Consider the following 57,671-nt stretch of genomic DNA (forward strand, 5'->3'; position numbering starts at 1 on the left):
TGTGGCCGGTTGTGATGAGGCCAAGGAAGAAGTGGCGGAGCTCGTTGAGTTCCTGCGCGACCCTTCCAAATTCCAGAAGCTGGGCGGGCGGATTCCGAAGGGCGTGCTGATGGTGGGCTCGCCGGGTACTGGTAAGACCCTGCTGGCCAAGGCTATTGCAGGTGAGGCCAAGGTGCCTTTCTTCAGTATTTCGGGTTCGGACTTCGTCGAAATGTTCGTCGGTGTCGGTGCGGCCCGCGTGCGCGACATGTTTGAAAATGCCAAGAAAGCAGCTCCCTGCATCATCTTCATTGATGAAATCGACGCTGTGGGTCGTCAGCGCGGTGCAGGTCTTGGTGGCGGCAATGATGAGCGTGAGCAGACCCTGAACCAGATGCTGGTCGAGATGGATGGTTTTGAAGGCAATTCCGGTGTGATCGTGATTGCCGCCACCAACCGCCCGGATGTGCTGGATCCGGCGCTGTTGCGTCCGGGTCGCTTTGACCGTCAGGTCACCGTGCCGCTGCCGGACATTCGTGGTCGCGAGCAGATTCTCAAGGTGCACATGCGCAAGGTGCCGGTGGCACCTGACGTGGATCCGATGGTTCTTGCGCGTGGTACGCCCGGTATGGCCGGTGCCGATCTGGCCAATCTGGTGAACGAAGCAGCGCTTTTTGCCGCACGCAGCAATAAGCGTCTGGTGGATATGGATGATTTTGAGCGCGCCAAGGACAAGATCTTCATGGGCGCCGAGCGCAAATCCATGGTGATCTCGCCGGAAGAAAAGAAGGCCACGGCTTATCACGAGTCGGGGCATGCGATCATCGGATCCTTGCTGCCGGGATGCGATCCGGTACACAAAGTGACGGTGATTCCGCGCGGTCGCGCGCTTGGCGTTACCTGGTCTTTGCCGGAAAAAGACCGCAACAGCTTGTATCAGGACCAGATGCTGGCCCAGATCAGCATGCTGTTTGGTGGTCGTGTTGCAGAGGATCTGTTTGTCGGCAAGGTGTCGACCGGGGCTTCGAACGATTTCGAGCGTGCGACTTCGATTGCGCGTGACATGGTGACCCGCTACGGCATGTCCGACGAACTGGGACCGATGGTGTATGCCGAGAATGACGGCGAAGTGTTCCTCGGCCGTTCGGTGACCACGCACAAGAACGTCTCCGAGGCGACCCTGCAGAAGGTGGACAAGGAAATCCGTCGCATCATCGACGAGCAGTACGCGTTGGCTGAGCGTCTGCTGCGCGAGCACAGCGACAAGGTGGAAGCCATGACGGCTGCGCTGCTGGAATGGGAAACCATTGATGCCGAGCAGATCAAGGACATCATGGCGGGACGCCCTCCGCGTGCTCCTAAGCCGCCGGCGGGTTTGCAGCCTCCCCGGCAGGATGAAGGCCCGGGTGCGGAGCCTAATGCTGCGGCCCCTGCAGCTTGAGCCTGGCCCACGTTCTACCAAGCCCCGCTGCGGCGGGGCTTTTTCTTTCTGAAGGAAGCCAACAGATGGACGCTGTCTCTCGCACTTGGCAGTGCGGAAAGTTCCGCCTCAATCTTGATCTGCCGATGATCATGGCGATCATCAACATGACGCCTGACTCCTTTTCCGGTGACGGTCTGTCGGGTTCCGTCGGCGCAGCTTTGCGCCAGGCTGAGAAAGCCCTGCGGGATGGCGCTGGTATTCTGGATGTGGGGGGTGAATCCACCCGGCCCGGGGCCGAGGCAGTTGGTGAGCAGGAGGAACTGGACAGGGTGATTCCCGTCCTTGAGGCTCTGGTCGCCCTGGATGTGCCGGTTTCGGTTGATACGCTCAAGCCCGCGGTGATGCGCGCGGCGATTGCCGCCGGGGTGGCCATCGTAAATGACATCAATGCGCTACGCGCACCAGGTGCTGTGGAGACCGTGGCAGCCAGTTCGGCTGGCGTGTGCCTGATGCATATGCAGGGCGAGCCACGCAGCATGCAGGAGGCGCCTGCCTATACCGAGGTTGTGGATGAGGTAGAGGCTTTTCTTTTGCAACGCCTTGCAGTGCTTGAGGCAGCAGGAGTTGCTGCTGCGCGTATCTCGCTAGACCCTGGCTTCGGTTTTGGCAAGACGCTTGCCCATAATCTGGAGCTGTTCCGCAGCCTGCCGCGCCTGGCCGCTCATGGTTTGCCGTTGCTGGTCGGAGTGTCACGCAAGCGCATGCTGGGCGAGATTACAGGTCGGGCTGTTGATCAGCGGGTGCCTGCCGCAATTACGGCGGCTGCGCTGGCAGCGCAGCGCGGTGCGGCCATTCTGCGGGTGCATGATGTGGCGGCTACGCGCGATGCTCTCGCCATGTGGGCTGCAATTGACGCAGATCGCCTTTCGGCCTATTGAGCAGCAATGGCCGGGCAGGCACAATCCCGGCCCACGGACAAGGAGACAGGCATGGCACGCAAATATTTCGGCACCGACGGGGTGCGTGGTCAAGTAGGGTGCAGCCCCATCACCCCGGATTTCGTCATGCGTCTGGGTTACGCCGCCGGCAAAACCCTGGCCGCGCGTGGCAAATTGCCGCCAGGGGAGCAGCCTGCCGTGCTGATCGGTAAGGACACCCGGATTTCCGGTTACATGCTGGAGGCGGCGTTGGAGGCCGGTTTTGCGGCTGCGGGCGTGCACGTGATTCTGGCTGGACCGATTCCTACACCGGCCGTGGCCTATCTGACGCGTGCATTGCGTCTCCAGGCCGGGGTGGTGATTTCCGCTTCCCACAATCCTTACTACGATAACGGCATCAAGTTCTTCTCTGCCTCCGGCACCAAGTTGCCCGATGCGCTCGAGGAAGAAATCGAGGCTCATCTTGATGAGCCGATGGGATGCGCCGAGTCGGCCGAATTGGGGCGTGCTCGCCGCATCGATGATGCGGCTGGCCGCTACATCGAGTTCTGCAAGAGCACTTTTCCAAATGATCTGGACTTGCGTGGTCTGAAAATCGCGTTGGATTGTGCCAACGGCGCTGCCTATCATATCGCGCCGAAGGTTTTTCACGAGTTGGGCGCAGATGTGATCAGCGTCGGGGTCAGCCCGAACGGCCTGAATATCAACGAAGGTGTCGGGGCTACGGCGCCTGCCAGTTTGCGCGAGGCTGTACTGAAGAGTGGCGCAGATCTTGGTGTTGCACTGGATGGTGATGGTGATCGCGTACTGATGTGTGATCACTCCGGCGAACTCTACGATGGCGACAAGTTGCTGTATGTGATTGCTCGTGCACAGAAGCGTGAAGGTCGGCTGGAGGGCGTCGTCGGTACGCTTATGAGCAACCTTGGCTTCGAACATGCTGTTGCTCGCCTGGGCGCCGGTTTCGTGCGTGCCAAGGTGGGGGATCGCTATGTCCTGGAGCAGTTGCTCGAGCATGGTTACAAGCTGGGTGGCGAGAACTCTGGCCATGTCATCTGCCTTGATCGCCACACGACGGGCGACGGCATCATCTCGGCGCTGCAGGTGCTGGCGGCTTTGCGTCTCGCTGATGAAACCCTGCCACAGGCATGCTCGGATCTGGTTTTCTATCCTCAGCGACTGATCAATGTGCGCATGAAAGCTGGCTTTGACTGGAAGGTCGATCAAGGCATTGCAGCCGCGCAGAAGGCGGCCGAGGCAGAGTTGGGAAGTGAGGGCAGGGTGTTGCTGCGCCCCTCAGGTACAGAGCCACTGCTGCGTGTGCTGGTCGAGGGAGCTGATGGCGAAAAGGTCGAACGCCTGGCCAGGCTGATTGCTGAAGCGGTGCGCGAGGCCGTTGAATAAGCTTTTGTTGCCTGTAGCACAGTTGTAACAAACCATTCATATACTGCGCGGGTTGGTTCTGGTCCAACTCAATCAGGAGATTGCGATGAATGGTTTCAAACTGGCCGCGATGGCCGTGGTCTTGGCTGCAGGCTTCAATTCGCTGGGCGCTTACGCTCAGAACGTGATCAAGATCGACGGCTCCTCGACCGTTTTCCCGATTTCCGAGGCCGCTGCTGAGGACTTCCAGAAGCTCAAGAAGGGCGCTGTGAAGGTGACCGTGGGGATGTCCGGTACTGGTGGTGGTTTCAAGAAATTCTGTGCAGGCGAAGCCTCCCTGCGTACCGATGTTTCCAATGCTTCGCGTCCGATCACGGCCGCCGAGATGGCGGCCTGCAAGGCTTCTGGTGTCAAGTACATCGAACTGCCGATCGCTTTCGATGCGCTGACCGTGGTGGTTGCCAAGAACAGCCCGATTTCCAGTATTACTGTTGAAGAGCTGAAGAAAATCTGGGAGCCGGCCGCTCAAGGGAAAGTGACCAACTGGAAGCAGGTGAATGCGTCCTTCCCTGACCGAGCCCTCAAGCTCTACGGTCCGGGCACCGACTCCGGTACCTTCGAATATTTCACCGAAGCCACCGTTGGCAAGGCCAAGTCCTCGCGTGGTGACTACACCGCTTCGGAAGACGATAACGTGCTGGTGCAGGGCGTGTCCCGTGACCAAGGTGGGTTGGGGTACTTTGGTTACGCCTATTACGCTGAGAACACTGACAAGCTCAAGGCTGTTGCTGTGTCTGCCGGCGGCAAGCCGGGCGTGCTGCCTTCCGAGAAGTCTGTGATTGACGGTAGCTACGTGCCCCTGTCCCGTCCGATCTTCGTCTATGTGAATGCCGAAGCCGCCAAGCGTCCGGATGTGAAGGAGTTTGTTGAGTTCTATCTGAAGAATGCTGGCAAGTTCTCTCGCGAGGTTAAGTACGTGCCGCTGTCTGATGCCGACTATAAGCACGCGCTGGATAACTTTGGCAAGGGCCGTACAGGTACTGCTTTCGGCGGGCATAACGAGATCGGTGTGAAGATTTCCGATCTGCTCAAGCGCGATCCGAAGGAATAAACGCTCTGTGATCAAGCCCCGGTGGATCTGCTTGTGCAGGTCTTCCGGGGCTTTTTGATGAATTGATGGTTCTGGCTTGGTACACTCGAATGATTCAGACGGCCGTAGCAGAGAGTGAGAACAGCATGGGTGGGGTGAGTGATCGACTCAAGCGCAGCAGGGTGCGCAATCTCAAGGAAACCGGGGTCGAAGCCCTCCTGTTTCTGGCTGCCTTCATCTCCGTATTCGTCACCCTCGGGATTGTTTATATCCTCGTCAGCGAATCGCTGGCGTTCTTCCGGCATGTTTCCCTGCTGGATTTCCTGACTGACCGCCAGTGGACGCCGCTCTTCGATGATGCTCACTACGGCATCATGGTGCTGATTTCAGGCACACTGACCAGTTCGGTCGTGGCGTTGGCAGTAGCCCTGCCGATCGGAACGGTGATTGCTATCTATCTTTCCGAATTTGCTACCTTCCGCGTGCGCGAGATGGCCAAGCCGGTGCTGGAGTTGCTGGGGGGGGTGCCAACGATTGTGTTTGGTTACTTCGCCCTGATTACGGTGACGCCACTGTTGCAGAAGATTTATCCCGATTTACCCGGTTTCAACATCCTTTCTGCTGGTTTGGTCATGGGTGTGATGATCATTCCTTACGTCAGTTCGCTGTCCGAAGATGCCATGCGCGCAGTGCCAATGAGTTTGCGCGAGGGCGCCTATGCCATGGGTTCGACGCGATTGCAGACAGCGTTGCGTGTGGTTTTTCCGGCGGCTTTCTCTGGTGTGGCCTCTGCTTACGTGCTTGCCATTTCGCGCGCTGTCGGCGAGACCATGATCGTGACCGTGGCCTCCGGCAGCCAGCCGAATCTGACCTTCAACCCTGCAGAGTCGGCAATGACGTTGGCTTCCTATATTGCAGGCGTGTCGCAAGGGGATCTGCCGCACGATTCCATTGGCTACCAGACGATTTTTGCTGCCGGCCTGACCCTGTTCGTCCTCACCCTGCTGTTGAATATTGTGGGTCACTGGATGCGCAAGAAGTATCGCGAGGTGTATTGAGATGCAAGAGAACGATCTGCAGGCTATTCGTAGCCTGATTGCGCGCCACAAGAGACTGGACTGGTTGTTTGCAGTCTTTGGTATCGCCTGTCTGATGCTGGGCGTGCTGACCTTGACATCCCTGTTTGTTGATATGTGGATGACCGGGGCTGAGCGACTCCATCCGGATTTTCTGACCAATTTCCCCTCTCGTCGGGCAGGGCAGGCCGGCATCCTCGCGGCTTGGGTGGGATCCCTGCTGGTGATGCTGGTGACGGCAGCGGTGGCCATCCCCCTGGGCGTTGCTGCCGGGGTTTACCTCGAAGAATATGCCCCCAAGAACTGGCTAACCGACATCATCGAGATCAATGTTTCCAACTTGGCAGGGGTTCCGTCCATCGTCTATGGCCTGCTGGGGCTTGGGATGTTTGTCTACACCTTCGGTCTCGGACGCAGCATCCTGACAGCTGGCTTGACGCTGGCTCTACTGATCCTGCCTGTGGTGATCGTGGCAACCCGTGAAGCGATCCGTGCGATTCCTCAGATGATTCGCGAAGGGGCGTATGCCTGTGGCGCTACGACCTGGCAGACCGTGCGTGATCACATCGTCCCGTATTCCAGTCCCGGCATTCTGACTGGTGTGATCATCGGCATGGCGCGCGCCATTGGTGAGACTGCGCCACTGATCGTCGTAGGCGCTGTGACTTTCATTGCCTATCTTCCGCCCGCACCGTTGTCCGGAGATCCAGCCGCCGGTTTGTTCGACTGGGCTCAGGCCGCTTTTACCGTGTTGCCGATCCAGATGTTCAACTGGACCTCCCGCCCCGATGTGGCGTTTCATGCCAATGCAGCTGCAGCAGGCTTGGTGTTGGTCGGCATGACCCTCGCGATGAATGCTGTCGCAATCTGGTTGCGCTATCGCCTGCGCAAGAACATCAAGTGGTAAGTCCTTCTGGATACCCAGCCCGAACTCCCTCGAGAGAATGATCATGACGCTGAACACCTCCCCTGAACGTATCAAGGCTGAAGTCAAAGGCTTTAATTTCCACTACGGAGCCTTTCACGCACTCAAGAACATCAACATGCCGATTCACGAGCGCAAGGTCACCGCGCTGATCGGCCCCTCCGGTTGCGGCAAGTCCACCCTGTTGCGGTCATTTAATCGCATGCACGATCTGTATCCGGGTAATCGCTACCAAGGCGAGATTCGTTTGCATCCGGACAACACCAATCTGCTTGATCAGGCGGTTGATCCGATCGAGGTGCGCATGCGCATCTCTATGGTGTTCCAGAAGCCTAACCCCTTCCCGAAATCGATTTATGAAAACGTCGCCTACGGCCTGCGCGTACGTGGCGAACGCAGTCGCGCGGTGATTGACGAGAAGGTCGAGCAGGCGTTGCGTGGGGCCGCGCTGTGGGATGAGGTCAAGGACAGGCTCAACAGCTTGGGGGCAAACCTCTCCGGTGGTCAGCAGCAACGCTTATGCATTGCGCGTGCATTGGCAACCGATCCCGAAATCATTCTGTTTGATGAGCCTACTTCCGCTCTTGATCCTATTGCTACAGCCAGCATCGAAGAGCTTGTAACGGAACTCAAGAACAAGGTCACGATCCTGATCGTGACGCATAACATGCAGCAGGCTGCACGAGTATCCGATTACACCGCCTACATGTATCTGGGTGAGATGGTTGAGTTCGGGGTGACGGACCAGATGTTCATCAAGCCGCAGAAAAAACAGACTGAAGATTACATCACTGGGCGCTTTGGCTAAGGTTTACGCCATTCTCCGTTGACCGGTCATCTTGAGCTAGCTATAATCCTGTCTTTCCTCAAACGGCGTATCGCTTCCTCTTATGGGCAGCTTCTGGTTCAGTCTCCTGCTGGTGCTTCACATTCTTGTTGGGTGTGCGGTGATTGGCTTTGTGCTTCTGCAGCACGGCAAGGGTGCTGATATGGGTGCTGCTTTCGGTAGTGGTGCTTCTGGTAGTCTCTTTGGATCATCCGGGTCTGCGAACTTCCTCAGTCGCACGACTGCAATCCTGGCGACGGTGTTTTTTATTACCAGTCTTGCTTTGAGTTATTTCGCTTCGGCTGCTCGTCAGCCTGCGTCGCAGAGCCTGATGCAGGGTGTGGTGGTTCCGGCTGCGTCAGCGCCGGCTGCCTCAGGGCAGGATGTACCAAAGTAAGTCTGTAAAAAAATAGAATAAGGTGGTTAGGGTGGTGTATATCCACCTATAATCCACAGCAGTTTAGTAGTGCCGACGTGGTGAAATTGGTAGACACGCCATCTTGAGGGGGTGGTGGCGCAAGCCGTATGAGTTCGAGTCTCATCGTCGGCACCAGAGAGAATGAAACGCCCGCTTTGATGCGGGCGTTTTGCAATGAGCAGTCTTCCCACCCCAGAGGAAGCATGATGCTGAATAATTATTTTCCGGTTCTGCTCTTTATCGCAGTTGGTCTTGCTGTTGGTGTTGCACCAATGATGTTGGGCCGTCTGCTTGGTCCCCATAGACCTGATCCGCAAAAGCTCACGCCCTATGAGTGCGGATTCGAGCCCTTCGAAGAAGCGCGTATGCGCTTCGACGTACGCTACTATCTGATCGCAATTCTCTTCATTTTGTTTGACCTTGAGGTGGCTTTTCTGCTGCCTTGGGCTTCCATCGTGAAAGAGCTGGCTGGCAACGAGGCTGTTCGCTTGTTCGGTTTTTACGAAATGTTCGTGTTTTTGGGCATTCTCGTGATCGGTTACGTGTACGTCTGGAAGAAAGGCGCGCTCGACTGGGAATAATCCCGCTCGACACGCATTCCGGACGCCTTACTCTTTGAGGGGCGCTCTGTGAGCATCGAAGGTGTATTTCGCGAAGGCTTCGTCACGACGTCGCTGGATGCCGTCATCAACTGGACGCGCACCGGTTCCTTGTGGCCGATGACTTTTGGTCTTGCTTGCTGTGCTGTGGAAATGATCCATGCCGGCTGTTCCCGTTACGACCTGGATAGATTCGGCGTTGTATTTCGCCCGAGTCCGCGTCAGTCTGATCTGATGATCGTTGCTGGCACGCTGTGTAACAAGATGGCGCCTGCCTTGCGCCGCGTTTACGATCAGATGGCTGAACCGCGCTGGGTGATCTCCATGGGCTCCTGTGCCAACGGCGGCGGTTATTACCACTATTCCTATTCCGTGGTGCGTGGTTGCGACCGAATCGTGCCGGTAGACGTCTATGTGCCGGGCTGTCCGCCTACTGCAGAAGCACTGATTTACGGCATTCTGCAATTGCAGAATAAGATTCGTCGCACCAATACCATTGCGCGTGAAGGAGTGGCTGCCTGATGAGCAAGCTTGAACGCCTGTCACAGGCGCTGCATCAGATTCTTGCTGGCCGGATACTCGCGCTCGAATCCGATCTCGGTGAGCTGACCCTGGACGTCAAGGCTGCGGACTATTTCGAGGTGGCTCGCATGTTGCGCGATCACTCCGAACTCGGTTTTGAGCAGTTGATCGATCTGGCCGGAGTTGATTATTCGGGCTATTGCGGCAGGCTGCAGCAGCCTCAGCGTTTTGCCGCGGTTTCCCATCTTTTGTCGGTGGCCAATAACTGGCGCTTGCGTCTGCGTGTGTATGCCGAGGGTGACGAATTTCCCCTAGTGCACTCACTGTGTGAAATCTGGCCGGCCGTGAGCTGGTTTGAGCGCGAAGCCTTCGATATGTTCGGCATCATGTTCGAAGGTCATCCGGATCTGCGCCGTATCCTCACGGATTACGGTTTTGTCGGCCATCCCTTCCGCAAGGATTTCCCTGTCTCGGGTTTCATGGAAATGACCTATGACAAGGAGCAGGGGCGGGTGGTCTATCAGCCGGTGAGTATCGAGCCGAGAGAAAATACGCCGCGCATTGTGCGCGAAGAGGCCTATGGAGGCGGTCGTGGCTGAAATCAAGAATTACACGATCAACTTCGGCCCGCAGCATCCGGCCGCACACGGTGTTTTGCGTCTGATTCTCGAGCTTTCCGGCGAAGTGGTCGAGCGCGCCGACCCGCATATCGGGCTGCTCCATCGCGGTACCGAGAAGCTTGCTGAAACGCGCACCTGGATTCAGTCTGTGCCCTACATGGATCGTCTCGATTACGTCTCCATGATGTGCAACGAGCATGCTTACTGCATGGCGATCGAGAAGTTGCTGGGTGTTGATGTGCCGCTGCGCGCTCAGTACATCCGTGTGATGTTCGATGAAATCACGCGTGTGCTGAACCATCTGCTCAATATTGGCACGCATGCGCTGGATGTCGGCGCCATGACCATGGTGCTGTACACCTTCCGCGAGCGCGAAGATCTCATGGATGCGTATGAGGCCGTTTCCGGCGCGCGCATGCATGCGGCTTACTACCGACCGGGCGGCGTTTATCGTGACCTGCCGGACCAGATGCCGAAGTATCAGGTCAACAAGTTCAAGGATGCCGCGACGGTCAAGAAGCTCAATGCCGCGCGCGAAGGCTCCTTGCTGGACTTCCTTGAGGACTTTACCAATCGTTTCCCTACCTATATCGATGAGTACGAAACCCTGCTGACGGACAACCGTATCTGGAAGCAGCGGACGGTTGGTGTTGGTGTGGTGTCGCCTGAGCGCGCTCTGGCACTGGGCTTTACTGGTCCGATGCTGCGTGGCTCCGGCATCGTGTGGGATCTGCGCAAGAAGCAGCCTTACGAAGTCTATGACCGTATGGACTTTGATATTCCGGTTGGCACCAACGGCGATTGTTACGACCGTTATCTGGTACGCATGGAAGAGATGCGTCAGAGCAACCGGATCATCAAGCAGTGTATTGACTGGTTGCGCAAGAATCCGGGGCCTGTCATTACGAGTAACCACAAGGTTGCGCCGCCGTCCCGCGAAAAGATGAAGAGCAACATGGAGGAGTTGATCCACCATTTCAAGCTCTTCACCGAAGGCATGCATGTGCCGGAAGGCCAGGTCTATGCGGGCGTCGAGCATCCCAAGGGCGAGTTCGGCGTGTATGCCGTTTCCGATGGCGCAAACAAACCCTGGCGACTGAAGCTGCGCGCCCCTGGATTTGCGCACCTCGCTGCGATGGATGAAATGGCCAAGGGTCACATGATTGCCGACGTTGTCGCCATCATCGGCACGATGGATATCGTGTTCGGTGAGATTGATCGATAAGAGATGAGCATGCTGAGCGCAGAATCACTGCAGTTGATTGACCGAGAAGTGGCCAAGTATCCGGCTGACCAGAAGCAGTCGGCGGTCATGGGAGCCTTGCGGATTGCCCAGACCGAAAAGCGTTGGCTTGCTCCGGAAACAATCGAGTTTGTCGCCAGTTACCTTGGCATGCCCGCGATGGCTGCTTATGAGGTGGCGAGTTTCTACAATATGTACGACCTTAAGCCGGTCGGCGCGCACAAGATCACGGTGTGTACCAATCTGCCCTGTGCGCTTTCCGGCGGCGTTGAGGCTGCGGAATATCTGCAGGAAAAGCTGGGAGTGGGTTTCAACGAAACCACGGCCGATGGCAAGTTCACCCTGAAGGAGGGTGAATGCATGGGGGCGTGCGGCGATGCGCCGGTCCTGTTGCACAACAATCACAAGATGTGTTGCCGCATGACGCGTGAGCAGATCGACAGCATGATCGAGGAGCTCTCCAAATGAGCGAGACCCGCTTGATCCTTGCCGATCTGAATGGTGACCGTACCTGGCGCCTGGCCGATTACATCCAGCGCGGTGGCTACGAGGCGCTGAAGAAGATCGTTGCCGAGAAAACCGCGCCGGATGACATCATCGGCGTACTGAAGGCCTCCAATCTTCGTGGTCGTGGCGGCGCCGGCTTTCCGACCGGTTTGAAGTGGAGCTTCATGCCCAAGGCCTACGTTGGCCCGAAGTATGTAGTCTGCAACTCGGATGAGGGCGAGCCTGGCACCTTCAAGGATCGCGACATCCTGCGTTACAACCCGCATGCGGTGATTGAAGGCATGATCATTGCCGGCTACACCATGGGCTGTGTGGCGGGCTACAACTATATTCACGGTGAGATCTTCGACGTCTATGAGCGATTCGAAGAGGCGCTGGCTGAAGCGCGCGCTGCCGGTTTGCTGGGTAGCAATATTCTTGGCTCGGATTTCAGCTTTGATCTGTTTGCCCACCATGGTTACGGTGCCTATGTTTGTGGTGAGGAGACCGGCTTGCTGGAGTCGCTGGAAGGCAAGAAAGGTCAGCCGCGCTTCAAGCCGCCTTTCCCCGCAAGTTTCGGCCTGTACGGCAAGCCCACCACGATCAACAACACCGAAACCTTTGCTTCGGTGCCTTTCATCCTGCGCATGGGCGGTGAGGCTTTCCTGAATCTGGGCAAGCCCAACAATGGCGGTACCAAAATCTTTTCGGTATCCGGGCATGTGAATCGACCGGGCAACTACGAGGTGCGTCTTGGTACGCCGTTCGCAGAACTACTGGAAATGGCCGGTGGCATGCGCGGTGGACGCAAGATCAAGGCGGTGATTCCTGGCGGCTCGTCGGCGCCGGTGATTCCGGGCGAGATCATGATGGATCTCACCATGGATTACGACGCCATCTCCAAGGCGGGGTCCATGCTCGGTTCCGGTGCGGTGATCGTCATGGATGAAACGACCTGTATGGTCAAGGCGCTGGAGCGTCTGTCCTACTTCTATTTCGAGGAATCCTGCGGTCAATGCACGCCTTGCCGTGAAGGCACGGGCTGGATGTACAAGATGATGCATCGCATTGAGAACGGCGAGGGCAGGGCAGAAGATCTAGCCTTGCTGGATAACGTGGCGGAGAACATCATGGGCCGGACGATCTGTGCGCTGGGCGATGCGGCAGCCATGCCGGTGCGTGGCTTCCTCAAGCACTATCGCGACGAATTCGCCTATCACATCGAACACAAGCGTTGCCTGGTTCCCGTTGAATTGCAACGGGAAGGCAGCCGGATTTACGTGCGCCAGGATTGAGCATGCTAGAGATCGAAATCGACGGCCAGAAGGTGGAAGCGGCTCCGGGCAGCACCGTGATGGAAGCTGCGCGCAAGATTGGCAAGCACATTCCGCATTTCTGCTATCACAAGAAGCTTTCAATTGCCGCCAACTGCCGGATGTGTCTGGTGGAGGTGGAGAAAATGCCCAAGGCGGTGCCGGCCTGTGCCACGCCGGTGACGGCCGACATGAAGGTCAGCACCACTTCCGAGAAGGCGGTGAAGGCGCAGAAGTCCGTCATGGAATTCCTGCTGATCAATCACCCGCTGGATTGCCCGATCTGTGATCAGGGCGGCGAGTGTCAGTTGCAGGATCTGGCGGTCGGCTATGGTGCTTCGGGTTCGCGTTATCAGGAAGAGAAGCGGGTCGTTTTCAACAAGAATCTCGGGCCGCTGGTGAATACCGACATGACGCGCTGCATTCATTGCTCGCGTTGTGTGCGCTTCGGCCAGGAGATCTCGGGTGTCATGGAACTCGGGATTGCCAATCGTGGCGAACACTCGGAGGTGATGACCTTTGTCGACCGTTCGCTGGATTCCGAGCTTTCCGGCAATGCCATTGACCTCTGCCCGGTCGGTGCGCTGACCTCCAAACCCTTCCGCTTCGGTGCACGTACCTGGGAGATGGAACGGCGCAAGTCGGTGAGCCCGCATGATTCGCTGGGCGCCAATCTGCAGGTGCAGGTTAAGCACGACAAGGTGATGCGCGTGCTGCCGCTCGAAAACGAAGAGGTGAATGAGTGCTGGATCTCTGATCGCGATCGTTTCTCGTATGAGGGCCTGGATGCAGAGGATCGTCTCACCGTTCCGCAGATCAAGCATGGTGGCGAATGGTACAAGGTCGATTGGCAGACCGCGCTTGATTATGTTCTGCGCACCCTGAGCGACATCAAGGCCACCCACGGTGCCGAGCAGATTGCAGCCTTGGTTTCACCGCAGAGCACGGTGGAGGAGATGTATCTCGCGCAGAAGCTGTTGCGCGGGCTGGGTTCGGACAATATCGACAGTCGTCTGCGTCAGTGCGATTTCTCGCTTGATGGCAAGCGAGCCGGTGCGCCTTGGCTGGGCATGCCGGTGGCGGGCCTTTCGGCGCTCGATTCCGCATTGGTGATCGGCAGCTTCCTGCGCAAGGATCATCCGCTGATGGCTCAGCGTCTGCGCCAGGCGCAGCGTCGCGGCGGCAAGATTGCGCGCGTCAATGCCTGTGGCGACGACTGGCTGATTCCTCTGGCGGCTGAAGTCATTGCTGCGCCGGATAAGTTGGCAGCTTCGCTGGCTGCGGTGCTGGCCGCCGTATCCAGCAAGGCAGGCATTGCGCTTGCCGCCGGGTATGCTGACCTGGCAGGCAAGGCCAAGGTTGATGCAGCTGCACAAGCCGTTGCGGATGCTTTGCTGACGGGTGAGAAGCGCGCCGTGCTGCTGGGCAATCTGGCAGTACAGCATCCGAATGCGGCTTCGCTGGAATTGCTGGCCGCCGAGATTGCACGCATTTCAGGCGCGAGCTTCGGCTTCCTGGGCGAATCTGCGGGCACTGTGGGTGCCTATCTGACCAAGGCCGTGCCGCAATCCGGCCTGAATGCGGCGGCGATGCTGGCTTCACCTCGCAAGGCCTATGTGCTGCTGGGTGTGGAGCCCGAGCTGGATTGCGCCGATGGTGTGGCTGCTCGCGCAGCGCTCGATCAGGCTGCCAGCGTGATCTACATGGGCAGCTTCGCCGGTAAGGCCGCCGAATACGCCGACGTGATGCTGCCGGTGGCGCCTTTCACGGAGACCTCCGGCAGCTTTGTGAATGCCGAAGGGCGTGTTCAGTCCTTTAATGCCGTGGTCAAGCCCTTGGGCGAAACGCGCCCAGCGTGGAAGCTGCTGCGCGTGCTGGGCAATCTGTTTGGTTTGTCCGGTTTTGAGCAGGATTCTTCTGAAGTCGTGCGTGACGAAGTGCTGGCTGGAGACATCAGCGGGCTCTTGAACAACGCTGTGGCAGGTGTCGTTCCGAAGCTGGATGCCCCTGCTGCCGGTTTGCAGCGCATTGCGGACGTGCCGATTTATGCCTCCGACGCTCTGGTGCGCCGTGCGGCTCCTCTGCAGAAAACGCGGGATGCAGCCAAACCTCAGGCACGCATTCATCCAGAGACTTTGCAGTCTCTTGGTCTTGAGTCCGGTGCTGAGGTGGCAGTGGCCTCTTCTACAGGGAGGGTTACTTTGCGCGTGCTCAGCGATGAAGCCGTCCCGCACGGGGGCGTCAGGGTTTCTGCAGCTTGCGCCGCGACCATCGCGTTGGGCGCCATGTCCGGCGAACTGAAGGTGGAGCGCGCATGATGGACCAACTCCTGCAACCCTTTGCTTCCTTCTTCGGTCCGCTGTGGGTCGTGGTGTGGACGATGCTGAAGATCGTTCTCATCGTTGCGCCGCTGATGGGTGCTGTGGCTTACATGACGCTGGCCGAGCGCAAGGTGATCGGCTGGATCCAGGTGCGTATCGGCCCCAATCGGGTCGGGCCGCTCGGTTTGCTGCAGCCGGTGGCGGATGGTCTCAAGCTGCTGTTCAAGGAAATCATTTCGCCAGCCAAGGCCAGCACGGGTCTGTTCTTCCTCGGCCCGATCATGGCGATCGCGCCTGCCTTTGCTGCCTGGGCGGTGGTGCCTTTTGCCGATGGTCTGGTGCTGGCGGATGTGAATGCCGGCCTGCTGTTCCTGATGGCTATCACCTCGCTTGGGGTGTATGGCGTGATCATCGCGGGCTGGGCTTCCAACTCCAAGTACGCTCTGCTGGGAGCCATGCGTTCCGCCGCGCAGATGGTGTCCTACGAACTGGCGATGGGGTTTTCGCTGGTATGCGTACTGATGATTTCGGGTTCGCTGAACATTTCCGAAATTGTGGCAGGGCAGGGCGTCGGGCGATTTGCTGAGATGGGGCTCGGTTTCCTGAGCTGGAACTGGCTGCCCTTGTTGCCGATGTTCTTCGTCTACTTCGTCTCGGGTGTGGCGGAAACCAACCGTGCGCCTTTCGATGTAGTGGAAGGTGAGTCGGAGATCGTGGCCGGCCACATGATCGAGTATTCCGGCATGGCGTTTTCGCTGTTCTTCCTTGCAGAGTACGCCAACATGATCCTGGTGGCGGTGCTGACGGCGGTGTTCTTCCTCGGCGGCTGGCTCTCGCCGGTGAGCTTCTTGCCCGATGGCATCTGGTGGCTGCTGGCCAAGGCGTCGCTGTTGTTGTTTGTTTTCCTTTGGATCCGTGCCACGTTCCCGCGCTTCCGTTACGACCAGATCATGCGTCTGGGCTGGAAGGTGTTCATTCCCCTGTGTCTGCTCTGGGTGCTGGTTCTGGGCATCTGGATCATGTCGCCGCTGTCGATCTGGAAGTAAGCCATGGGTGCAGTCAAAGATTTTTTCGGCAGCGTTGTTCTGCTTGAGCTCTTCAAGGGTATGGCCCTGACCGGGCGCCATCTTTTTGCGCGCAAGATCACGGTGCAGTATCCCGAAGAGAAAACGCCGCAGAGTCCGCGTTTCCGTGGTTTGCATGCTTTGCGCCGCTACCCCAACGGGGAAGAGCGCTGCATCGCCTGCAAGCTGTGTGAGGCTGTCTGTCCGGCGATGGCAATCACCATCGAGTCGGCGCAGCGTGAGGATGGATCGCGCCGTACGACCCGTTACGACATCGATCTGACCAAGTGCATTTTCTGCGGTTTCTGTGAAGAGGCTTGTCCGGTTGATGCGATTGTTGAAACCCGGGTGCTGGAATACCACGGTGAAAAACGGGGTGACCTGTATTACACCAAGCAGATGCTGCTGGCTGTGGGGGATCGCTTCGAGAAGCAGATCGCCGAAGATCGTGCTGCCGATGCCCAATATCGCTAAGGCGAAAGTGCCACAGGCTTAATCGAGGAATTCATGGATCTTTCCTTCCCGACAATCTGTTTTTACCTCTTCTCGGCGATTCTGGTCTTCGCCGGGTTGCGGGTCATCACTGCGCGCAACCCGGTGCATGCCGTGCTGCACCTGGTGCTTGCCTTTTTCACTTCGGGCATGATCTGGATGCTGATGCAGGCCGAGTTCCTGGCGATTGCCATCGTGCTGATCTACGTTGGCGCGGTGATGGTGCTCTTCCTGTTTGTCGTGATGATGCTGGACATCAACATCGACAAGATGCGCGAGGGTTTCTGGCGCTACCTTCCGGTAGGGCTGGTGGTGGCAGGCATCATGGTTGCCGAAATGGCGATGGTGCTTAATGGCCGCTACTTCAGCACCGAGGTCATTCCCGCGCCGGCGGAGCTTGACGCTGGAGTCAGCAATACGCAGGAACTCGCCCGTCTGATCTTCACTGATTACGCTTACCCCTTCGAGCTTGCTTCGCTGGTGCTGCTGGTCGCTATGATTGCAGCGGTGATGCTGACCTATCGTCGCCGCGAGAGCACACGTCATCTGGATCCCGCCAGGCAGATTGCCGTGAAGGCCCGCGACCGACTGGTGATCCACTCGATCGCCGCCGAGAAGGAAGAAGTAAACCTTGGTTCTGGAGATTCCGACAAATGATGGCGCCGCTTTCTCACGTCCTCATCCTCGGGGCAATCCTGTTTGCGATCAGCGTGGTGGGGATCTTCCTCAATCGAAAGAATCTCATCGTGCTGCTGATGGCCATCGAGTTGATGCTGTTGGCTGTGAATATGAATTTCGTGGCTTTTTCCAGCTATTACGGCGACGCCGCCGGGCAGATCTTCGTTTTCTTCATCCTGACCGTGGCTGCTGCTGAATCGGCTATCGGGCTGGCGATCCTGGTTGTGTTGTTCCGCAACCTGCGCTCGATCCATGTGGATGACCTCGACAGCCTGAAGGGTTGAGCACCAGATGAGCTCCATGCAGAAACTCTATCTTCTTGTTCCTCTGGCTCCGCTGGCAGGGGCGATTCTTGCGGGATTGTTCGGCCGGATGATCGGCCGCACTGCTTCGCATGTGGTGACCATTCTGGGTGTGGCGACTGCTTTGATTGCGTCGTTCTTCATTTTTCAGGATGTCCAGGCTGGCAATACTTTCGAAGGCGCGCTGTATACTTGGGCTACTAGTGGTGGCATCAAGTTCGAGGTTGGTTTCTTGATTGACAGCCTGACCGTGATGATGATGCTGGTGGTGACCTTCGTGTCGTTGATGGTGCACATCTACACGATCGGCTACATGAGCGAGGATCCCGGTTATCAGCGTTTCTTCAGCTACATCTCGCTGTTTACCTTCGCTATGTTGATGCTGGTGATGAGCAACAACTTCCTGCAGCTGTTTTTCGGCTGGGAAGCCGTGGGGCTCGTTTCCTATCTGCTGATTGGTTTTTGGTACACCCGCCCGACTGCAATTTACGCCAACCTCAAGGCCTTTCTGGTGAACCGTGTGGGGGACTTCGGTTTCCTGCTGGGAATCGGCCTGATCGCAGCCTTTGCCGGCACCCTGAATTACGCCGAAGTGTTCGCCAAGGCTCAGGATCTGCTGCAACTAACCGTGCCGAATACCGGCTGGCCGATGCTGACCGCTATCTGCATCTGTCTCTTCATCGGTGCCATGGGCAAGTCGGCTCAGGTTCCGCTGCATGTCTGGTTGCCGGATTCAATGGAAGGCCCGACGCCGATTTCTGCCCTGATTCACGCGGCAACGATGGTGACCGCTGGCATCTTCATGGTGGCCCGCATGTCGCCGTTGTTCGAGCTGTCCGAAACCGCACTCTCATTCGTGATGGTGATCGGCGCGACCACGGCCTTGTTCATGGGCTTTCTGGGCATTGTCCAGAACGACATCAAGCGCGTGGTGGCCTATTCCACGCTCTCACAACTGGGTTACATGACTGTTGCGCTCGGCGCCTCGGCTTATTCGGCGGCGGTGTTCCATCTGATGACCCATGCGTTCTTCAAGGCCCTGCTGTTCCTGGGGGCCGGCTCCGTGATTATTGGCATGCACCATGATCAGGACATGCGAAACATGGGCGGGCTGCGCAAGTACATGCCGATTACATGGCTGACTTCGCTGCTGGGATCTTTGGCGCTGATTGGCATGCCGCTGTTCTCCGGGTTTTATTCGAAGGATGCAATCATCGACGCGGTCCATCATTCCAGCATTCCAGGCGCTGGTTACGCGACTTTTTGCGTACTGGCAGGCGTCTTCGTGACTGCCTTCTATTCCTTCCGGATGTATTTCCTGGTCTTTCATGGCGAAGAGCGTTTTGGTCATGTCCATAATCATCACGGCGATCACGCAGACGAAGAACTGGCAGACGATCATCACCATGGGCTGGCCCCGGGTCAAAAGCCGCATGAGTCACCCTGGGTGGTTACGCTGCCGCTGATTATGCTGGCCATTCCTTCTGTCCTGATTGGTTTTGGGACCATTGAACCAATGCTTTTCGGCGACTGGTTCAAGGGCGTTATCCACATTGCTCCGGCGCATGACACGCTTGCTGAGTTGCGCGAGTCCTTCCATGGCGGCTTTGGCATGGCCCTGCATGGGCTGAAGACTGCCCCGTTCTGGTTGGCTACGGGAGGGGTGTTTACTGCTTGGCTTTTGTATCTGAAATTTCCGCACATGCCAGCGCTGATTCAGAGGCGACTATCCTTTGTGCATCGTGTGCTGGAGAACAAGTACTACTTTGATCGCTTCAACGAGATCGTCTTTGCAGGTGGTGCGCGCTTGTTAGGGCGCAGTCTCTGGAAAGGGGGCGACCAGATGTTGATTGATGGTGTACTGGTCAATGGTTCTGCGGCTTGTGTCGGCTGGGTTTCGCGCCTCTCGCGCGTGATTCAGAGCGGTCTGGTTTATCAGTATGCTTTCTGGGTAATCATTGGCGTAGTGACCCTGCTTGTCCTGTGGTGGCCCATCTTGCGCCCCGAGTCGTGAAAGCCTGACGCTTAAAAGAATCCACGGATATATCTGATGACCATTCCTTATCTCAGCCTCTCGATCTGGATTCCGATCTTTGGCGGACTGTTGACCCTGTTTGCCGGAGCGGATCGCAATGCTCCGGTAGCACGTGCCATGGGCTTGATCTTTGCATTGGCCGGTTTCTTCGTAACCTTGCCGTTATATGCGGGGTTTGATGCGTCCAGTAGCGCGATGCAGTTCGTTGAATTTCGCAACTGGATTGTTTATTTCAATGCGCACTATTCGTTGGGTGTGGACGGCATCTCAATGCCCTTCATCGTGCTCAACAGCTTCATCACTGTGATCGTGGTGATAGCCTGTTGGGAGGTGGTCCAGGTCAAGGTGGCGCAGTACATCGCTGCTTTCCTGATCATGTCCGGCCTTATGAATGGCATCTTTGCTGCTCAGGATGGCTTGTTGTTTTACGTCTTCTTCGAAGCGTCGCTGATTCCTTTGTATCTGGCGATCGGCATCTGGGGTGGTCCCAATCGCGTATATGCAGCCATCAAGTTCTTTCTCTACACGCTGCTTGGCTCCTTGTTGATGCTGCTGGCCTTCATTTATCTATTTATGGAGTCTCGTGGTAGTTTTGAACTGGCTGACTGGCACGCCCTTAAGCTTGGAATGCAGGCTCAATCTTGGATTTTCTGGGCTTTCCTCGCTTCTTTTGCAGTGAAAGTGCCGATGTGGCCTGTACATACCTGGCTACCTGATGCACACGTAGAGGCGCCTACCGGTGGTTCCGTAGTGCTGGCTGCCATTGCGCTGAAGCTTGGTGCTTATGGTTTCCTGCGTTTTTCCTTGCCGATCGTGCCAGATGCATCGCAGGTGATGGCCCCGCTAATCATTACTCTGTCGCTGATCGCTGTGATTTATATCGGCTTTGTAGCAATCGTGCAGGCGGATATGAAGAAACTGGTTGCCTACTCCTCGATCTCTCATATGGGTTTCGTGACACTAGGTTTCTTCATGTTCAATCCGCTTGGCATGGAAGGCGCATTAGTGCAGATGATTTCGCACGGGTTTGTTTCGGCAGCCATGTTCCTTTGCATCGGTGTGCTGTATGACCGCATGCACAGTCGTGAGATCGCTGATTATGGCGGCGTCGTGAACTCCATGCCCAAATTTTCTGCGCTCTTCATGCTGTTCTCCATGGCGAATGCGGGCTTGCCTGCAACCAGCGGTTTTGTGGGCGAGTTCATGGTGATTCTTGGTGCTGTGAAATTCAATTTCTGGGTGGGTTTCGCGGCAGCTAGCACGCTGATTCTTGGTGCGGCCTATACCCTCTGGATGTATAAGCGTGTCGTATTCGGTGCGGTGGGCAACCCCCATGTGGCCGAACTTACAGACATTAACAAGCGCGAGGGCCTAATGCTCGCCGTGCTGGCGATCTGCGTACTGGTGATGGGCCTTTATCCCTTCCCGGTCACGGAGATCATGCATGTTTCCGTGGCAGACCTGCTAAAGCACGTTGCCGCTGGAAAACTGTGAGCAAACTGGATTAGGCGAATTCGCACAGGCGCATGATGGACTTTCAAATTCCGAATTTCGTACCACTCATTCCTGAACTCATCTTGGCCGGGATGGGTTTGGTCATCCTGCTGGCAGTTGCTTTTTCTCGCTGCTATGCGAACACGATTGCCTACTATCTGACCCAGGCTTCCTTGATCTCAGCCATGGCTGGTGTCGTGATGGTGAGTTCTGAACTGGATGTCACTTTTGGCCAGATGTATCTCTACTCGCCTCTGGGGGATTTGCTTAAGCTGGCTACCTGTGTTGCCGTGGGACTTGGTCTGCTTTACGGCCGTCGCTACATGCAAGATCGCAAGATCGAATCTGGCGAATATTATCTGCTGGTTCTATTTGCCACACTTGGCGTGATGGTTTTGATCTCTGCGGGCAGCCTGCTGACTGTGTATGTTGGTCTTGAAATGCTCTCTTTGAGTTCGTATGCGTTGGTGGCCGTGAATCGGGACTCGGTGCGTTCCACCGAGGCCGCGATGAAGTACTTTGTTCTTGGTGCTTTGGCTTCCGGTTTGCTCCTGTATGGGATGTCCATGGTGTACGGCGCCACTCAGTCGCTGGGTTTGATCGAAATTGGTCGAGCACTGTTCGAGCAGCAAGCTGCAAATCGCACTATTTTGCTGTTTGGCTTAGTGTTTCTGGTTGCAGGCGTCTCCTTCAAACTCGGTGTGGTCCCTTTCCATATGTGGATGCCTGACGTTTATGAGGGGGCGCCCACGCCGGTCACCCAGTTCATCGCAACCGCCTCAAAAATCGCGGCCTTTGCAATGGCATGCCGTTTGTTCGCTTTTGGTTTATGGGACCTGATGGACCATTGGAAACAGATGCTTTTGATTGTGGGCATTGCTTCGATCGTGTTGGGTAACATCGCCGCGATTGCACAGACCAACATCAAGCGCATGCTGGCTTATTCAGGCATTTCTCATATGGGCTTCATGTTGTTGGGGTTCGTCTCGTCGACTACAGCCAACCCTCATCATGCTTACGCTTCTTCACTGTTCTATGTTTTGACCTATGCACTGACTACGCTTGCGGCTTTCGGCATCATCAATCTGATGTCTCGGGCAGGTTTTGAATCTGAAAATCTCGAAGATCTGCGAGGTCTCAATAAGCGAAGTAGTTGGTGGGCGGCCATGATGGCGGTCGTGATGTTCTCGATGGCAGGCATTCCTTTTTTTGTGGGTTTCTTTGCCAAATTCTTCGTGCTTCAGGCTTTCTGGCAGGCCGGCTACGCCGTGCTGGCAGTCGTGGCTGTGCTAATGTCTTTGATCGGTGCTTACTACTATTTGCGCGTTGTTAAGATCATGTTCTTTGACGAGCCTACGATTACGGACGCTTTGCCGGCGACTCGTTTTACCCGCATCGTACTGTCAGGTAATGTTTTGATGCTTGCTGCCTTGGGGCTCTTTCCCAGCTTGCTGATGCAAATTTGCGTGGTGGTGATGCAGGCCTCGCTCTGATCACTGAGGCTCAAGTCAAAAAGCCAGCTTTTCGCTGGCTTTTTCTTTTTTGGTCGTTTGGAGCACTGAGAATGGATTTGACGGAACGATTGATTGAGGGTGGGCGGGTCTTTGAGGGGAAGCTACTTGAGGTGCGTAGGGACCGGGTTGCATTACCTGATGGGGGAGAGGCTCTGCGTGAATATGTGCAGCATCCTGGTGCTTGCGTGGTCATAGCGGAAGTCCGGCCGGGGGTTCTGATTTTTGAGCGGCAGTTTCGTTATCCCGTGGGGCAGGTTTTTATTGAAATGCCCGCAGGCAAGATTGATCAGACAGACTCTTTGCTAGGGTGCGCGCAACGCGAATTACTGGAGGAAACGGGTTATAGCGCTAGTAGTTGGCAGCATGTAGGGCGAATGCATAACTGCATTGGCTACTCGAATGAAAAAATAGAGATTTTTCTGGCTCGTGAGTTGTTACCGGGTAAGCCGGAGCTTGATGAAGGTGAGTTTGTTGAGGTATTTGAAATGTCTCTGGATGAAGCTGAACAGGCCGTGCTAGACGGCCGTATCACGGACGCAAAAACAATTACCTGCCTCTTCTGGGCCCGACGCCTTCTTTAGCCCTGATGGACAAACAGGCAGTGTGCGGATTCAACTGATTGAATCACTCTTTCACAGGGTGTAGGGTGGCTTGTCATCACTCCGGTACGAGGGACACGGACATGCCAGATACACAGGACATTCGCACTTTGGCTCTCCTCGGGCATTCAGGATCCGGTAAAACTACCCTTATCGAGCAACTCTTGACGCTGGCTGGGGCCATCCCCCAAGCGGGAAGCGTTGAAAAGGGGACGACTGTCTGCGATTACGACCCGCTAGAAAAAGAGCATCAACACACAGCCAAGCTTGCTCTTGCGCAGCTCGATCAAGGCGAGGTGAGGGTTCAGTTGCTCGATACGCCGGGTTTTCCTGATTTTGCTGGTCAGGCGATGGCTGCACTGGACGCCACAGAAACAGTCGTGACCGTCATTAATCCTCAGAACGGCATCGAGATCAGCGCCTCGCGCGCCATGCTATGGGCCCAGACGCGCAAATTGTGTCGAGTTGTCGTAGTCAATCGTATTGATACTGAACGTCTTGATTTGCCTGGCTTGATAGAAGACCTGCAGTCAGCATTTGGTCGTGAGTGTTTGCCGATCAATTTACCGGCTGATGGTGGTCGCAGGGTTGTTGATTGTTTTTTCAGTTTCGCTGGAGACGTAACCGATTTCTCAAGTGTCAGCGAAGCACATCAAGCGATCATCGAGCAGATAGTGGAGGTTGACGAAGGCTTGACTGAGCGTTACCTGAATGGCGAAGAAATAGCCCCTGAAATTCTACATGATGCATTCGAACAAGCATTGAGAGATGCACATTTGATTCCTGTCCTGTTCACCTCTGCGCGTAGCGGAGCAGGGTTAAAAGCATTTCTGGATTTTGTTGTGCGTTTGGCTCCCAGTCCGTTTGAAGGGAATCCTCCCCTTTTTGAGAGATGGCCTAATGGAAATTCGGAGCTTGCCCAGCCTTTGCGTGCGTCCCACTCGCCAGTTGAACATGTAATTGCACATGTTTTCAAAGTCGAAGTCGATCCTTACATGGGCAAAATAGCCTGTCTGCGCATTCTCCAGGGGACGATTACACCGGAGAGCCTGCTGTATGTCGGAGATGGACGAAAGCCTTTCAAGGTGACTCATCTACATCGGGTGCAGGGCAAGCAACTGCTTTCTATAGCAGAGGCAGGGCCGGGAGAAATCTGTGCCATTACCAAGCTGGATGAGTTGTTCTTTGGTGCGGTTTTGCATGATGCGCCTGAAGACGCATTGATTCATTTCAAGCCCTTGCCTTTACCTCATGCTGTGTATGGACTTGCTGTGCGTGTGAAACGGCGAGGGGAGGAACAAAAACTGGCGGAGGTTCTGCATCGCCTTGCTGTTGAGGACCCTGGCTTGCAAGTCGAGAGTGATCCTACAACACATGAAGTTGTTATTCGCGGGCTAGGCGAATTGCATCTTGGGAGGGTGCTTGAGCGTATGAATTCGCAATACAAACTTGAGGTGGAGTCTCATCCCCCGACTATTCCGTATCGAGAAACGATAACCCATGGTGCCGAGGGGCATCATCGACACAAAAAACAAAGTGGCGGTGCTGGTCAGTTTGGCGAGGTGTTTCTGAGAGTCCTGCCGCTAGGTCGTGGTGAAGGATTTCGTTTTAAAGATGAGGTTAAGGGGGGGGCGATTCCTGGGGCTTTCATTCCAGCTGTAGAGAAGGGGGTGCGTGCCGTGTTGGAGTCAGGGGCCATTGCTGGATTTCCGGTTCAAGATATTGAAGTCACCGTTTATGACGGAAAAACCCACCCAGTGGATGGGAAGGAAATAGCCTTCGTGACTGCCGGGCGGAAGGCTTTTCTGGATGCAATGAAAAATGCACGCCCGGTTGTGCTTGAGCCCTTGGTTAATCTGGAGATTCTCGCGCCGGATTATACCTATGGGGATATTTCTGGAGAGATTTCCGCAAGGCGCGGACAGGTGACCAATACAGGAAACGCTCGTGCTGGAATGGTCGCCATCAACGCGCGAGCACCACTTTCTGAGTTGTCAGATTTTCAGGGGCGGCTAAAGGCTCTCACAGGCGGCCAGGGGAGTTACACGCTGGCCATGTCCGATTATGAAACGGCACCACCAGCCGTGCAGCAACAACTGATGGCTGCGTTTAAGCCAGGAGAGGAAGACTGATTTTGGGGTTTAGATTGAAAAAACGATTAAGAGTTGGGGCGTTTCAATCTTAGATTGGGCGTTGCGCACGCATCAGATAATTTACATCCGTATCTCTGCCTAGCGAATATATCTTGCTGAAAGGGTTGTAGGTCATCCCTATCAGTTCCTGTGCGTCAAGCCCGGCAGTGCGAAGATGCTCGGACAGCTCTGACGGTTTGATGAACTTTGCGTAATCGTGTGTGCCGCGTGGCAGCATGTTTAGAACGTATTCTGCGCCGATTACAGCGAACAGGTAGGCCTTGAAATTTCTGTTCAGTGTTGACAGAAAGACGTGCCCTCCTGGTTTGACCAGTTTAGCGCAAGCTCGCACGATACTGGCAGGATCTGGGACATGCTCCAGCATTTCCATGCAGGTGACTATATCGAAACTGTCTGGCTGCTCGGTTGCCAGTGCTTCGGCTGACACTTTATGGTAATCGACCTGCTGTCCGCTCTCGAACAGATGTAAGCGAGCTACTGACAGAGCCTTGTCTGAAAGATCAATGCCGACAACTTTGGCGCCGCGTCCAGCCATGCTTTCGGCCAAAATCCCGCCGCCACAACCAATGTCCAGTACGCTCTTCCCCTTGAGCGAAGAGTGTTGGTCTATCCATTCCAGGCGCAGGGGGTTTATTTCGTGCAGCGGGCGAAATTCGGAGTTCGGATCCCACCAGCGATGGGCGAGCTCGCTGAATTTGGCGAGTTCTTTTTCGTCGGCGTTAGGGCTCATGGTCTGTACTTTGGGCATTAAAGGATAGTAACGAGAACGTCAGTGAGATGTGCTTATTTTCTATTTTAAGAAAGAAGGGGGTGAGATGTTTGGCTTTTATGACATGGATGCTGAAAATAAAAAAGCCCAGCTTTAGCTGGGCTTTTTCAGGCGTTCGGCAAATTACTTGCTGCCGACAGCTTCCAGTTCAACGCGACGATCAGCGGCCAGGCAATCAACCAGCTTCTTGTTCTTGCCGTTTTCTGCGCCCAGTTTTTCGCAGGTCTTGCCGGTCACCGGTTGGGTTTCGCCCTTGCCTTCGGTGTAGACCTTGTTAGCGGGGATGCCCTGGCTAACCAAGAAGTCCTTCACTGCGGCGGCGCGCTTTTCAGACAGTTTCTGGTTGTAAGCCGGGGAACCGATGCGGTCAGCGTGACCTACAGCGATCACCACTTCCAGCTGGGTCAGAGTCTTGGCGTCTGCCGCAAACTTGGCCAGGCCGCTCTTGCCTTGATCGGTCAGGTCTGCCTTGTCATAGGCGAACACTGCATCGGCCGGCAAGCTGACTTTCTGAGCAGCAGGAGCGGCGGCGGCGGGAGCAACTGGAGCAACCGGAGCTGCCGCAACCGGAGCAGCAGCCTTCGGCTCTTCCTTGATTTCACCGCATTCGACGCCGACCGGGACACCCTTCTCGGTCAGAACGCTCTTGATGAGGTCAGTGGAGTAGTTGCTGGAACGCAGGCAGTTACCGAGACCATCCTTCTCAACGATATTGCCGGAGCCGATGATGTACGGTTGAACCGGAGCGGACTTCACCACGATCTGGGCTTGGGCACCGGCGGTAAAACCTGCGATGGCGGCCAGAATGAACAGTTGCGATTTTTTCATATTCTCCTCGTTGCAAGGCTGGTTGCGAACTCAATTACTGGACAGAGCGGCTTGCCGATGCCCCCGAATTACACTTCTCAAAACTTTGCTTCCTTAATGCGCAGACTTTTTACTCTGCGCATTGAGCTTGACGGCGAGTGCCTATCAGCGCTTCGCGGCATTCTGCCACAGGCTGGAAACACGCAGCAATTCATTGTTGCTGACGTGCAACAGATTTCCGGCTTCGATGCGCGAATTGCCATCTGCCCAAACGTCTGTGTCTGCCGGCCGTCTCACGACATGTACGAAGTGTGTAGCAATGTCATGCCAGTGGGAACCTGATTGAGTCCAATTGGAATTGCACAAAGGTCTGGGGTGCGCAGCCTCTTTGAAAGGCTTTGCTCTGAAGGTCGCAGTGTGTAGAACTTGATGTTCTGGCATGTTTTCTGGATTTTTTTGCCCGTCAAGCTGACTAATGCAGTTTTTTGAGTCGGGTCGAATCGGCCCTTGCTGGTGGCGCATTTGCCCTCTCATTCACATCGCGTCACCGCATAGCAGCGGTTAATGTGGTGAGCGTCCTGCTGTTTGTGCCTAGACTTCATGCGCCGCCATGCTAGCTCTTCTTGCGTGGTGTTAGCTGCTTAGGCGGGAGGGTGTCGGCGCGCTTTGGAGTTCAGCTCTGCAAGCAGGGCGGTTGATTTGCTGAAAGTGGAAGCAGCCGAGGCGGGAAGGGCCGCATGTTACAATCGCCAGCTTTTAGCGCCTTCAACCGGACCTCCTTTTAGCGCCTATGAACTCATTTGCCAAGGAAACGCTGCCGATCAGTCTAGAGGAAGAAATGCGCCACTCCTACCTAGATTACGCAATGAGCGTGATTGTGGGGCGTGCGCTACCGGATGTGCGCGATGGCTTGAAGCCGGTACACCGTCGGGTTCTGTATGCGATGCACGAGGCGAATAACGCCTGGAATCGCCCCTACGTGAAGTGTGCTCGCGTGGTTGGGGATGTGATGGGTAAGTTCCACCCCCACGGCGACTCGGCTATTTACGACACGCTGGTGCGCATGGCGCAGGACTTCTCTCTGCGCTACACGCTGGTGGACGGGCAGGGCAACTTTGGCTCCATCGATGGCGATGCTGCAGCGGCCATGCGTTATACCGAGTGCCGTCTCGAGAAGGTTGCTGCCGATCTGCTGGCTGATATCGATAAGGAAACGGTCGATTTTCAGCCTAACTACGATGGCAAGGAACTTGAGCCTACGGTTCTGCCAACCCGTATCCCCAACCTGCTGATCAATGGTTCGGCCGGGATTGCGGTGGGTATGGCGACGAACATCCCGCCGCACAATCTTTCGGAAGTCATCGAGGCTTGTCTGACGCTGCTGGCGAATCCGGAAACGGATATCGAAGAGTTGATCCGTATCGTGCAGGCGCCTGACTTCCCCACGGCAGGTCTCATCTACGGTCTGCATGGCGTGCATGAGGGCTATCGCACCGGCCGCGGACGAGTGGTGATGCGTGCGCGCACCCATTTCGAAGATATGGAAAAGGGCAATCGTCAGGCAATCATCGTTGACGAGATTCCTTACCAGGTGAACAAGAAGACCCTGCTCGAAAAAATCGCCGAGCTGGTCAATGAGAAGCGTATTGAAGGTATCTCCGATCTGCGTGACGAGTCCGACAAGTCCGGCATGCGTATCGTGATCGAACTCAAGCGTGGCGAAGTGGCTGAGGTTGTGCTGAACAATCTGTTCAAGCAGACCCAGTTGCAGGATACCTTTGGCATGAACATGGTGGCGCTGGTCGATGGCAAGCCACGTTTGCTGAACCTGCAGCAAATGTTGGAGTGTTTCCTTGCGCACCGCCGTGAGGTGGTGACACGGCGTACCGTGTTCGAGTTGCGCAAGGCGCGTGAGCGAGGGCACATCCTTGAAGGTCTGGCCGTTGCTTTGTCCAATGTTGATGAAATCATCGCCCTGATCAAGGCCGCGCCGACTCCAGCGGATGCCAAGCGGGAGTTGATGGAGCGCATGTGGCGTTCTCCGCTGGTGGAGGAAATGCTGTCTCGAGCCATGTCTGACAGCTATCGCCCCGAGGGGCTGGCGCCTGATTTCGGTTTGTCGGCGCAGGGCTATCGTCTCTCCGAAACTCAGTCGCAACGCATTCTGGAAATGCAGCTGCAGCGCCTGACCAATATGGAGCAGGACAAGATCGTCGGCGAGTATCGTGATGTGATGGCTGAGATTGCCGATCTGTTGGACATCCTGGCCAAGCCGGCGCGTATTACCGCGATCATCGATACCGAGTTGCGCGCCATCCGCGAGCAGTTTGGTGATCCCCGCAAGTCCGAACTGGTGCTGAATACGGCAGATATCAATATCGAAGATCTGATCGCCCAGGAAGACATGGTGGTAACGCTATCGCATACGGGCTACTTCAAGCGCCAGCCGCTGGCCGACTATCGTTCGCAGAAGCGCGGCGGGCGTGGCAAGCAGGCAGCGGCAACCAAGGAAGATGACTGGATCGATCAGCTCTTCGTGGCGAATACCCATGATTACATCCTGTGCTTCTCGAATCGAGGGCGCTTGTATTGGCTGAAGGTGTATGAGGTGCCGGAGGGGCAGCGCAATGCGCGCGGCAAACCCATCGTCAATCTGTTCCCGCTGGTTGAAGGCGAAAAGATCACTGCCGTGTTGCCGGTCAAAGAGTTCGATGAGGGTCATTTCGTCTTCATGGCAACCGCGCAGGGTACGGTGAAGAAAACGCCGCTGACTGATTTTTCCAATCCGCGCAAGGCCGGCATCATCGCTGTGGGCCTCGATGATGGTGACTATCTGATTGGCGTAGCGATCACTGATGGCGATTGCAATGTGATGCTCTTCTCGGATGCTGGCAAGGCTGTGCGTTTTGATGAGAAGGACGTGCGCCCGATGGGTCGTACTGCTCGTGGCGTGCGCGGCATGATGATTGAAGATGGTCAGAGCGTGCTGTCCATGCTGGTGGCGCATGGCGAAACGCAGAGTGTGCTGACTGCGACCGAAAACGGTTACGGCAAGCGCACCAATATCGGTGAATACACCCTGCATGGCCGTGGTACCAAGGGCATGATCGCAATTCAGTCTTCGGAGCGTAACGGCAAGCTGGTGGCTGCTGTGCTGGTCGATCCGACCGATCACGTGATGCTGATTGCCGATAACGGCGTGTTGATCCGTACGCCGGTGAAGGATATCCGTGAGCTGGGCCGCTCGACTCAGGGTGTAACCCTGATCAACCTGGATGATGGCGCGCGTCTCTCTTCGATCGAAAAAATCGTTGAGACAGATGATGAAAACCTCGAAGGTGATGTGGACGGTGCTGATGGCGCAGAGGGCGCAACGGAATGAGTGATGCGATGGCCGATGAACTGCTGAAGCTGCGCGGCGAAATCGATCGCCTCGATGCTGAAATTCTTGAGCGTCTAGCTGCGCGTGCTCGTTGTGCGCAGCGTGTTGGCGAAGTGAAGCGTGGCCCGCTGTATCGCCCTGAGCGCGAGGCGCAGGTGCTGCGCAATATTGCCGCGCGTAATCCGGGGCCGCTGTCCGATGAAGCGGTGCAGCGGATCTTCCGCGAGATCATGTCCTGGTGTCTGGGGCTAGAGCAGCCTTTGCGCGTGGCGCACCTTGGGCCGCGCGGCACCTTTACCGAGGAGGCCGCCGGCAAGCATTTTGGGGGCTCTCCGGCCTTACAGCCGATGGCGACTATTGATGAAGTCTTCCACGCCGTCGAGGCCGGTGCGGTGCAATACGGCGTGGTGCCGGTGGAGAACTCCACTGAAGGTGCTGTGAGTCGTTCGCTGGATCTGCTGTTGTCGGGTAATGTCTCCGTGTGTGGAGAGGTGAGTCTGCGCATCCGCCAGAATCTCATGACGCGCGCCGGCAGCATGGCCGGGGTCAAGCGGATCTATTCACATTCCCAGTCGCTGGGGCAGTGTGCAGACTGGTTGGCCAATCATGCTCAGGGCATCGAGCGCTTGCCGGTGTCGAGCAATGCCGAGGCGGCGCGTCTGGCTTCCGAGGATCCGGAGGCCGCGGCGATCGCCGGTGAGCGTGCTGCGCAGCTCTATGCGTTGCCGGTTCTCTTTGCAAACATTGAAGATGATCCGAATAACACCACGCGTTTTTTGATCATCGGTCAGCATGACGCAGGAGTTTCCGGTAAGGACAAAACCTCGCTGATCTGCTCGGCACCGAACCGCCCTGGCGCAGTTTTCGGGCTGCTTCAGCCCTTCGCTGACAAAGGTGTGAGCATGACCAAGCTGGAGTCGCGCCCGTCGCGCACCGGTTTGTGGGAATACGTGTTCTATGTCGATATCGAAGGCCATCGCGAGAGCCCTGCTGTGGCTGAGGCGCTCAATGCACTGGTTGATCGTGCCGCTTTCGTGAAAGTGCTTGGCTCCTACCCGGTTGCCGCTATCTGAACTGCTGGAGTCCGGAATGACTGTTGCACAACGCGCTCCCGAACATATTCGCGCCATCTCCCCTTACGTCCCGGGCAAACCCATCGGCGAGCTGGCGCGAGAGATGGGGCTGGACGAAGCGAAAATTGTCAAACTGGCGTCCAATGAAAACCCTCTCGGCATGAGCCCGAAGGCCCGCGCTGCGATGGAGGCGGCATTGGATGGCCTAGCGTTGTATCCGGATGGCAATGGGTTTGCATTGAAGCATGCTCTGGCGGCAAAGCTTGGTGTGAGTACGGATAGCCTGGTGTTGGGAAATGGCTCCAATGATGTGCTTGAGCTTGCTGCCCGAGCCTTTATTCCGGCCGGAGCCAGTGCAGTGTTTGCTCAGCATGCGTTTGCGGTCTACCCATTGGCTGTTCAGGGGGTGGGCGGCCGTTGCGTTGAAGTACCGGCGCGTTTTTTTGGGCACGATCTGGCCGCCATGGCGGACGCCATCGACGTTGATACGCGGATCGTATTCATAGCGAATCCGAATAATCCGACTGGCACTTTCCTGCCGGGGCCGGTCATCGAGGACTTTCTCGCCCGTGTGCCTACTGATGTACTGGTCTTGCTGGATGAGGCCTATAACGAATACCTGCCGCCCGAGCTGCGTTACGACAGCGTCAGCTGGATCAAGCGTTTTCCGAACCTGCTGATTTCGCGCACATTCTCCAAGATTTACGGTTTGGCCGGTCTGCGTATGGGATATGCGGTGGCTCATCCGACCGTGGCGGATCTGATAAATCGCGTGCGCCAGCCTTTTAACGCCAACAGCCTGGCGCTTGCAGCGGCTGAGGGCGCGCTGAGTGATGATGAGTTCCTAGAGCGCAGCTTTGAGACCAATCGTGCGGGTATGGCTCAACTGATCAGGGGGTTCGATGCCTTGAATCTGCAGCACATCCCCTCGGTGGCCAACTTCCTGACCTTCCGGGTGGGGGATGGCGCGGGGGTGAATCGGCGCCTTCTGCAGCGTGGGGTGATCGTGCGTCCGGTTGGCAACTATGGCATGCCTGAGTGGCTGCGCGTGACCATCGGCTTGCCGGTCGAGAACGAGCGCTTCCTTGAGGCCTTGGCTGAAGCATTGAAGGGCTGAGATGTTCAAGCGTGTGGTGATCTGTGGCGTGGGTCTGATCGGCGGATCTTTTGCGCTGGCCTTGCGTCAGGCTGGGCTTGTGGAAACGCTGGTTGGAGTGGGGCGCCGTCGTGAAACGCTGGAAGAGGCGCAGCAACTGGGGCTGATTGATGAAATCGCCACGGACTGGGCGGTGGCCCTGAAGGGCGCAGATCTGCTCCTGCTGGCCATGCCGGTGGGGCAGATGTCTGCCGTTATGGCAGCTGCCGCGCCACATCTTGAGCCGCAGACCCTGGTGACCGATGGTGGTAGCACCAAGGCTGATGTGTTTGAAGCTGTCTATAGCCATCTGAATCATTGTCTGGCCAACGTGGTGCCGGCCCATCCGATTGCTGGAGCTGAGAAAAGCGGCCCTTCAGCAGCCTTTGCAGAGCTTTATCGTGGCAAGCGTGTGGTGCTCACACCTTTGCCCGAAAATGCTCCAGAGTCGATCGAGCGTGTGCGGGCAGCTTGGGCTGCCTGCGGTGCGGTGGTCAGCCAGATGAGCCCGCAGGATCATGACCGTGTGTTTGCAGCGGTGAGCCATCTGCCGCATTTGCTGGCTTTCGGACTGGTGCACCAGATTCAGGGGCGTGGTAATGCCGAGCAGTTGTTCGGCTTTGCCGCATCAGGCTTCCGCGACTTCACGCGGATCGCTGGCAGTCACCCGGAAATGTGGCGCGATATCTGTGTGGCCAACCGGCACGCCCTGCTGGCTGAACTGGATGCCTACCTGACTGAGCTGGCCTATCTGCGTGCCTTGCTGATGCAGGGTGACGGGGCCGGACTTGAATCCCTGTTTGCCGAGGCCTCTGCTGCGCGCAATGCTTGGGCAGAGAAGTATTTGAAATAAGCCGTAGGCTTGATATTGAGGAACTGCCCGCGCTTCGAACTGGCTTTCAAGGCTGAAACGAAGTTGCTGCATTCCCGGAGAAGTGGATACAGATGGAATTCCTTGACCTCAAACCCCTGACGCATGCTCAGGGTGTCGTGCGCTTGCCTGGCTCGAAGAGCATTTCCAATCGCACGCTGCTGTTGGCCGCTCTTTCGGAAGGGGTGACCGATATCCGCGATTTGCTGGGTTCGGACGATACCGACCGCATGCTTGAAGCCTTGCAGACCCTCGGCGTGGCAGTCACAAAAACGGGTGACAAGGATTATCGCGTCGCGGGGGCGCCCGTAGGCTTTGCCAATAAGGATGCTGACCTGTTTCTTGGCAATGCGGGCACTGCATTCCGTCCGCTCACGGCAGCGCTGGCGCTCGCGGGGGGCTCTTACAAGCTTCACGGCGTGCCGCGCATGCATGAGCGGCCTATCGGGGATCTGGTTGAGGGCTTGCGTCAGATTGGTGCGGATGTCGAGTACCTCGGCAGCGAAGGTTTTCCGCCGCTGCAGATCCGCCCCGCCGACATCAAGGCTGGCGGCGTGGTGCGGATTCGTGGAAACGTCTCCAGCCAGTTCCTGACTGCCTTATTGATGGCTCTGCCGACCACTGGTGTCGAGACGACCGTTGAGGTGATCGGTGAGCTGATCTCCAAGCCCTATATCGAGATCACCCTGCGTCTGATGGCGCAATTCGGCGTGAAGGTCGAGCGTGAGGGCTGGCAGCGTTTCGTGATCCCCGGCGGCCAGCGCTATGTTTCTCCGGGCACGGTGTACGTTGAAGGTGATGCCTCGTCGGCCTCCTACTTCCTTGCCGCAGGTGCCATTGGTGGTGGTCCGGTGCGGGTTGAAGGTGTGGGGCGCAACAGCATCCAGGGTGATGTTGCCTTCGCCCAGGCGCTGGAAGCGATTGGTGCGCAGATCGAAATGGGCGAGAACTGGATCGAAGCCCGCGCGCCGGCAAGCGGCAAGCTGCGCGCTTTTGACATGGATTTCAACCACATTCCGGATGCGGCGATGACTCTTGCCGTGGCGGCGCTCTTTTGTGATGGCCCGTGCCGCCTGACCAATATCGGCAGCTGGCGCGTCAAGGAAACCGACCGCATTGCGGCGATGGCGACCGAGCTGCGCAAGGTTGGCGCCACGGTGGAGGAAGGTGAGGACTGGCTGCGCGTGACGGCGCCTGCTGCGCTTACGGCACAAGCCGCCGTCGACACCTATGATGATCATCGCATGGCCATGTGTTTCTCGCTGGTGGCACTGGGTGGTGTGCCGGTACGGATCAACGACCCCAGATGCACGGCCAAGACTTTTCCTGAATATTTCGAGGTGTTCGCCTCGGTAACGAAGTAAGACTATGCAACAGACTCTGATTGAACTTCTTGATGCGCGAGTTTCCGCCGCGCTGGCTGCCGTCGGTTGCGAAGGCGCTCCGGCAGTGATTGCGCCGGCCGGCCGCCCTGAATTCGGCGATTACCAGGCCAATGGTGTGATGGGGGCCGCCAAGGCGCGCAAGATGAATCCGCGCCAGCTCGCCAGCGAAGTGCTTGAAAAGCTCGATCTGGCAGGCATTGCTAGCAAGGTTGAAATTGCCGGCCCGGGTTTCATCAACATCACGCTGGCGCCGGAATTTCTGGCTGCTCTGGCGCACGAAGCGATGGCCGATGCGAAGCTGGGCGTGCCGCAGCCGGTATCGCAGCGGGTGGTGGTGGATTACTCCTCGCCGAATCTGGCCAAGGAAATGCACGTTGGCCATCTGCGTTCGACCATCATTGGTGACGCCTTGGCGCGGGTGCTGCGTTTCCTCGGCCACGAGGTGATTGCGCAGAACCATGTGGGCGACTGGGGTACCCAGTTCGGCATGCTGACGGCCTATCTGATCGAGGCCGAGCAAGGCGGCGAAGCCACACTTGCGTTGAACGACCTGGAAGACTTTTATCGCCGTGCCAAGCAGCGTTTTGACGCGGATGAGGCTTTTGCGACCCACTCGCGCGAATACGTGGTAAAGCTGCAGGGCGGGGATGCGCAGGTCAACGCCTTGTGGCAAAAGTTCCTCGACGTGTCCCTGCATCACTGCGAAGCGGTCTATGAGAAGCTGGGCGTGGGGCTGACGCGTGCCGACGTGCGCGGCGAGAGCGCCTACAACGATGATCTGCCGGTGGTGGTGGCTGACCTTAAGGCCAAGGGACTGGCAGTCGAGAGCGAAGGCGCTCAGGTGGTCTTTCTCGAAGAGTTCAGCAACAAGGAGGGCGAAGCACAGGCCTATATCGTGCAGAAGCAGGACGGCGGTTATCTGTATGCCACGACCGACCTGGCTGCCGTGCGCTATCGCGCGGCCACGCTCAAGGCAGACCGCGCCCTCTATGTGGTGGATGCTCGGCAGGGCCTCCACTTTCAGCAGATGTTTACCGTCAGCCGCAAGGCGGGCTACGCGCCGCAGGGCATGCAGCTGGAGCACGTCGGTTTCGGCGTGATGCTGGGGGAGGACGGCAAACCCTTCAAGACTCGTACGGGCGGCACGGTCAAGCTGGCTGAGTTGCTTGAAGAGGCTGAGCACCGCGCTTTTGCTCTGGTCAGTGAGAAGAACGCGAACATGCCCGAATCCGAACGCCGGGCAATAGCGGCTGCGGTGGGCATCGGTGCCGTGAAGTATGCCGATCTCTCGAAGAACCGTAACAGTGATTATGTGTTCAGCTGGGACAGCATGCTGGCTTTCGAGGGCAATACTGCGCCCTATCTGCAGTATGCCTATACCCGAATTGCTGGAGTGTTCCGTCGGGTTGAGCACTTCGACGCAGCAGCGCCCATCGTGCTGGAGGAGGAAGCCGAGCGTCAGCTGGCCTTGGCTCTGGTCCGCTTCTCGGAGGCGTTGCATTCTGTGGCGCGCGAAACCATGCCCCACTTCCTGTGCGCCTATCTGTATGAGCTGTCTGGTCAGTTCATGCGTTTCTACGAAGCGTGTCCTGTGCTCAAGAGTGAGGGCGCGCTGCGTGATAGTCGCCTGCGTCTGTGTCGCCTGACCGCAGATACGCTCAAGACGGGTCTTGGCCTGCTGGGAATTGGTGTATTGGAGGCGATGTGATGGTTCCGGTGCTTGCGATCGACGGGCCGACTGCTTCAGGCAAAGGTACGGTGGCTGGGCTGGTGGCTGAGAGGCTGGGCTGGCATTTTCTGGACTCTGGCGCCATTTACCGCGTGCTGGCTCTTGCCGCAATCAAACGTGGAGTGGGTCTGACGGATGAAGCCGCGTTGGCTGCACAGGCCAGCGCGCTGGACGTTGCCTTTGAACGTGGCGCGATTTTGCTTGAGGGTGAGGATGTGTCGTTGCAGGCCCGGCGTGAGGAAACCGGTAATTCGGCTTCCAAGATCGCAGCCCTGCCGGCGGTGCGTACTGCGCTACTGGAGCGCCAGCAGGCTTTCCGGGTGGCGCCGGGCTTGGTGGCTGACGGGCGTGACATGGGGTCGGTGGTTTTTCCCGGGGCCTTTCTCAAAATTTTCCTGACGGCGAGCGTTGAGTCGCGCGCCGAGAGACGTTATAAGCAGTTGATCGCAAAGGGTTCGACTGCTAGTATCGACGATCTTCTGCGCGACCTTAGGGAGCGTGACGCCCGTGATACCTCACGGTTGGTCGCTCCTCTGAGGCCGTGTGAGGACGCGGTTTTGCTCGACACCACAACGCTTTCCATTGATGAGGCAGTGCACTTTGTGCTGAATCTCGCCATGCAGCGCGGAGCAGGGCAAGCCGCTTGAGTTCCGGCGGTTTGCAGACAGGCCCGGTTTTCTCCGGCCTGATTCTGTAGGTCCCCCGGGTTTTTTACTTCTTTTTTCCGCCGTGCTTGCACGGTACCGAGTCCCTTTATGTCCAACATTGAAAGTTTTGCCGACCTCTTCGAGGAAAGCCTGAACCGCCAGGAAATGCGCGCTGGCGAAGTTATCACGGCTGAGGTTGTACGTATCGACCAGAACTTCGTGGTTGTTAACGCCGGCCTGAAATCCGAGAGCTACATTCCCCTGGATGAATTCCGCAACGATCGCGGTGAGCTGGAAGCCACCCCGGGCGATTACGTCCAGGTTGCCATCGAGACCCTGGAAGACGGCTACGGCGAAACCCGCCTGTCGCGTGACAAGGCCAAGCGCATTGCCGCTTGGAACTTCCTCGACAAGGCTCTGAACGATGGCGCTCTGGTCAAGGGCGTTGTGACTGGCAAGGTCAAGGGCGGCCTGACCGTCATGACCAACGGCATCCGCGCTTTCCTGCCGGGTTCCCTGGTCGATATGCGCCCCGTCAAGGACACCACTCCTTACGAAGGCAAGGAATTCGAATTCAAGGTCATCAAGCTCGATCGCAAGCGCAACAACGTGGTTGTGTCGCGTCGCGCCGTGCTTGAAGTGACCATGGGTGAAGAGCGCCAGAAGCTGCTCGAAACCCTGGCCGAAGGCACCGTGGTTAAGGGTGTGGTCAAGAACATCACCGACTACGGCGCATTCGTCGACCTGGGCGGCATCGATGGTCTGCTGCACATTACCGATCTGGCCTGGCGCCGTGTCCGTCACCCGTCCGAAGTGCTGGCTGTGGGCGACGAAGTGACCGCCAAGGTCCTGAAGTTCGACCAAGAAAAGAACCGCGTTTCGCTGGGCATGAAGCAACTGGGCGAAGATCCGTGGGTCGGCATCTCGCGTCGTTACCCGCAGAGCACCCGTCTGTTCGGTAAAGTTACCAACATTACTGACTACGGCGCATTCGTTGAAGTCGAGCAGGGCATCGAAGGCCTGGTTCACGTATCCGAGATGGACTGGACCAACAAGAACATCCACCCGACGAAGGTTGTCCAGCTGGGCGACGAAGTCGAAGTGATGATCCTGGAAATCGACGAAGAGCGTCGCCGCATCTCGCTGGGCATGAAGCAGTGCCAGGCGAACCCGTGGGACGAGTTCGGCGAAAACCACAAGAAGGGTGACCGTGTGCGCGGCGCCATCAAGTCGATCACCGACTTCGGCGTGTTCATCGGCTTGCCGGGCGGCATCGACGGCCTGGTGCACCTGTCCGACCTCTCCTGGAGCCAGACTGGCGAAGAGGCCATCCGCAACTTCAAGAAGGGTGACGAGCTGGAAGCTGTCGTGCTGGCCATCGACATCGAGAAGGAGCGTATCTCGCTGGGCGTGAAGCAGCTGGATGGGGATCCCTTCACCTCCTACGTGGCCACCCACGACAAGAACACCCTGATCAAGGGCGTTGTGAAGTCAGTGGATGCCCGCGGTGCCGTGGTGGATCTGGGCGGTGATCAAGAGGGTTACCTGCGCGTTTCCGAGTTCTCCCGTGAGCGCGTGGAAGATCTGACGACCGTGGTGAAGGTGGGCGATGAGCTCGAAGCCATGATTATCAACGTGGATCGCAAGACCCGTTCGATCAACCTGTCGATCAAGGCCAAGGATCAAGCCGAGCAGAACGAAGTGATGCAGAAGTTCTCTGCTGATACCGGCTCTGCAGGTACGACCAACCTTGGTGCATTGCTCAAGGCGAAGCTCAATAGCGCTCAGCAGTAAGCATTGCCGTGCCTGATAACATGACCAAGTCTGAACTGATCGAGCGCTTGACGGCGCGCTTTCCGCAGCTTGGTGCGAAGGACGCTGATGTCGCGGTGAAGATGATTCTCGACGAGATGGCCGCCAGCCTGGCGCGCGGTCATCGCATCGAGATCCGCGGCTTCGGCAGCTTCGGGATCAATTACCGGCCGCCACGCGTGGGGCGCAACCCCAAGTCGGGTGACAAGGTGCTGGTGCCGGAAAAGTATGTCCCGCATTTCAAGGCAGGCAAGGAACTGCGCGAGCGCGTGGATCGCATCGAGTGATTTGCTACTGTTCGCTGTAACAAAAAAGAAGGCGGCCCTAGGGTCGCCTTCTTTTTTGCGCTGGTCTGAAGGATAATTACGCCTTATGAAGATCTTCTCCCTGCTGCTTCGAGCGTTTGTCTTTCTGCTCCTGCTGGGCTTTGCCATCAAGAACGATGGTCTGGTCACGGTGCGTGCCTATTTTGATACGAGCTGGCAGATGCCCCTGGTCTTGCTGATCCTGGCGATGTTCGCGCTCGGAATGCTGGCGGGTGTGCTGGCCATGCTTGCCAGCAGTCTTGGGCCACGACGCGAGCTTGAACGCCTGCGTAAATTGCTGCCGTCCTCTTCAACCCGTTCGCCCGTGCAGTCTGACGACGCGGACGCCTGACCTTTCGCTCAATACATGGATTTTGAACTCTGGTGGTTGCTTAGCTGGCCGCTGTTTTTTGGCGCTGGCTGGCTGGCGGCGCGGATCGATATTCGTCATCTGGTCAACGAGTCACGTGCCTTGCCGCGTTCGACCCTCTCTGGCCTGAATTTTTTGCTCAATGAGCAGCCGGATAAGGCGATCGACTCCTTTCTTGAAGCAGTTCAACTTGATCCGCAAACGGTTGAGTTGCATTTCGCTTTGGGCAATCTGTTCCGCAAGCGTGGTGAGCTGGATCGTGCCATTCGCATCCATCAGAGTCTGGTGGATCGCGAGGTCATCAGCGAGGAGCACCGTGAGCAGGCCCTGCAGGAACTGGGGGAGGATTACCTCAAGGCGGGGCTTCTTGACCGCGCCGAGGCGGTCTATCTGCAGTTGCGCAGCACTAGCCGGAACGAAGTGGCCAATGATTCGCTGCTGCAGATCTACCAGCAGGAAAAGAACTGGCAGCGCGCGATCGATATCGCACGTGACATGCCGCGCCGTGGCAGCCACCGCTGGGAAGTCGACATCGCCAATTTCTATTGTGAAATTGCGGCGACGGCCATGGCGCGCTCGGATTTCGAGGCTGCTCGTGTTCAGTTGCGTCTGGCGCTTGAGAGCAATCGGAAATGCGTACGTGCCAACTTGTTGCTTGGCGAGGTCCTTTCAGCTCAGGGGGATGATGTCTCTGCGGTTGAGGCCTGGCAGGAGATTGCCCATCAGGATCCGATGTATCTCTCTTTGATTGCCGAGCGTCTGATGGATGCACATCGCCGCCTCGGCCATGAAGAGAAAGGCGCTCAGTTTCTCAAGACTCACCTCGGCCAAACGCCTTCGCTGGACCTGCTGGAAACCGTCTTCAAGTGGGAAATCGAGCGTAAGGGCGTCGATGCGGCCTATACCCTGGTGCGCGACGAAATCAAGCGCAACCCGACCCTGTTGGGTCTGGAAAAACTACTTGAGGCGGCCGAGCACACCATTGCACCAGAGCGCAAGGGTGACTTGGATATGGTCAAGTCATTGATCCATAGCCATACCCGCCGCGTAGCGCGTTATTGCTGCAAGGATTGTGGCTTCAAGGCGCGTCAGTTTTACTGGCGCTGCCCTGCGTGTGGTGGATGGGAAACCTATCCGCCCAAGCGCACCGAAGAATTCGATCTGGCCATCTGAGCCAGCTCCCAACTTCTTTTTCAGGAAGTCCTGAACGATGAAAATCACCGTAGTCGGTACCGGTTATGTAGGTCTGGTGTCGGGCGCATGCCTGGCCGAGGTAGGTAATGACGTGCTTTGCCTGGACGTCAATCCGGAGAAGATCCGCGTCCTCAAGGAAGGCGGCATCCCTATTCATGAGCCGGGTCTGGATCAGGTTGTGGCACGCAATGTGGCTGCAGGTCGTCTGCATTTCACGACCGATATTGAAGAGGCTGTGCGTTTTGGCACCATTCAGTTCATTGCCGTGGGGACGCCGCCCGATGAAGATGGCTCAGCCGACCTGCAATACGTGTTGGCGGCTGCGCGCAATATTGGTCGTCTGATGAATGACTATAAGGTTGTGATCGACAAGAGCACTGTGCCTGTTGGTACTGCCGACAAGGTGCGTGCTGCGATTGCTGAAGAACTGCGGAAGCGCGGCGTGGTTGTGCCTTATAGCGTCGTCTCCAACCCCGAGTTCCTCAAAGAGGGAGCGGCGGTGGACGACTTCATGCGCCCCGATCGCATCGTCGTGGGGGCTGAGGATGATCAGGCGATCAACCTGATGCGTGCACTGTACGCACCGTTTCAGCGCAATCACGAGAAGCTGGTGATCATGGACGTGCGTTCGGCCGAGCTGACCAAATATGCAGCCAATGCCATGCTCGCCACGCGCATCTCCTTCATGAACGAGCTGGCTGTGCTGGCCGAGAAGCTTGGTGCGGATATCGAACAGGTGCGCCAGGGGATCGGCTCGGACCCGCGTATCGGCTGGCACTTCCTGTACGCCGGCTGTGGCTATGGCGGCTCGTGCTTTCCCAAGGATGTGAAGGCATTGATTCAGACGGCGGCAGGGGCTGGGCAGGGTTTGAAAGTCCTGCAAGCCGTGGAAGACGCCAATGACGCACAGAAGCTGGTACTGGTCGACAAGATCGTGCGTCGCTTTGGCGAGGATCTGACCGGCAAGCATTTTGCTTTGTGGGGGTTGGCCTTCAAACCGAATACCGATGACATGCGCGAAGCGCCAAGCCGCGTGATCATTCATGAATTGTTCAAACGTGGCGCTACCGTGACCGCTTACGATCCGGTAGCGATGGATGAGACGCGGCGGATTTTTGGCGATGACTCTCGTCTGAGCTATGCCAGCCGCCCGATGCAGGCTTTGCAAGGGGCAGATGCACTGGTGATTGTGACTGAGTGGAAGGAGTTCCGCAGTCCTGATTTTGAGGCCATCAAGGCAATCCTGAAGAGCCCGGCGATTTTCGACGGGCGCAACATGTACGACCCGGCTCTGCCGCGTGCGGCAGGTCTGGACTATGAGGCGATTGGACGCAAATGAGCACTGCCAAGCCCCTGCCTGTGATTCCTGCCACCTCTGCCGCGCGCGTGCTGGTGGTGGGGGATGTGATGCTGGACCGTTACTGGTTCGGTGAGGTCAATCGCATCTCCCCGGAGGCGCCGGTGCCGGTGGTGCATGTGCAGCGTTCTGAAGAGCGCCCGGGCGGGGCTGCCAATGTGGCTCGCAACGCAGCAGCGCTCGGCGCGAAAGTATCGCTGTTATCCGTGGTCGGTAACGACGAGCCGGCGCAGGCGCTGGAGAAGCTGCTTGCCACGGATGGCGTGCATACCCGTCTGCATCGCGACCCCGCCTTGTCTACGACCATCAAGCTGCGCGTGCTGGGACGCCAGCAGCAATTGCTGCGCATTGATTTCGAGAATCTGCCGACGCATGAAATCCTGCGCAACAAGCTGGCTGATTTTGCGACACTGCTGCCCGAACATGACGTGATTGTCTTGTCCGACTATGGCAAGGGCGGTTTGGCGCATATTGCCGAGATGATCGCGATGGCACGTGCGGCCGGCAAGACCGTACTAGTCGATCCGAAGGGTGACGACTACAGCAAGTACAGCGGCGCTAGCCTGCTCACGCCGAACCGCTCCGAGTTGCGTCAGGTGGTCGGCCAATGGCGCAGTGAGGAAGATCTGGTGCACAAGGCGCAAGAGCTTCGTCAGTCGCTGGATCTGGATGCGCTGCTGGTTACGCGTTCGGAAGAGGGCATGAGCCTGTTCCGCGCGGACGGCATGGTGCATGAAGGCACCCGCGCGCAGGAAGTGTTCGACGTTTCCGGCGCCGGTGACACGGTGATTGCCACGCTGGCTGTGATGCTCGGAGCCGGTTGCGATCTGGTCGATGCCATGCGCCTCTCCAATCATGCTGCCGGTATTGTGGTGGCCAAGCTGGGTACGGCTACCGTCACCCTCGAAGAAATGCTCGCGGAGTAAGCAATGTCCCGTTATTACATCGTTACCGGCGCAGCCGGCATGATCGGCTCCAACATCATTGCGGGCCTCAATGCTCGTGGCATCCGGAACATCATCGCGGTCGACAACATGACCAAGGGTGACAAGTTCCGCAATCTGGTCGATCTCGAAGTGGCGGACTACTTCGACAAGCACGATTTCCGCGATGCGCTGCTGGCCGGCCAGTTTGACGGCAAGGTCGAAGCCATCCTGCATCAGGGCGCCTGCTCCAACACCATGGAGCACAACGGCCAGTACATGATGGATAACAACTACCGTTACACGGTGGATGTGCTGGATTTCTGCATTGCGCAGAAAACTCCCTTGCTCTACGCCTCCTCGGCTGCGACCTATGGTGCGAGCAGCACTTTCCGTGAAGAGCCGGAGTTTGAAGGCCCGCTGAACGTGTATGGCTACTCCAAGGTGCTGTTTGATCGCGTGCTGCGGAGCCGCTGGAGCGAGCTGACCGCCCAGGTGGTGGGCTTCCGTTATTTCAACGTGTATGGCCCGCGCGAAGCGCACAAGGCAGGAGCGGGTTCGTCGGTGGCCTTCAACGCCTTCCACCAGTTCCGCAAGGAAGGCCGCGTCAAGCTCTTTGTGGGGTGTGATGGCTATCCGGATGGCGGGCAACTGCGTGATTTCATTTACGTTCAAGACGTCGTGGCGGCCAATCTGCATTTCCTTGAGCATCCTGAGCAGTCCGGCATCTTCAATCTCGGTACCGGACAGGCTCAGAGCTTCAACGACGTTGCTCTTGGCGTCATCAATGGGGTTCGTGCCCATGAAGGCAAGCCGGTCCTCAGCTTGGCGGAGATGGTGGCGCAGGGGCTGATTGAGTACGTACCCTTCCCGGACATACTCAAGGGCAAGTACCAGAGCTTTACCCAAGCGGACATCTCCAAGCTGCGGGCTGCTGGCTACACTGCCGCCTTCCATGACGTCGCAGCTGGCGTCGGGAAATACTGCAGCAAGCTTCTGGAGAGCCAGTAAGTCCTGGGGCTCTCCTTCATTCATCACAAGGGAGAGTCCTCTATGTTGAAAAAGCTGTTTGTCGCCGTGCTGGCTTGGGTTGCATCCATCGGTTTCGCTATGGCTGCCGTGAATATCAATACGGCAACTGTCGAGCAACTTGAAAGCCTGGCCGAGATCGGTCCGACCAAGGCCCGCGCCATCGTTGATTACCGCAAGACTAATGGCGGCTTCAAGACGCTCGAAGAGATCAAGCAGGTCAAGGGTATTGGTGACAAGACTTTTGACAAGATCAAGCCCCAGCTGAGCCTGACTGGTGAGACAAAGATTGAACCCCAGCCGGTCAAGGGCGATAAAAAAGCAGATAAAACGACAGCCAAGCCGGCCAAGGCTGAAACAGCTGCTGCTCAGCCAGCGGCAAGCGAGAAGAAGGGCAAGATCTAGTCTTCGGCCTTGCCACGCTTTACCCGCGCCCCGCTTGCCGGGGCGTTTTGTTATGCAGGTATTCCCGGCGTGAGGGGCACGGCATGGCTACAATCCGCTATATTCGGCCCCGCGCTGTATTATCCGCCCCGCGCTGTTTCCCACGATTGAAGAGAGTTCGCCATGACCTACGTAGTGACCGAAAATTGCATCAAGTGCAAATACACCGATTGCGTGGACGTTTGCCCGGTTGATTGCTTCCGCGAAGGGCCGAACTTCCTCGTAATCGATCCGGATGAGTGCATCGACTGCACCCTGTGCGTCGCCGAATGTCCCGCTGAGGCCATCTTCGCCGAGGATGATCTGCCGGCCGATCAGGAGCACTTCACCGAGCTGAACGCCACGCTGGCCAAGGTCTGGCCCGCCATTGTCGAGCGCAAGGATCCGCTGCCGGATGCTGACGAGTGGAACAAGGTCGCTGACAAGCTCCAGCATCTGGAAAAGTGATTTTTCTGTAGGAGTGGCCTCTGGCCGCGAGCTCGCGGCCAGAGGCCACTCCTACCCAAAACAGATGCGACAAGACAAGGCGCAGTGCCGCAAAGGCCTGCGCCTTTTTCTTTGCGCTTCTGGCAGCATTGCGGGATGACTTGCACCCGGCATTCCATCGCGCCCGATGCGCACTTCCTCCCGCGTTGTGCGGCGCAGATCCTCGCTTTTCTGACGCCTGCGGGCGGCCCGGCGGACCTCTCGACGGCAAGCCTGCTGTTGCCCAATCTCAAGCTCGCGCCAGCCCTGAATGATGCCCTGCGCGCTGTCGCAGGCGGGCCGCTGCTCCTGCCGCGCATCGGCACACTGTCCAGCCTCGTCGAACCCTGGCTCACGCAGCACCCGGTGATGCCGGACGCGCGCCGCCAGTTGATCCTGCACAGCCTCCTGCGCCGCCAGAACTGGCTGGATGAAGCCATGTTGTGGGACGTGGTCGCTGAGCTGACCCAGCTCTTCGACACCCTCACCGAATACGCGGTCAAACTGCCAGCGAACGAAGCCGAATTGCTTGAGAAGCTCGAACGCGGCTTCGAGCTGAAAGACAGCCAGCCGCTGAACTTCGAAGCGCGCTTGGTGAACACCCTGTGGCGGGCCGAGGCCGAGGGCGAGCATTCGTGTGCCGCCGCGCGTCTGCTTGCGGCGGCGAGCTGGGTCGATAGCCTGACAGGCCCGCTGATCGTGATGCTCGAAGCGCCGCCCAGTCAGCCCATGCAGGCGCTGATCGAGCAGGCTGCCGCCCGCGTGCCGGTGCTGGTACTGGAACCAACCCGGGCCGTGGCCGAAGGCGAGTTGGCCGAGCTGCTGGCGCGCGTCTGGCCGGCGAAGAGCGATGCCCCGCCGCTGCGCGCGCGCATGGAAGGCTTCTCAGCCGATCAACTCAAAGCTGCACGCGAACGGCTGCGCCTCGTCGAAGCCGAGAGCCTTGAAGACCTCGGCGCGGCCGTCGCTCAACAGGTGATCGACTGGCTCATTGAGGGTCGCCGCGAGATCGCCATGATCGCCTGCGACCGCCTCGCTGCGCGCCGCGCCCGCGCGCTGCTGGAGCGCGAGGGCGTGCTGGTGCAGGACGAAACCGGCTGGAAGCTCGTCACCACGCGCGTCGCGGCGGTCGTCGATGCCTGGCTGGAAGTGATTGCCTCGGATGCCTGGCACCGCGCGCTGATCGATCTGCTGCGTGCGCCGCTGATCTTCGCCGACCTCGACCCGCTCACGCGCGGGCAGGGCGCGGATGCAGTGGAGCGCCTGATCCGCGAGAGCAGCATCGCCAGCGGGCTGGATCGCCTGCGCGCCGAGGCCGTCGAGCGCCAGATGTCCGAAGCCTTGCCACTGCTGGATCGCCTGATTGAGGCGCGCGCCGCGCTGCGCCCCAATGCCGCTGGCACCCTGGCGGACTGGTTGCGCCGCCTGCACAAGAGTCTCGACCTGCTCGGCGCCTTGCCGCACTTCAATGAGGATCAGGCCGGCCTGCACTGGCTCGAATGGCTGGAGACCCGCGCGGCGGAGCTCACCGAACCGGCAGGCGATGAAGTGCCGCGCGAGCGCAGTTTCCGCTTCGCCGCCTGGCGCACCTGGTTCAACCGCCAGATGGACGCCGAGCTCTACCGCGACGAGAGCATTGCCAGCCCGGTGATCATGACCCACCTCGCCGCCACGCGCCTGCGCCCGTTCGACGCCGCCATCGTCATCGGCGCGGACGCCGAACACCTCGCACCGCCCGCCGCGCCCGGCTGGCTGACCCATGCCGGCGTGCGCCACGAACTGGGCCTGCCGGGGCTGGATCTGGACCGTGCCCAGCTGCGCGAAGATCTTGCCGGCCTCGTGCTCGCCAGCGACGCCGTAGTGATCGCCTGGCAGAGCCTGCGCCGCGACGAAGCGCTGATGCCGGCTGCTGAGGTGGCCGTGCTGGAAGCTGCGCTGCGCCTGGCGAGCGGGGAGAGTCTTGTCGACAAGGCCGCCCCGCGCGCCTGTCCGGCCAGCCCGGATGTGGCGCTCACCGCCGCCGCTGCGCCCAGCGCGCCGACCGCGCGGGTGCCGACGCGCGTCTCGGCGAGCAGCCTGCAGACCCTGATCAATTGCCCCTACCGCTACTTCGCGCGCTATGTGCTGCGCCTTGCGGAACTCGACGAACTCAGCGAAGGCATGGAGAAGAAAGACTTCGGCGAGCTGCTCCACCGCATCCTGCGCGACTTCCACGCGCAGCACCGCACACTCGCCGGCCATAGCGACGAAGCGCTGCTCGCCGCGCTCGAAGGCTTCACCGAGGCCGCCTTCGCTGGCGTGGTAGCGCGCAACTTTCAGGACCACGCCTGGCGCCTGCGCTGGCGCGGGCGACTGGCTGACTACATCGCCTGGCAGCGTGACCGCGAGAAAGAGGGCTGGCGCTGGCAGGGCGGTGAAGTGGAAGAGCGCCGCGAACACGAGATCGGCCCCGGCCGCAGCCTCACGCTGCAAGGCCGCATCGACCGCGTCGATGTCAATGCCGTGGGCCAGCAGGCGCTGCTCGACTACAAGTCCCGCGCCATCAAACCCCTGCGCGATCAGGTGCAGGACCCGGACGACGTCCAGCTCGCCTTCTACGCGCTGCTCACCGGTCAGTGCGTGGCTGAGGCCGCCTACGTTGCGCTCGACGGTGACGAACTTGCTGCCGCGCCGCTGGCCGAGCCCGAAGAGCGCGCCGGCAGCCTGCAGGACCTGATCGACGTCAGCTTCAACGCCATGCTCGATGGCGCGCGCATGCCTGCGCAGGGTACGGCGGGAGCCTGCCAGTATTGCGAGATGCGGGGGCTGTGCCGGAAAGAATGGGTCGCGTGAGCGGGATTTATGTAGGGTGCAATCGAAGCGCCGCAGGCGCGCATTGCACCGTATGTGGTGGCGCAGGTGGAAACATCCGGCGCAATGCCCTGCGGGCGATTGGCGCCCTACGATGATTGCGCCTTACGAGGTGGCGGCTCACGACTTCTTCGTGTCTTCGTGTCTTCGTGAGAGTAAAAGCACCCCACACGAAGCCACGAAGTCACGAAGGTTTACGCGGCTGCTTTCAATCTGAGGGCCGAATCTACAGGCGAAACAAACCCAAGCTTGCTTTGCCTGATTTGAAGTAGTAACGTTACTACAAGTGTTTCCGCAGGAGCTTCATCATGAGCCTCGCCACCTTTTCCAGCCGCCAGTTCAATCAGGACACCAGCCGTGCCAAGCATGCCGCCGCCAGCGGGCCGGTGATCATCACCGACCGAGGCCGCCCCTCGCATGTGCTGCTCAGTTTCGAGGAATACCAGCGCCTCAGCGCCGGCCAGCCCAGCATCATCGATCTGCTCGCCATGCCCGGCGTGGAAGATGTGGACCTCACCCCGCCGCGTGCCGAGGGCATCGCCCGCCCGGCGGAGTTCGAGTGATGTTCGTTCTGGATACCAACGTCGTCTCCGAACTGCGCAAGGCCAAAAGCGGCAAGGCCGACGCGAAGGTGATCGCCTGGGCCGCCGCGCAGCAGCCTGCCGGCCTCTACATCTCTGCGATCACCGTGCTGGAACTTGAACTGGGCATCCTGCAGGTCGAGCGGCGCGACGCCGCGCAGGGCGCCTTGCTGCGCACCTGGCTCACCCAGCATGTGTTGCCGGCTTTTGCCGGGCGCATCCTGCCGATTGATGCTGCCGTGGCCCAGCGCTGCGCTCGCCTGCATGTGCCCGACCCGCGCAGCGAGCGTGACGCCCTCATCGCCGCCAGCGCGCTGGTGCATGGCATGCAGGTCGTGACGCGCAATGTCGCGGACTTCGCGCAAATGGGCGTGGGCTTGGTGAATCCGTGGGACAAGGCGTAGGGCGCAGTGAAACTGCGCCGAGTTGCGCCGAGTTGCGCCGGCTTGTGTTTGCCATGCGGCGCGGTTAGCACCGCGCCCTACGACTGCGCTCTCAACGATTACCTGCTCAAGGAGTTCCGTGCATGAACGCCCGTCCTCATTTCCTGCCCCTGCGCAGCTTAGTGCTCGCTGCGCTAGCCCTGCCGCTGCTTGCCGCCTGCGCCAGCGGCCCCACGCCCTCACAGCGGCAACGTGCCGACACGGGCCACGCCCTGTTTGAAGACCGCTGCAAGAACGTGGCCGGCATCAAGATCTACAAGACGGTCGCGGAGGTGGAGGGGATTGTGCTGCTGAAGGTGAGGCCACGCCCAACGAGTGGCTGGGCTGACCCGATGTGGCCAGGGGCGGCGTTTGCGCTGGAGCGATGGGCAGATGAGTACATCAGCTCATTTCTTTTGTACGAAAACGCAGCAGGCAATGGTGACGGCACTCCCGGCTCGATTACGCCCAGTGACCGTGGCTATGTGAGCTCACGACCATCTGCGTATCCCGGCTACCGCTACGTGGATGTGGTGGAGGAAGGTACGGGGGTGAAGTGGAGGTATTCGGGTTACTACGACCGGCCGTGGGAACGTGATCCGGACCGTTACTCATCGAAGAACCCATATTCATTCTGGAAACTGAAGCGTGAGCCGGCGCCGGCGGAAGGGCCGCGCTATGGGGTGACGTATGAGGATCACGTGATTCCCGAAGAGCGGGCCCTAGGACTGGCGAGCAGCACGGTGAAGGTGCTGGACCTCAAGACCAATGAAGTGCTGGGCGAATTTACGCGTTATGCCTGGACGCCGGCCAAACCGAACTCAGCTGACCCGTCGCCCTGGCTAAGCGCCTACAAGTGCCCGGGGCATGCAGTTGGGGCGGACGCCGCCACACGAAAATTTGTTGATCAAGTACTCCTGCCTCGCAAGGACAAATAATCATGGCCACTTACGACATCACCACAGCCTACAAATACGTCAATCTGCAGCCGAGCAGGGTGCGCACCGCGCACGCGGAATCGGTTCGCTGCTCCTGGTAATGGTGCGCGTTGCGCTCCCTACCCAAATCCTGAATGAACATGACCCCCGAACACCGTCAAACCCAACGCTTCCTCGCCCTCGATCCCGCTCGCAGCGTGGTGGTCGAGGCCTGTGCCGGCAGCGGCAAGACCTGGCTGCTCTCTGGCCGTCTGCTGCGCCTGCTACTGGCCGGCGTCAAACCCGGCGAGATCCTCGCCATCACCTACACGCGCAAGGCGGCGCGCGAGATCGAGGCGCGCCTGCGCGGCCTGCTCGCCGAGCTGGCGCGGGCCGATGACGACGCTGCGCTGAAAATCCTGAGCGAGCGTGGCCTGTCGGCGGCGGCGGCCACGGCGGCGCTGCCGCGTGCGCGCGGGCTGTTCGAGGCGGTGCTGGCGGCCGAGCCGCCGATCACGATCACTACCTTCCACGGCTGGTTTGCGCGCCTCTTGGGCGGTGCGCCACTGCAGAGCGGGGTGGCCGGGTGCACGCTGGATGAGGCCGCTGGCAGCCTGCTCGACGAGGCCTGGGCGCAGCTCGCGGCCGATTGCGCGCGCGCGCCGGATGGGCCGGTGGCGTACGCGCTGCTGTGGCTGTATGCCGAGGTGGGCCGCGCGATGAGCGAGAAGCTGCTGCGCGCCTTCGTGGATCGGCGCGCCGAGTGGCGCGTGTGGCTGGAGGCGCAGGGCGGTGTGGATGCGGCGCTGGCCGCGCTCGATGCGGCTTTCGGCGCGGGTGGCGATCCGTTCGCCGATTGCTTCACGCCGGCGCGGCTGGCGGAGCTGGAAGACTTCGCGCGCCTGCTCGGGCTGAACACGGCCGGCGATCAGGCGCTGGGCAATGCGCTGGCACAGGCAGTGGTGGATCTGCGTGAAGCCTTCGACAAGGATGTAGGGCCGGCTTCAGCCGGCGATGTGCGGCTGAAGCCGCACCTACAGGATGATGCGGGCCCCGCATTCACGGCAATCCGCGCTGCCTTCCTCACCGCCACCGGCAGCGCACGCGCGCGCAAACCCAGCGCGGCACAGGCCAAGCGCCTCGGCGCCGGGGAAGATACTTTCCTGACCCTGCACGAGGCCTGGAGCGCGCGCCTGATCGCGGCCATCGAGGCGCAGCAGGATCAACGTAACGCCGCGTTCAACCGGCAGGCGCTGGTGGTGGGCGAAGCCCTGCTGGCGAAGCTGGAGGAACTCAAGCGCTCACGCCGCGTGATGGATTTCGGCGATCTGGAAGCCGAGATCGATCGCTTACTGCACGCCGAGGGCACTGCGGCTTGGCTGCAGGCGCGGCTGGATGCGCGCTACCGCCACATCCTGCTCGACGAGTTTCAGGACACCAACCCGTTGCAGTGGCGCATCCTGCGCGCCTGGCTGGACGGCTATGCAGGAACGGGCGTGGCCAAGCCCGGCGTGTTTCTGGTGGGCGACCCGAAGCAGTCGATCTACCGCTTCCGCCGCGCGGAGCCGAAGCTCTTTGCGGCGGCGGGGGAATACTTCCAGCGCGAGTTCGGCGCGGAATACGTGAACAACGCCCACACCTTCCGCAATGCGGCTGGCGTCGTCGCGCTGGTGAATGCGGCCTTCGACGGCGTGCCGGGCTTCTCGGCGCAGACCACCGAGCAGGCGACGCTGCCGGCGCGCGTCGAATTGCTGCCGCTGATTCCAGTGCTGGAGGCGGCGGAAGAAGAAGCCGGCGAGGGCTGGCGCCTGCCGCTGGAGGCGCCGCGCGTGGAGGCGGAAGACTTGCGCCGCGCCGAGGAGGCCGCGCTCATCGCCTGCCGCATCAATGAAATGGTGGGCTGCTGGCAGATCGGAGAGGGCGACAAGGCGCGCCCCGCTCGCTATGCCGACGTGCTGATCCTGACGCGCGCCAAGACGCGGCTTGCCACTTACGAGGCGGCGCTGCGCGAGGCAGGAATTCCCTTCGTGAGCCCGGGGCAGGGCGGGCTTCTGGCCACACTCGAAGCGCAGGATCTGCTCGCCGTGCTGCGTTTTCTGGCTGACCCGGCGGACAATCTGCGCCTCGCGCACAGCCTGCGCACGCCGGCCTTCGGCTTCACGGACGAAGACCTGCTGGCCCTCTCGGCCGAGCGTGGGCCGTGGTGGCCGGTGTTGCGGCGGCTGGGGAAGGAAGATACCGATGCAACCGAATCCCGTCATTCCCGCCCTTCGACAAGCTCAGGACAGGCCGGGCTTTGCCCGAGCGGGAATCCAGAGACGTTGAATGACACAGAGAGGCAGTCACTGGGTCCCCGCCTTCGCGGGGACGACGGTGGTGTGCGGGGTGAGACGCCTTTCCAGCGCGCTGTCCGCTTGCTCTCCGGTTGGCTGGAAGCTTCGGCCCACCTGCCGGCGCATGACCTGATCGACCGCATCTTCCACGAGGCGGACTGGTTCGCGCGCACCCGCGCCGCCCTGCCGGCCGCGCTGTGGCCCGGCGTGCATGCCAATCTTGAAGCGCTGCTGGAACTGGCCTTGAACGTGGATGCCGGGCGCTACCCGAGCCTGACGCGCTTTGTCGATGAGCTGGCGCGCCTGTCGGCGGCTGATGAGGAGGCGCCGGATGAAGGCCTCGTGGCCTCGGCGGGAGAAGGCCTGGGCCGCGTGCGCATCATGACCATCCACGGCTCCAAAGGCCTGGAAGCGCCGATTGTGTGGCTGATCGACGCCAACGCCACGCCGCGCAACGCCGAAGGCTATGGCGTGGTGATGGACTGGCCGGCGGAGGCAGATCTGCCGCAGCACTTTTCCTTGCTTGGCCGCGTCAGCGAAGTCGGCCCGGCGCGCCGCGCCTTTCTGGAGGCCGAGAAGCTGGCGGCCGAGCGCGAGGAGCTGAACCTGCTCTACGTGGCGATCACCCGCGCCGAGCAGGTGCTGATCGTTTCCGGCATCGCGCAGGCGCGCAAATCCAGCGTGCCGACGGCCTACAGCCGCATCAGCGAAGCGATGCTGAAGATGGGCGCGGAGCTGGGCACAAAGGGTGAATTGCCCGCCGTGCAGCGTCCGGCAGATTTCTTCGGGCAGACCGAGCGGGGCGATGCGGCGGCTGTGCAGCAGCCGGCGGTGCCGAAAGTGGGCGAACAGCGGAGCCGTGCGCCGCAGACAGTTCTGGATGCGAATGCACAGGGCATGGCTTTTGGCAGCGCACTGCATGCCTGGCTGGAGGCGTACTGCGCGGGCTGGCCGCTGCCGAAGGCGGAGGCGGCGGTGGAGCAGGCTGCGCGCAAGTTGCTGGGCCGCCCGACGCTGACGCGCTTCTTCGATCCCGCGCAATACCGGCGCGCTGGTAACGAGACGAGTTTTGTCGGGCATGACGGCAAGCCCGGCCGCATCGACCGCTGGGTGGAATGCGAGGATGCGATCTGGGTGCTCGACTACAAGAGCGGCCATGCGCCAGCGGATGCGCTGCTGGCGGATTACCGGCTGCAGATTGCAGGCTATCGCGCGCTGCTGACGTCGGTTTTTGTGGGCAAACCAGTGAAGGCCTTGCTGGTCTTCACTGAGGGCGGGGAAGTGGTGGTGGACTGAGGGCTGGACTGGCTGCCTTTGTAGCTCTCTCCTGGCCCGGTGGTCTTACATGCCCAGATCATCCAGCAGCTTGTCGTGCCGGCCTTCTCCGCTGGGGCGAGTTTCCACTTCTGTTTGTGCATCGGACTGGGTGCGGGAGAGCAGCTCATCCGGATCCTGGGCGGCCTGAGGCTCGAAGTCGTAGAGCTGGATGAACTCGGTCCGGTCGATCGCCATTTCCAGATAGAAGATGTTATTGCGGCCGGTGTGGAAGGTTACCCGGCGGGCTTCCGGCGTATCGATATTGGTATCCACGCTCAGCATCACCTGCTTGTTGATGACCAGCATCTTGGGCTGGCTCTGGGTGATGTGCGTCTGCAGTTCGTTCGCCATGGTGGCCACGAACTCGCCCACGATCTGGTTCATCAACTCACCCATGACGTTGCTGACGTCGTCCGAAGTGTGGGCAGTGGCGAGATCGGCCTTGCTCATGCCCATGTTGAGCATGTATTGCTCATACAACTCCATGGCGGCCGGGGCCGAGAAGTTCAGCACCACCAGCCCGGAGAAGCCCCCGTCAAACAGTACGAAGCAGCCGATGTCCGGCTTCAGGCAGGTTTTGGTGATCCGCTGCACCATGCCGGAGTAGCGGATCTGGCTGTGGCTGGCCGCCTTGAGTACTCCGCTGACGGCGTTGCACAGGCGGATCAGGACATCTTCGGTGCCGAAAACGGCAAGTGCTTTCTTCTCGGTCATGGCGTAGCCAGTCTTGTCATACGGTGAGAGTACCGCTTGTCCAGCATAGTTGCGGCAGGCTTGGCATGACAGTCGGGAATGCCCCGGTAAACCCCGGCTGTTCAGCGTCAAGGCAAGGTGGCGCCTGCCGGGCGTGTGTTTTATCGCGGAGGCAGCAGGTAGAGGGCGACCGCGAAGGTGAAATAGACGCCCAGTGTGAGTACCCCGATGAACCAGGCACTGCGGCCGCTGTTGGAAATCAGCGCTGCAGTGAGGGTGGCAAACAGGATCATCAGCACGGCGCCCGGCCACAACACCAGACTCATCGGAGCCGGGCCGACGAAGTGGCTGACGATCACCAGTACCGGAGCCACGAACAAGGCGATCTGGGTGGCGCTGCCTAAGGCGATTCCGACACTGAGGTCCAGACGATTCTTGCGCGCGCCGGAAAATGCCGAAGCCATTTCGGCTGCAGCGCCAACCAGAGCTACCACCACAAAGCCGACAAAAGCGCTGTTCATGCCGAATGACAGGGCCGCTTCCTGCACTGAGGCGACGAAGATCTCCGAGACCAGTGCGACCAGCACCGTGACGCCGGCCAGCGTACCCAGTGCCAGGGGGAGCGACCATTGTTCGTGCGCTTCAGCTTGAGCCTCCTCTTCATGGGTGGCAGAGCCGAAGAATTCGCGATGGGTCACCAGTGAGAAATAGAGGCCCAGAGCGTAGATGGCGATCATCAGCAGGGCCAGTGCGAGGCTCAGGTCCTGCAGCACCGGAGCATCAGCGGCTACGCCATGGGCCACAGCCGTTGGTACCAGCAGGGCTGTGGTGGCAAGAAAAAGCAGGCCCGCCTGCAGGCGGGCACTGGCGGCATTGAAATTCTGGGTGTGGTGCTTGAGACCGCCAAGCAGGAAGGATGCGCCCAGCATGAACAGGATGTTGGTAACGATAGCGCCTGCGATGGAGGCTTTGACCAGCATGTATTCACCGGCACTCAGGGCGGCGAAGGCAATCACCAGTTCGGTGAGATTGCCCAGAGTTGCGTTGAGCAGGCCACCGATGGTGTCACCGGTACGCTCGGCGACCGATTCGGTGGCTGTGCTGAGCAGGCCTGCTAACGGAATGATGGCCAGCACCGAGAGGACGAAGAGCAGCGTGCCGCTTGCCGCACGGAGGTGTTCTGTGAGGAACAGAATGGGCACGAAGACCAGTAGCCACAGGAGTGGGGTGCTGCGGATGGTTTTCAGGAGTGGGCGCATGCTGGCTTTTCCTCACGGTTCAAGGGTATGCGGCTAGTCTGTTGCCGCATCCCCTGCGATTGCCAGCGAGCAGCCCTTCAGGCTGCCAGTTGCTTCAAGGTATTTCGTACTTTGTTGACGCGTTCGGCAAAACTCTCGGCGGTGATGCTGATGGTGAGCTTGTCCTGCCCGGCGAGTTTCCAGTTCCGGTTGTTCTGGATCAGCTTGATGATCTTGATCGGCTCGATCGGCGGGTTGGGCTCAAAGTGCAGATGGATACGGCCTTCAGAGGCATCGATCTTGATGATGCCCAGGGGCTTTGCGGCGATGCGCAGGCGGTGGGTTTCGAGCAGGGCCTGACCTTGCGCGGGCAGCTCGCCGAAGCGGTCAATGAGCTCTTCCTGGATGGCTTGCAGTTCGTCCACGTCCTCGCAGTTGGCCATGCGCTTGTAAAGCGTGAGGCGTTCTTGCACATCCGGGCAATAGGCGTTGGGCAGCAGCGCCGGGGCATGCAGATTGATTTCGGAAGTCACGTCCAGCGGCTGGGCCAGATCGACTTCCTTGCCGTTTTGCAGCGCCTTCACCGCGCGGTTGAGCATCTGCGAATACATCGCGAAGCCGACCTGCTGGATCTCGCCGGACTGGTTGTCGCCCAGCACCTCGCCGGCGCCGCGGATTTCCAGGTCGTGCATGGCGAGGAAGAAGCCGGAGCCCAAGTCTTCCATCATGGTGATGGCTTCCAGGCGCTTCTGGGCGTTGGCGCTGGGCTTGGCGTTGGCATCGGTCAGGAGATAGGCATAGGCCTGGTGGTGCGAGCGCCCGACGCGGCCGCGCAGCTGGTGCAGCTGCGCGAGGCCGAAGCGGTCCGCGCGGTTGATGACGATGGTGTTGGCGGTGGGAATGTTGATGCCGGTTTCGATGATGGTGGTGCACAGCAACAGGTTGGCGCGCTGGGCGGTGAAGTCCTTCATCACGCGTTCCAGCTCGCGCTCGTTCATCTGGCCGTGGCCGACCACGATGCGCGCCTCGGGCAGCAGCTCGGTGAGCGTGTGGCGCATGTTCTCGATGGTGTCGACTTCGTTGTGCAGGAAGTACACCTGCCCGCCGCGCTTGAACTCGCGCAGCACGGCCTCGCGCACGATGCCCTTGCTCCAGCCCTGCACGAAGGTCTTGATGGCGAGGCGCTTCTGCGGCGCGGTAGCGATCACCGAGAACTCGCGCAGGCCTTCCATCGCCATGCCCAGGGTGCGCGGGATCGGCGTGGCGGTGAGGGTGAGGATGTCGACCTCGCTGCGCAGGTTCTTCAGGGCCTCTTTCTGGCGTACGCCGAAACGGTGCTCTTCGTCGATGATCACGAGGCCCAGGCGTTTGAATTCAACGTCTTTCTGCAGCAGGCGATGGGTGCCGATCAGGATATCTACCTTGCCCTGCGCCAGCATCTCGATGGCTTCGGCTTGCTCCTTGGCGGTCTTGAAGCGCGAAATCTCGGCGACTTTGATCGGCCAGTCGGCGAAGCGGTCGGCGAAGGTCTGGTAGTGCTGTTCGGCCAGCAGCGTAGTGGGGCAGAGCACGGCGACCTGCTTGCCGTCGGCCACCGCGATGAAGGCGGCGCGCAAGGCAACTTCGGTCTTGCCGAAGCCCACGTCGCCACACACCAGCCTGTCCATCGGGCGGCCCGAGCGCATGTCGTCCACCACGGCGTTGATGGCGTTGAGTTGATCCGGCGTTTCCTCAAAGCCGAAGCCCTCGGCGAAAGCTTCCAGGTCGTGCTGCTTGAAATCGAACTTGTGACCTGGGCGCGCGGCGCGCTTGGCATAGAGCACCAGCAGCTCGGCGGCGGTGTCGCGAACTTGTTGGGCAGCTTTGCGTTTGGCTTTTTCCCACTGCCCTGAGCCGAGCTTGTGCAGCGCGATGTTCTCGGGGTCGGCTCCAGCGTAGCGGGTGATCACATGCAGCTGGGACACCGGCACGTAGAGCTTGGTGTCCTCCGCGTATTCCAGATGCAGGAATTCGGTGTCGCCTTCGCCCATGTCCATGTGAACAAGGCCCAGATAGCGGCCGATGCCGTGACTCTGGTGCACCACCGGGTCGCCGATCTTGAGTTCCGACAGATCCTTGAGCCAGCCTTCC

General features: G+C 58.9%; 49 protein-coding genes, 1 tRNA gene and 1 pseudogene (2 of these 51 only partly in view). 46 read left to right on the forward strand and 5 right to left on the reverse strand.

The annotated features are described in order from the left end of the window. The 25 genes from ftsH to fusA form a co-directional block, all read left to right on the forward strand. Positions 1–1,420, forward strand: the 3' portion of a protein-coding gene (ftsH, locus tag HJ583_RS06300; protein WP_170021101.1) for an ATP-dependent zinc metalloprotease FtsH. 473 nt of this gene lie to the left of the window's left edge; 1,420 of the gene's 1,893 nt are visible here — the last part of the coding sequence; its start codon lies beyond the left edge, outside the window; its stop codon occupies positions 1,418–1,420. A 65-nt stretch (positions 1,421–1,485) separates the two neighbouring features. Continuing rightward, complete coding sequence (gene folP, locus HJ583_RS06305) at positions 1,486–2,340, forward strand: dihydropteroate synthase (protein ID WP_170021102.1); 855 nt, start codon at positions 1,486–1,488, stop codon at positions 2,338–2,340. A 51-nt stretch (positions 2,341–2,391) separates the two neighbouring features. After that, positions 2,392–3,744, forward strand: a complete 1,353-nt coding sequence (gene glmM, locus HJ583_RS06310; RefSeq protein WP_170021103.1) for a phosphoglucosamine mutase — start codon at positions 2,392–2,394, stop codon at positions 3,742–3,744. 85 nt (positions 3,745–3,829) lie between these two features. After that, positions 3,830–4,834 (forward strand): PstS family phosphate ABC transporter substrate-binding protein, encoded by a 1,005-nt coding sequence (locus HJ583_RS06315; RefSeq protein ID WP_170021104.1) that lies wholly within the window; start codon positions 3,830–3,832, stop codon positions 4,832–4,834. 161 nt (positions 4,835–4,995) lie between these two features. Beyond that, a complete protein-coding gene (gene pstC / locus HJ583_RS06320) occupies positions 4,996–5,871 on the forward strand; it encodes a phosphate ABC transporter permease subunit PstC (protein ID WP_328824838.1) in 876 nt (291 codons plus the stop codon). 1 nt (position 5,872) lies between these two features. Then, positions 5,873–6,796, forward strand: coding sequence for a phosphate ABC transporter permease PstA (gene pstA, locus HJ583_RS06325; RefSeq protein WP_170021105.1), 924 nt, complete (start codon positions 5,873–5,875; stop codon positions 6,794–6,796). 37 nt (positions 6,797–6,833) lie between these two features. Then, complete coding sequence (pstB, locus tag HJ583_RS06330) at positions 6,834–7,622, forward strand: phosphate ABC transporter ATP-binding protein PstB (protein ID WP_170021106.1); 789 nt, start codon at positions 6,834–6,836, stop codon at positions 7,620–7,622. A gap of 82 nt (positions 7,623–7,704) precedes the next feature. Next, positions 7,705–8,037: a preprotein translocase subunit SecG gene (gene secG, locus HJ583_RS06335; RefSeq protein WP_170021107.1), complete on the forward strand. Its 333-nt coding sequence runs from the start codon at positions 7,705–7,707 to the stop codon at positions 8,035–8,037. A 71-nt stretch (positions 8,038–8,108) separates the two neighbouring features. Continuing rightward, positions 8,109–8,193, forward strand: a tRNA-Leu gene (locus tag HJ583_RS06340). Next, a complete protein-coding gene (locus HJ583_RS06345) occupies positions 8,166–8,639 on the forward strand; it encodes an NADH-quinone oxidoreductase subunit A (RefSeq protein WP_456243324.1) in 474 nt (157 codons plus the stop codon). Before HJ583_RS06340 ends, HJ583_RS06345 begins: the two co-directional genes overlap by 28 nt. 48 nt (positions 8,640–8,687) lie before the next feature. Next, complete coding sequence (locus HJ583_RS06350; protein ID WP_101943104.1) at positions 8,688–9,179, forward strand: NuoB/complex I 20 kDa subunit family protein; 492 nt, start codon at positions 8,688–8,690, stop codon at positions 9,177–9,179. Further along, complete coding sequence (locus HJ583_RS06355; protein ID WP_217423335.1) at positions 9,176–9,778, forward strand: NADH-quinone oxidoreductase subunit C; 603 nt, start codon at positions 9,176–9,178, stop codon at positions 9,776–9,778. Before HJ583_RS06350 ends, HJ583_RS06355 begins: the two co-directional genes overlap by 4 nt. Beyond that, positions 9,771–11,024 carry an NADH-quinone oxidoreductase subunit D gene (locus HJ583_RS06360; protein WP_170021109.1) on the forward strand — a complete coding sequence of 418 codons (1,254 nt, stop codon included), beginning with the start codon at positions 9,771–9,773 and terminating at the stop codon, positions 11,022–11,024. Before HJ583_RS06355 ends, HJ583_RS06360 begins: the two co-directional genes overlap by 8 nt. Positions 11,025–11,033: 9 nt before the next feature. Then, positions 11,034–11,510 carry an NADH-quinone oxidoreductase subunit NuoE gene (nuoE, locus tag HJ583_RS06365; protein WP_170021110.1) on the forward strand — a complete coding sequence of 159 codons (477 nt, stop codon included), beginning with the start codon at positions 11,034–11,036 and terminating at the stop codon, positions 11,508–11,510. Then, a complete protein-coding gene (gene nuoF / locus HJ583_RS06370) occupies positions 11,507–12,823 on the forward strand; it encodes an NADH-quinone oxidoreductase subunit NuoF (protein ID WP_170021111.1) in 1,317 nt (438 codons plus the stop codon). The genes nuoE and nuoF overlap by 4 nt, the downstream gene beginning before the upstream one ends. A 2-nt stretch (positions 12,824–12,825) precedes the next feature. Continuing rightward, positions 12,826–15,159 carry an NADH-quinone oxidoreductase subunit NuoG gene (nuoG, locus tag HJ583_RS06375; RefSeq protein ID WP_170021112.1) on the forward strand — a complete coding sequence of 778 codons (2,334 nt, stop codon included), beginning with the start codon at positions 12,826–12,828 and terminating at the stop codon, positions 15,157–15,159. After that, positions 15,159–16,208, forward strand: coding sequence for an NADH-quinone oxidoreductase subunit NuoH (gene nuoH / locus HJ583_RS06380; protein WP_170021351.1), 1,050 nt, complete (start codon positions 15,159–15,161; stop codon positions 16,206–16,208). Before nuoG ends, nuoH begins: the two co-directional genes overlap by 1 nt. A 3-nt stretch (positions 16,209–16,211) precedes the next feature. Next, positions 16,212–16,700, forward strand: coding sequence for an NADH-quinone oxidoreductase subunit NuoI (gene nuoI, locus HJ583_RS06385; protein WP_170021113.1), 489 nt, complete (start codon positions 16,212–16,214; stop codon positions 16,698–16,700). A 33-nt stretch (positions 16,701–16,733) separates the two neighbouring features. Next, entirely contained in the window at positions 16,734–17,375 is a 642-nt protein-coding gene (locus HJ583_RS06390; RefSeq protein WP_170021114.1) for an NADH-quinone oxidoreductase subunit J, read from the forward strand. Then, positions 17,375–17,680 carry an NADH-quinone oxidoreductase subunit NuoK gene (gene nuoK, locus HJ583_RS06395; protein ID WP_101943213.1) on the forward strand — a complete coding sequence of 102 codons (306 nt, stop codon included), beginning with the start codon at positions 17,375–17,377 and terminating at the stop codon, positions 17,678–17,680. The genes HJ583_RS06390 and nuoK overlap by 1 nt, the downstream gene beginning before the upstream one ends. Positions 17,681–17,687: 7 nt before the next feature. Continuing rightward, positions 17,688–19,712 carry an NADH-quinone oxidoreductase subunit L gene (nuoL, locus tag HJ583_RS06400; protein ID WP_170021115.1) on the forward strand — a complete coding sequence of 675 codons (2,025 nt, stop codon included), beginning with the start codon at positions 17,688–17,690 and terminating at the stop codon, positions 19,710–19,712. A 33-nt stretch (positions 19,713–19,745) separates the two neighbouring features. Then, positions 19,746–21,227 (forward strand): NADH-quinone oxidoreductase subunit M, encoded by a 1,482-nt coding sequence (locus HJ583_RS06405; RefSeq protein ID WP_170021352.1) that lies wholly within the window; start codon positions 19,746–19,748, stop codon positions 21,225–21,227. Positions 21,228–21,262: 35 nt separating this feature from the next. Continuing rightward, positions 21,263–22,720, forward strand: coding sequence for an NADH-quinone oxidoreductase subunit NuoN (nuoN, locus tag HJ583_RS06410; protein ID WP_170021353.1), 1,458 nt, complete (start codon positions 21,263–21,265; stop codon positions 22,718–22,720). Positions 22,721–22,791: 71 nt separating this feature from the next. Continuing rightward, positions 22,792–23,322 carry an NUDIX domain-containing protein gene (locus tag HJ583_RS06415; protein ID WP_170021116.1) on the forward strand — a complete coding sequence of 177 codons (531 nt, stop codon included), beginning with the start codon at positions 22,792–22,794 and terminating at the stop codon, positions 23,320–23,322. A gap of 101 nt (positions 23,323–23,423) precedes the next feature. Next, positions 23,424–25,472 (forward strand): elongation factor G, encoded by a 2,049-nt coding sequence (fusA, locus tag HJ583_RS06420; RefSeq protein WP_170021117.1) that lies wholly within the window; start codon positions 23,424–23,426, stop codon positions 25,470–25,472. A gap of 49 nt (positions 25,473–25,521) precedes the next feature. Here fusA and ubiG read toward each other — a convergent pair whose 3' ends face one another. Both ubiG and HJ583_RS06430 read right to left on the reverse strand, forming a co-directional pair. Then, on the reverse strand, positions 25,522–26,223 hold the full coding sequence (gene ubiG, locus HJ583_RS06425; protein WP_170021118.1) for a bifunctional 2-polyprenyl-6-hydroxyphenol methylase/3-demethylubiquinol 3-O-methyltransferase UbiG: 702 nt from the start codon (positions 26,221–26,223) through the stop codon (positions 25,522–25,524). A 162-nt stretch (positions 26,224–26,385) separates the two neighbouring features. Beyond that, entirely contained in the window at positions 26,386–27,090 is a 705-nt protein-coding gene (locus HJ583_RS06430) for an OmpA family protein (protein WP_170021119.1), read from the reverse strand. Positions 27,091–27,859: 769 nt separating this feature from the next. On the opposite strand from HJ583_RS06430, the gene gyrA reads away from it, so the two are divergent. From gyrA to HJ583_RS06535, 21 genes and pseudogenes are all read left to right on the forward strand, one after another. Then, positions 27,860–30,451 (forward strand): DNA gyrase subunit A, encoded by a 2,592-nt coding sequence (gyrA, locus tag HJ583_RS06435; protein WP_170021120.1) that lies wholly within the window; start codon positions 27,860–27,862, stop codon positions 30,449–30,451. Positions 30,452–30,459: 8 nt separating this feature from the next. Further along, positions 30,460–31,524 carry a prephenate dehydratase gene (gene pheA, locus HJ583_RS06440; protein WP_170021354.1) on the forward strand — a complete coding sequence of 355 codons (1,065 nt, stop codon included), beginning with the start codon at positions 30,460–30,462 and terminating at the stop codon, positions 31,522–31,524. A gap of 16 nt (positions 31,525–31,540) precedes the next feature. Next, the gene (gene hisC, locus HJ583_RS06445; RefSeq protein ID WP_170021121.1) at positions 31,541–32,641 is read left to right on the forward strand and encodes a histidinol-phosphate transaminase; all 1,101 of its coding nucleotides are present in this window, start codon (positions 31,541–31,543) and stop codon (positions 32,639–32,641) included. Position 32,642: 1 nt separating this feature from the next. Then, a complete protein-coding gene (locus HJ583_RS06450; protein ID WP_170021122.1) occupies positions 32,643–33,512 on the forward strand; it encodes a prephenate dehydrogenase in 870 nt (289 codons plus the stop codon). Positions 33,513–33,604: 92 nt separating this feature from the next. Beyond that, positions 33,605–34,891: pseudogene (gene aroA, locus HJ583_RS06455) on the forward strand (3-phosphoshikimate 1-carboxyvinyltransferase); the annotation flags it as partial. A 7-nt stretch (positions 34,892–34,898) separates the two neighbouring features. Beyond that, positions 34,899–36,623, forward strand: a complete 1,725-nt coding sequence (gene argS, locus HJ583_RS06460; RefSeq protein ID WP_170021124.1) for an arginine--tRNA ligase — start codon at positions 34,899–34,901, stop codon at positions 36,621–36,623. Continuing rightward, positions 36,623–37,291 carry a (d)CMP kinase gene (gene cmk, locus HJ583_RS06465; protein WP_170021125.1) on the forward strand — a complete coding sequence of 223 codons (669 nt, stop codon included), beginning with the start codon at positions 36,623–36,625 and terminating at the stop codon, positions 37,289–37,291. The genes argS and cmk overlap by 1 nt, the downstream gene beginning before the upstream one ends. 108 nt (positions 37,292–37,399) lie before the next feature. Continuing rightward, positions 37,400–39,085 (forward strand): 30S ribosomal protein S1, encoded by a 1,686-nt coding sequence (gene rpsA, locus HJ583_RS06470; protein ID WP_170021126.1) that lies wholly within the window; start codon positions 37,400–37,402, stop codon positions 39,083–39,085. Positions 39,086–39,105: 20 nt separating this feature from the next. Next, positions 39,106–39,390 (forward strand): integration host factor subunit beta, encoded by a 285-nt coding sequence (locus tag HJ583_RS06475; RefSeq protein WP_101943072.1) that lies wholly within the window; start codon positions 39,106–39,108, stop codon positions 39,388–39,390. A gap of 85 nt (positions 39,391–39,475) precedes the next feature. After that, the gene (locus HJ583_RS06480) at positions 39,476–39,760 is read left to right on the forward strand and encodes a LapA family protein (protein WP_170021127.1); all 285 of its coding nucleotides are present in this window, start codon (positions 39,476–39,478) and stop codon (positions 39,758–39,760) included. A 15-nt stretch (positions 39,761–39,775) separates the two neighbouring features. After that, positions 39,776–40,951: a lipopolysaccharide assembly protein LapB gene (gene lapB, locus HJ583_RS06485; RefSeq protein WP_170021128.1), complete on the forward strand. Its 1,176-nt coding sequence runs from the start codon at positions 39,776–39,778 to the stop codon at positions 40,949–40,951. A 37-nt stretch (positions 40,952–40,988) separates the two neighbouring features. Further along, complete coding sequence (locus HJ583_RS06490) at positions 40,989–42,311, forward strand: UDP-glucose dehydrogenase family protein (protein ID WP_170021129.1); 1,323 nt, start codon at positions 40,989–40,991, stop codon at positions 42,309–42,311. After that, positions 42,308–43,255 (forward strand): D-glycero-beta-D-manno-heptose-7-phosphate kinase, encoded by a 948-nt coding sequence (gene rfaE1 / locus HJ583_RS06495; protein ID WP_170021130.1) that lies wholly within the window; start codon positions 42,308–42,310, stop codon positions 43,253–43,255. The genes HJ583_RS06490 and rfaE1 overlap by 4 nt, the downstream gene beginning before the upstream one ends. Positions 43,256–43,258: 3 nt before the next feature. After that, positions 43,259–44,263, forward strand: coding sequence for an ADP-glyceromanno-heptose 6-epimerase (gene rfaD, locus HJ583_RS06500; RefSeq protein ID WP_170021131.1), 1,005 nt, complete (start codon positions 43,259–43,261; stop codon positions 44,261–44,263). Between the two features lie 42 nt (positions 44,264–44,305). Beyond that, entirely contained in the window at positions 44,306–44,686 is a 381-nt protein-coding gene (locus HJ583_RS06505) for a ComEA family DNA-binding protein (protein WP_170021132.1), read from the forward strand. A gap of 162 nt (positions 44,687–44,848) precedes the next feature. After that, positions 44,849–45,172: a ferredoxin FdxA gene (gene fdxA, locus HJ583_RS06510; protein WP_170021133.1), complete on the forward strand. Its 324-nt coding sequence runs from the start codon at positions 44,849–44,851 to the stop codon at positions 45,170–45,172. Between the two features lie 135 nt (positions 45,173–45,307). Further along, a complete protein-coding gene (locus HJ583_RS06515) occupies positions 45,308–48,022 on the forward strand; it encodes a PD-(D/E)XK nuclease family protein (RefSeq protein WP_170021134.1) in 2,715 nt (904 codons plus the stop codon). 326 nt (positions 48,023–48,348) lie between these two features. Then, positions 48,349–48,603, forward strand: coding sequence for a type II toxin-antitoxin system Phd/YefM family antitoxin (locus HJ583_RS06520; protein WP_170021135.1), 255 nt, complete (start codon positions 48,349–48,351; stop codon positions 48,601–48,603). Then, a complete protein-coding gene (locus HJ583_RS06525) occupies positions 48,603–49,025 on the forward strand; it encodes a type II toxin-antitoxin system VapC family toxin (protein WP_170021136.1) in 423 nt (140 codons plus the stop codon). The genes HJ583_RS06520 and HJ583_RS06525 overlap by 1 nt, the downstream gene beginning before the upstream one ends. Before the next feature lie 122 nt (positions 49,026–49,147). Further along, positions 49,148–49,981, forward strand: a complete 834-nt coding sequence (locus HJ583_RS06530; protein ID WP_170021137.1) for a hypothetical protein — start codon at positions 49,148–49,150, stop codon at positions 49,979–49,981. 140 nt (positions 49,982–50,121) lie between these two features. Next, positions 50,122–53,589 carry a UvrD-helicase domain-containing protein gene (locus tag HJ583_RS06535; RefSeq protein WP_170021138.1) on the forward strand — a complete coding sequence of 1,156 codons (3,468 nt, stop codon included), beginning with the start codon at positions 50,122–50,124 and terminating at the stop codon, positions 53,587–53,589. Between the two features lie 45 nt (positions 53,590–53,634). On the opposite strand, the gene HJ583_RS06540 is transcribed toward HJ583_RS06535, so the two are convergent. The 3 genes from HJ583_RS06540 to mfd all read right to left on the reverse strand — a co-directional run. Continuing rightward, positions 53,635–54,324 (reverse strand): DUF3334 family protein, encoded by a 690-nt coding sequence (locus HJ583_RS06540; RefSeq protein WP_170021139.1) that lies wholly within the window; start codon positions 54,322–54,324, stop codon positions 53,635–53,637. 140 nt (positions 54,325–54,464) lie between these two features. Beyond that, the gene (gene cax, locus HJ583_RS06545) at positions 54,465–55,562 is read right to left on the reverse strand and encodes a calcium/proton exchanger (RefSeq protein ID WP_170021140.1); all 1,098 of its coding nucleotides are present in this window, start codon (positions 55,560–55,562) and stop codon (positions 54,465–54,467) included. Between the two features lie 77 nt (positions 55,563–55,639). Then, a protein-coding gene (mfd, locus tag HJ583_RS06550; RefSeq protein WP_170021141.1) for a transcription-repair coupling factor crosses the window boundary here: on the reverse strand, positions 55,640–57,671 show its 3' portion. Its footprint extends 1,409 nt past the window's final position; only the last 2,032 of its 3,441 coding nucleotides appear in the window; its start codon lies beyond the right edge, outside the window; its stop codon occupies positions 55,640–55,642.

The organism is Uliginosibacterium aquaticum (genome assembly GCF_012972705.2).
GTDB classification, from domain to species: Bacteria; Pseudomonadota; Gammaproteobacteria; order Burkholderiales; family Rhodocyclaceae; genus Uliginosibacterium; species Uliginosibacterium aquaticum.

Bases quoted from the DNA above. Each gene is read 5' to 3' on its own strand.
- HJ583_RS06475 (WP_101943072.1), top strand. From the start codon at position 39,106: ATGACCAAGTCTGAACTGATCGAGCGCTTGACGGCGCGCTTTCCGCAG.
- nuoF (WP_170021111.1), top strand. From the start codon at position 11,507: ATGAGCGAGACCCGCTTGATCCTTGCCGATCTGAATGGTGACCGTACC.
- nuoL (WP_170021115.1), top strand. From the start codon at position 17,688: ATGAGCTCCATGCAGAAACTCTATCTTCTTGTTCCTCTGGCTCCGCTG.
- HJ583_RS06430 (WP_170021119.1), bottom strand. From the start codon at position 27,090: ATGAAAAAATCGCAACTGTTCATTCTGGCCGCCATCGCAGGTTTTACC.
- HJ583_RS06525 (WP_170021136.1), top strand. From the start codon at position 48,603: ATGTTCGTTCTGGATACCAACGTCGTCTCCGAACTGCGCAAGGCCAAA.
- HJ583_RS06480 (WP_170021127.1), top strand. From the start codon at position 39,476: ATGAAGATCTTCTCCCTGCTGCTTCGAGCGTTTGTCTTTCTGCTCCTG.
- HJ583_RS06530 (WP_170021137.1), top strand. From the start codon at position 49,148: ATGAACGCCCGTCCTCATTTCCTGCCCCTGCGCAGCTTAGTGCTCGCT.
- rfaE1 (WP_170021130.1), top strand. From the start codon at position 42,308: ATGAGCACTGCCAAGCCCCTGCCTGTGATTCCTGCCACCTCTGCCGCG.
- hisC (WP_170021121.1), top strand. From the start codon at position 31,541: ATGACTGTTGCACAACGCGCTCCCGAACATATTCGCGCCATCTCCCCT.
- HJ583_RS06520 (WP_170021135.1), top strand. From the start codon at position 48,349: ATGAGCCTCGCCACCTTTTCCAGCCGCCAGTTCAATCAGGACACCAGC.
- HJ583_RS06515 (WP_170021134.1), top strand. From the start codon at position 45,308: ATGACTTGCACCCGGCATTCCATCGCGCCCGATGCGCACTTCCTCCCG.
- pheA (WP_170021354.1), top strand. From the start codon at position 30,460: ATGGCCGATGAACTGCTGAAGCTGCGCGGCGAAATCGATCGCCTCGAT.
- gyrA (WP_170021120.1), top strand. From the start codon at position 27,860: ATGAACTCATTTGCCAAGGAAACGCTGCCGATCAGTCTAGAGGAAGAA.
- HJ583_RS06415 (WP_170021116.1), top strand. From the start codon at position 22,792: ATGGATTTGACGGAACGATTGATTGAGGGTGGGCGGGTCTTTGAGGGG.
- rfaD (WP_170021131.1), top strand. From the start codon at position 43,259: ATGTCCCGTTATTACATCGTTACCGGCGCAGCCGGCATGATCGGCTCC.
- ubiG (WP_170021118.1), bottom strand. From the start codon at position 26,223: ATGAGCCCTAACGCCGACGAAAAAGAACTCGCCAAATTCAGCGAGCTC.
- nuoG (WP_170021112.1), top strand. From the start codon at position 12,826: ATGCTAGAGATCGAAATCGACGGCCAGAAGGTGGAAGCGGCTCCGGGC.
- fusA (WP_170021117.1), top strand. From the start codon at position 23,424: ATGCCAGATACACAGGACATTCGCACTTTGGCTCTCCTCGGGCATTCA.
- HJ583_RS06390 (WP_170021114.1), top strand. From the start codon at position 16,734: ATGGATCTTTCCTTCCCGACAATCTGTTTTTACCTCTTCTCGGCGATT.
- HJ583_RS06450 (WP_170021122.1), top strand. From the start codon at position 32,643: ATGTTCAAGCGTGTGGTGATCTGTGGCGTGGGTCTGATCGGCGGATCT.
- HJ583_RS06505 (WP_170021132.1), top strand. From the start codon at position 44,306: ATGTTGAAAAAGCTGTTTGTCGCCGTGCTGGCTTGGGTTGCATCCATC.
- cax (WP_170021140.1), bottom strand. From the start codon at position 55,562: ATGCGCCCACTCCTGAAAACCATCCGCAGCACCCCACTCCTGTGGCTA.
- HJ583_RS06345 (WP_456243324.1), top strand. From the start codon at position 8,166: ATGAGTTCGAGTCTCATCGTCGGCACCAGAGAGAATGAAACGCCCGCT.
- fdxA (WP_170021133.1), top strand. From the start codon at position 44,849: ATGACCTACGTAGTGACCGAAAATTGCATCAAGTGCAAATACACCGAT.
- cmk (WP_170021125.1), top strand. From the start codon at position 36,623: ATGGTTCCGGTGCTTGCGATCGACGGGCCGACTGCTTCAGGCAAAGGT.
- HJ583_RS06315 (WP_170021104.1), top strand. From the start codon at position 3,830: ATGAATGGTTTCAAACTGGCCGCGATGGCCGTGGTCTTGGCTGCAGGC.
- folP (WP_170021102.1), top strand. From the start codon at position 1,486: ATGGACGCTGTCTCTCGCACTTGGCAGTGCGGAAAGTTCCGCCTCAAT.
- pstB (WP_170021106.1), top strand. From the start codon at position 6,834: ATGATCATGACGCTGAACACCTCCCCTGAACGTATCAAGGCTGAAGTC.
- nuoN (WP_170021353.1), top strand. From the start codon at position 21,263: ATGGACTTTCAAATTCCGAATTTCGTACCACTCATTCCTGAACTCATC.
- rpsA (WP_170021126.1), top strand. From the start codon at position 37,400: ATGTCCAACATTGAAAGTTTTGCCGACCTCTTCGAGGAAAGCCTGAAC.
- pstA (WP_170021105.1), top strand. From the start codon at position 5,873: ATGCAAGAGAACGATCTGCAGGCTATTCGTAGCCTGATTGCGCGCCAC.
- nuoI (WP_170021113.1), top strand. From the start codon at position 16,212: ATGGGTGCAGTCAAAGATTTTTTCGGCAGCGTTGTTCTGCTTGAGCTC.
- HJ583_RS06490 (WP_170021129.1), top strand. From the start codon at position 40,989: ATGAAAATCACCGTAGTCGGTACCGGTTATGTAGGTCTGGTGTCGGGC.
- nuoE (WP_170021110.1), top strand. From the start codon at position 11,034: ATGCTGAGCGCAGAATCACTGCAGTTGATTGACCGAGAAGTGGCCAAG.
- HJ583_RS06540 (WP_170021139.1), bottom strand. From the start codon at position 54,324: ATGACCGAGAAGAAAGCACTTGCCGTTTTCGGCACCGAAGATGTCCTG.
- argS (WP_170021124.1), top strand. From the start codon at position 34,899: ATGCAACAGACTCTGATTGAACTTCTTGATGCGCGAGTTTCCGCCGCG.
- nuoH (WP_170021351.1), top strand. From the start codon at position 15,159: ATGGACCAACTCCTGCAACCCTTTGCTTCCTTCTTCGGTCCGCTGTGG.
- nuoK (WP_101943213.1), top strand. From the start codon at position 17,375: ATGGCGCCGCTTTCTCACGTCCTCATCCTCGGGGCAATCCTGTTTGCG.
- lapB (WP_170021128.1), top strand. From the start codon at position 39,776: ATGGATTTTGAACTCTGGTGGTTGCTTAGCTGGCCGCTGTTTTTTGGC.
- secG (WP_170021107.1), top strand. From the start codon at position 7,705: ATGGGCAGCTTCTGGTTCAGTCTCCTGCTGGTGCTTCACATTCTTGTT.
- glmM (WP_170021103.1), top strand. From the start codon at position 2,392: ATGGCACGCAAATATTTCGGCACCGACGGGGTGCGTGGTCAAGTAGGG.
- HJ583_RS06535 (WP_170021138.1), top strand. From the start codon at position 50,122: ATGACCCCCGAACACCGTCAAACCCAACGCTTCCTCGCCCTCGATCCC.